The 57671-nt window shown below is 44.6% G+C and carries 51 protein-coding genes (1 of these 51 running past the window's edge); 17 read left to right on the forward strand and 34 right to left on the reverse strand.

The window, feature by feature from the left end; translation table 11 throughout:
• Positions 1-103: 103 nt before the first annotated feature.
• A complete protein-coding gene (locus tag DKT75_RS12365) occupies positions 104-415 on the reverse strand; it encodes a transposase (protein WP_109821425.1) in 312 nt (103 codons plus the stop codon).
• Positions 416-472: 57 nt separating this feature from the next.
• On the opposite strand from DKT75_RS12365, the gene DKT75_RS12370 reads away from it, so the two are divergent.
• The 3 genes from DKT75_RS12370 to DKT75_RS12380 all read left to right on the forward strand — a co-directional run bounded on the left by DKT75_RS12370 (position 473) and on the right by DKT75_RS12380 (position 2451).
• Positions 473-1063, forward strand: coding sequence for a Rossmann-fold NAD(P)-binding domain-containing protein (locus DKT75_RS12370; RefSeq protein ID WP_211665411.1), 591 nt, complete (start codon positions 473-475; stop codon positions 1061-1063).
• 187 nt (positions 1064-1250) lie between these two features.
• Positions 1251-1892, forward strand: coding sequence for a LysE family translocator (locus DKT75_RS12375; RefSeq protein ID WP_109823976.1), 642 nt, complete (start codon positions 1251-1253; stop codon positions 1890-1892).
• A 265-nt stretch (positions 1893-2157) separates the two neighbouring features.
• Positions 2158-2451 carry a putative quinol monooxygenase gene (locus DKT75_RS12380; RefSeq protein ID WP_109823753.1) on the forward strand — a complete coding sequence of 98 codons (294 nt, stop codon included), beginning with the start codon at positions 2158-2160 and terminating at the stop codon, positions 2449-2451.
• Between the two features lie 135 nt (positions 2452-2586).
• Here the strand turns inward: DKT75_RS12380 and DKT75_RS12385 are convergent, their stop codons facing one another.
• Both DKT75_RS12385 and DKT75_RS12390 read right to left on the reverse strand, forming a co-directional pair.
• Positions 2587-4353, reverse strand: coding sequence for a sodium:solute symporter family transporter (locus DKT75_RS12385; protein ID WP_109823754.1), 1767 nt, complete (start codon positions 4351-4353; stop codon positions 2587-2589).
• A gap of 38 nt (positions 4354-4391) precedes the next feature.
• On the reverse strand, positions 4392-6542 hold the full coding sequence (locus DKT75_RS12390; RefSeq protein ID WP_109823755.1) for a heparinase II/III domain-containing protein: 2151 nt from the start codon (positions 6540-6542) through the stop codon (positions 4392-4394).
• A 755-nt stretch (positions 6543-7297) separates the two neighbouring features.
• Here DKT75_RS12390 and DKT75_RS12395 point away from each other — a divergent pair.
• Positions 7298-8674, forward strand: a complete 1377-nt coding sequence (locus DKT75_RS12395; RefSeq protein WP_109823756.1) for an ATP-binding protein — start codon at positions 7298-7300, stop codon at positions 8672-8674.
• A 123-nt stretch (positions 8675-8797) separates the two neighbouring features.
• On the opposite strand, the gene DKT75_RS12400 is transcribed toward DKT75_RS12395, so the two are convergent.
• The 5 genes from DKT75_RS12400 to DKT75_RS12420 are packed head-to-tail and all read right to left on the reverse strand — an operon-like array spanning position 8798 to position 15168.
• Entirely contained in the window at positions 8798-11440 is a 2643-nt protein-coding gene (locus DKT75_RS12400) for an NACHT N-terminal Helical domain 1-containing protein (protein ID WP_109823757.1), read from the reverse strand.
• 60 nt (positions 11441-11500) lie between these two features.
• A complete protein-coding gene (locus DKT75_RS12405; protein ID WP_109823758.1) occupies positions 11501-12184 on the reverse strand; it encodes a LutC/YkgG family protein in 684 nt (227 codons plus the stop codon).
• Positions 12181-13614 carry a lactate utilization protein B gene (locus DKT75_RS12410; RefSeq protein ID WP_109823759.1) on the reverse strand — a complete coding sequence of 478 codons (1434 nt, stop codon included), beginning with the start codon at positions 13612-13614 and terminating at the stop codon, positions 12181-12183. Before DKT75_RS12410 ends, DKT75_RS12405 begins: the two co-directional genes overlap by 4 nt.
• Positions 13601-14416, reverse strand: a complete 816-nt coding sequence (locus DKT75_RS12415; protein WP_109823760.1) for a (Fe-S)-binding protein — start codon at positions 14414-14416, stop codon at positions 13601-13603. Before DKT75_RS12415 ends, DKT75_RS12410 begins: the two co-directional genes overlap by 14 nt.
• Complete coding sequence (locus DKT75_RS12420; RefSeq protein ID WP_109823761.1) at positions 14413-15168, reverse strand: FCD domain-containing protein; 756 nt, start codon at positions 15166-15168, stop codon at positions 14413-14415. The genes DKT75_RS12415 and DKT75_RS12420 overlap by 4 nt, the downstream gene beginning before the upstream one ends.
• Positions 15169-15473: 305 nt before the next feature.
• On the opposite strand from DKT75_RS12420, the gene DKT75_RS12425 reads away from it, so the two are divergent.
• Positions 15474-18350 carry an FAD-binding and (Fe-S)-binding domain-containing protein gene (locus DKT75_RS12425; protein ID WP_109823762.1) on the forward strand — a complete coding sequence of 959 codons (2877 nt, stop codon included), beginning with the start codon at positions 15474-15476 and terminating at the stop codon, positions 18348-18350.
• A gap of 48 nt (positions 18351-18398) precedes the next feature.
• Here the strand turns inward: DKT75_RS12425 and DKT75_RS12430 are convergent, their stop codons facing one another.
• From DKT75_RS12430 to DKT75_RS12455, 6 genes are all read right to left on the reverse strand, one after another.
• The gene (locus DKT75_RS12430) at positions 18399-19403 is read right to left on the reverse strand and encodes a Fe(3+) ABC transporter substrate-binding protein (RefSeq protein WP_109823763.1); all 1005 of its coding nucleotides are present in this window, start codon (positions 19401-19403) and stop codon (positions 18399-18401) included.
• A gap of 23 nt (positions 19404-19426) precedes the next feature.
• A complete protein-coding gene (locus tag DKT75_RS12435) occupies positions 19427-20110 on the reverse strand; it encodes a Fe2+-dependent dioxygenase (RefSeq protein ID WP_109823764.1) in 684 nt (227 codons plus the stop codon).
• 93 nt (positions 20111-20203) lie between these two features.
• Positions 20204-22384, reverse strand: a complete 2181-nt coding sequence (locus tag DKT75_RS12440) for a TonB-dependent receptor (RefSeq protein WP_109823765.1) — start codon at positions 22382-22384, stop codon at positions 20204-20206.
• A gap of 147 nt (positions 22385-22531) precedes the next feature.
• Positions 22532-23632 (reverse strand): glutamate-cysteine ligase family protein, encoded by a 1101-nt coding sequence (locus tag DKT75_RS12445; RefSeq protein ID WP_109823766.1) that lies wholly within the window; start codon positions 23630-23632, stop codon positions 22532-22534.
• Positions 23629-24330: a nitroreductase family protein gene (locus DKT75_RS12450; RefSeq protein WP_109823767.1), complete on the reverse strand. Its 702-nt coding sequence runs from the start codon at positions 24328-24330 to the stop codon at positions 23629-23631. The genes DKT75_RS12445 and DKT75_RS12450 overlap by 4 nt, the downstream gene beginning before the upstream one ends.
• A 165-nt stretch (positions 24331-24495) precedes the next feature.
• On the reverse strand, positions 24496-24957 hold the full coding sequence (locus tag DKT75_RS12455) for a hypothetical protein (protein ID WP_146201370.1): 462 nt from the start codon (positions 24955-24957) through the stop codon (positions 24496-24498).
• Between the two features lie 291 nt (positions 24958-25248).
• Between DKT75_RS12455 and exbB the strand changes: the two genes are divergently transcribed.
• Genes exbB through DKT75_RS12470 form a run of 3 tightly spaced genes read left to right on the forward strand, consistent with a single transcriptional unit; the run spans position 25249 to position 27510 of the window.
• A complete protein-coding gene (exbB, locus tag DKT75_RS12460; RefSeq protein ID WP_425451403.1) occupies positions 25249-25704 on the forward strand; it encodes a TonB-system energizer ExbB in 456 nt (151 codons plus the stop codon).
• On the forward strand, positions 25691-26077 hold the full coding sequence (locus DKT75_RS12465) for a biopolymer transporter ExbD (RefSeq protein WP_109823769.1): 387 nt from the start codon (positions 25691-25693) through the stop codon (positions 26075-26077). The genes exbB and DKT75_RS12465 overlap by 14 nt, the downstream gene beginning before the upstream one ends.
• Positions 26074-27510, forward strand: a complete 1437-nt coding sequence (locus tag DKT75_RS12470; protein WP_109823770.1) for an energy transducer TonB — start codon at positions 26074-26076, stop codon at positions 27508-27510. Before DKT75_RS12465 ends, DKT75_RS12470 begins: the two co-directional genes overlap by 4 nt.
• A gap of 56 nt (positions 27511-27566) precedes the next feature.
• Here DKT75_RS12470 and DKT75_RS12475 read toward each other — a convergent pair whose 3' ends face one another.
• From DKT75_RS12475 to DKT75_RS12495, 5 genes are all read right to left on the reverse strand, one after another.
• Positions 27567-28703, reverse strand: a complete 1137-nt coding sequence (locus DKT75_RS12475; protein ID WP_158278859.1) for an HmuY family protein — start codon at positions 28701-28703, stop codon at positions 27567-27569.
• A gap of 37 nt (positions 28704-28740) precedes the next feature.
• On the reverse strand, positions 28741-30735 hold the full coding sequence (locus tag DKT75_RS12480) for a TonB-dependent receptor plug domain-containing protein (RefSeq protein ID WP_109823772.1): 1995 nt from the start codon (positions 30733-30735) through the stop codon (positions 28741-28743).
• A 115-nt stretch (positions 30736-30850) separates the two neighbouring features.
• Positions 30851-31744, reverse strand: a complete 894-nt coding sequence (locus DKT75_RS12485) for an alpha/beta hydrolase (RefSeq protein ID WP_158278860.1) — start codon at positions 31742-31744, stop codon at positions 30851-30853.
• Between the two features lie 14 nt (positions 31745-31758).
• Complete coding sequence (locus tag DKT75_RS12490) at positions 31759-33045, reverse strand: NtaA/DmoA family FMN-dependent monooxygenase (RefSeq protein WP_211665413.1); 1287 nt, start codon at positions 33043-33045, stop codon at positions 31759-31761.
• 141 nt (positions 33046-33186) lie between these two features.
• Positions 33187-35265 (reverse strand): TonB-dependent receptor, encoded by a 2079-nt coding sequence (locus DKT75_RS12495; protein ID WP_109823775.1) that lies wholly within the window; start codon positions 35263-35265, stop codon positions 33187-33189.
• Between the two features lie 195 nt (positions 35266-35460).
• Here DKT75_RS12495 and DKT75_RS12500 point away from each other — a divergent pair, with 195 nt between their 5' ends.
• Positions 35461-36414: an AraC family transcriptional regulator gene (locus tag DKT75_RS12500; RefSeq protein WP_158278861.1), complete on the forward strand. Its 954-nt coding sequence runs from the start codon at positions 35461-35463 to the stop codon at positions 36412-36414.
• Between the two features lie 59 nt (positions 36415-36473).
• Here DKT75_RS12500 and DKT75_RS12505 read toward each other — a convergent pair whose 3' ends face one another.
• Positions 36474-38459, reverse strand: coding sequence for a TonB-dependent receptor domain-containing protein (locus DKT75_RS12505; RefSeq protein ID WP_109823777.1), 1986 nt, complete (start codon positions 38457-38459; stop codon positions 36474-36476).
• Between the two features lie 149 nt (positions 38460-38608).
• Here DKT75_RS12505 and DKT75_RS12510 point away from each other — a divergent pair, with 149 nt between their 5' ends.
• Complete coding sequence (locus tag DKT75_RS12510; protein ID WP_109823778.1) at positions 38609-39592, forward strand: helix-turn-helix domain-containing protein; 984 nt, start codon at positions 38609-38611, stop codon at positions 39590-39592.
• 2 nt (positions 39593-39594) lie between these two features.
• On the opposite strand, the gene DKT75_RS12515 is transcribed toward DKT75_RS12510, so the two are convergent.
• Complete coding sequence (locus tag DKT75_RS12515) at positions 39595-39885, reverse strand: DUF2218 domain-containing protein (protein ID WP_109823779.1); 291 nt, start codon at positions 39883-39885, stop codon at positions 39595-39597.
• A gap of 187 nt (positions 39886-40072) precedes the next feature.
• Here DKT75_RS12515 and DKT75_RS12520 point away from each other — a divergent pair, with 187 nt between their 5' ends.
• The 4 genes from DKT75_RS12520 to DKT75_RS12535 are packed head-to-tail and all read left to right on the forward strand — an operon-like array spanning position 40073 to position 43677.
• Entirely contained in the window at positions 40073-40984 is a 912-nt protein-coding gene (locus DKT75_RS12520; RefSeq protein ID WP_109823780.1) for a siderophore ABC transporter substrate-binding protein, read from the forward strand.
• A 38-nt stretch (positions 40985-41022) separates the two neighbouring features.
• Positions 41023-41964 (forward strand): ABC transporter permease, encoded by a 942-nt coding sequence (locus tag DKT75_RS12525; RefSeq protein ID WP_109823781.1) that lies wholly within the window; start codon positions 41023-41025, stop codon positions 41962-41964.
• Positions 41909-42928 (forward strand): iron chelate uptake ABC transporter family permease subunit, encoded by a 1020-nt coding sequence (locus DKT75_RS12530; RefSeq protein WP_158278862.1) that lies wholly within the window; start codon positions 41909-41911, stop codon positions 42926-42928. Before DKT75_RS12525 ends, DKT75_RS12530 begins: the two co-directional genes overlap by 56 nt.
• Positions 42925-43677, forward strand: coding sequence for an iron ABC transporter ATP-binding protein (locus DKT75_RS12535; RefSeq protein WP_109823783.1), 753 nt, complete (start codon positions 42925-42927; stop codon positions 43675-43677). Before DKT75_RS12530 ends, DKT75_RS12535 begins: the two co-directional genes overlap by 4 nt.
• Here DKT75_RS12535 and fecE read toward each other — a convergent pair.
• The 12 genes from fecE to DKT75_RS12595 all read right to left on the reverse strand — a co-directional run bounded on the left by fecE (position 43674) and on the right by DKT75_RS12595 (position 55639).
• A complete protein-coding gene (gene fecE / locus DKT75_RS12540; RefSeq protein WP_109823784.1) occupies positions 43674-44444 on the reverse strand; it encodes a Fe(3+) dicitrate ABC transporter ATP-binding protein FecE in 771 nt (256 codons plus the stop codon). The genes DKT75_RS12535 and fecE overlap by 4 nt on opposite strands.
• Before the next feature lie 3 nt (positions 44445-44447).
• Positions 44448-45410 (reverse strand): Fe(3+) dicitrate ABC transporter permease subunit FecD, encoded by a 963-nt coding sequence (fecD, locus tag DKT75_RS12545; RefSeq protein ID WP_109823785.1) that lies wholly within the window; start codon positions 45408-45410, stop codon positions 44448-44450.
• Positions 45407-46408 (reverse strand): iron chelate uptake ABC transporter family permease subunit, encoded by a 1002-nt coding sequence (locus DKT75_RS12550; protein ID WP_109823786.1) that lies wholly within the window; start codon positions 46406-46408, stop codon positions 45407-45409. Before DKT75_RS12550 ends, fecD begins: the two co-directional genes overlap by 4 nt.
• A 3-nt stretch (positions 46409-46411) precedes the next feature.
• Complete coding sequence (locus tag DKT75_RS12555) at positions 46412-47302, reverse strand: Fe(3+) dicitrate ABC transporter substrate-binding protein (RefSeq protein ID WP_109823787.1); 891 nt, start codon at positions 47300-47302, stop codon at positions 46412-46414.
• A 106-nt stretch (positions 47303-47408) separates the two neighbouring features.
• A complete protein-coding gene (locus DKT75_RS12560; RefSeq protein ID WP_109823788.1) occupies positions 47409-48299 on the reverse strand; it encodes a Fe(3+) dicitrate ABC transporter substrate-binding protein in 891 nt (296 codons plus the stop codon).
• A 28-nt stretch (positions 48300-48327) separates the two neighbouring features.
• A complete protein-coding gene (locus DKT75_RS12565) occupies positions 48328-50445 on the reverse strand; it encodes a TonB-dependent siderophore receptor (protein WP_109823789.1) in 2118 nt (705 codons plus the stop codon).
• Between the two features lie 276 nt (positions 50446-50721).
• Positions 50722-51783, reverse strand: coding sequence for a ChuX/HutX family heme-like substrate-binding protein (locus DKT75_RS12570; protein WP_109823790.1), 1062 nt, complete (start codon positions 51781-51783; stop codon positions 50722-50724).
• A gap of 24 nt (positions 51784-51807) precedes the next feature.
• Positions 51808-52629, reverse strand: coding sequence for a heme ABC transporter ATP-binding protein (locus DKT75_RS12575; protein ID WP_109823791.1), 822 nt, complete (start codon positions 52627-52629; stop codon positions 51808-51810).
• The gene (locus DKT75_RS12580; protein WP_109823792.1) at positions 52629-53690 is read right to left on the reverse strand and encodes a FecCD family ABC transporter permease; all 1062 of its coding nucleotides are present in this window, start codon (positions 53688-53690) and stop codon (positions 52629-52631) included. The genes DKT75_RS12575 and DKT75_RS12580 overlap by 1 nt, the downstream gene beginning before the upstream one ends.
• 5 nt (positions 53691-53695) lie before the next feature.
• Complete coding sequence (locus DKT75_RS12585; protein WP_109823793.1) at positions 53696-54586, reverse strand: heme/hemin ABC transporter substrate-binding protein; 891 nt, start codon at positions 54584-54586, stop codon at positions 53696-53698.
• A 2-nt stretch (positions 54587-54588) separates the two neighbouring features.
• Positions 54589-55119: a HugZ family pyridoxamine 5'-phosphate oxidase gene (locus DKT75_RS12590; protein WP_109823794.1), complete on the reverse strand. Its 531-nt coding sequence runs from the start codon at positions 55117-55119 to the stop codon at positions 54589-54591.
• Between the two features lie 301 nt (positions 55120-55420).
• On the reverse strand, positions 55421-55639 hold the full coding sequence (locus DKT75_RS12595) for a (2Fe-2S)-binding protein (RefSeq protein WP_109823795.1): 219 nt from the start codon (positions 55637-55639) through the stop codon (positions 55421-55423).
• A 128-nt stretch (positions 55640-55767) separates the two neighbouring features.
• Here DKT75_RS12595 and bfr (DKT75_RS12600) point away from each other — a divergent pair, with 128 nt between their 5' ends.
• Positions 55768-56241 carry a bacterioferritin gene (gene bfr / locus DKT75_RS12600; RefSeq protein ID WP_109823796.1) on the forward strand — a complete coding sequence of 158 codons (474 nt, stop codon included), beginning with the start codon at positions 55768-55770 and terminating at the stop codon, positions 56239-56241.
• 10 nt (positions 56242-56251) lie between these two features.
• Complete coding sequence (gene bfr, locus DKT75_RS12605; protein ID WP_109823797.1) at positions 56252-56719, forward strand: bacterioferritin; 468 nt, start codon at positions 56252-56254, stop codon at positions 56717-56719.
• A 208-nt stretch (positions 56720-56927) separates the two neighbouring features.
• Here the strand turns inward: bfr (DKT75_RS12605) and DKT75_RS12610 are convergent, their stop codons facing one another.
• Complete coding sequence (locus DKT75_RS12610; protein WP_146201372.1) at positions 56928-57248, reverse strand: hypothetical protein; 321 nt, start codon at positions 57246-57248, stop codon at positions 56928-56930.
• 277 nt (positions 57249-57525) lie between these two features.
• On the opposite strand from DKT75_RS12610, the gene DKT75_RS12615 reads away from it, so the two are divergent.
• Positions 57526-57671, forward strand: partial view of a hypothetical protein gene (locus DKT75_RS12615; RefSeq protein WP_109823799.1) — the 5' portion only. 124 nt of this gene lie beyond the right edge of the window; the window shows 146 of its 270 coding nt (coding positions 1-146); the start codon lies at positions 57526-57528; the stop codon falls past the right edge of the window.

The raw sequence follows: 57671 nt of genomic DNA on the forward strand, positions 1-57671 counted from the left end.
GAAACAGTTTTAGATGGTTTGCACCAGTAACGGTAAATACTTCGGTTGACCGCCAATACTCGACATAAACGGCTGACACTGTGGCTCTCTTGCTGCTGACGGATCAGCGCAAACCTTTGATTGAGTCCTGCATCAAGAGAGCTGAAGCCTTTTTTAGGATGTCGTTATCGCCTTCCAACCGTTTGATTTTACGTTCAAGCTCACGAATTTTAAGTTGATCAGAGGTCAGTGGTGCAGCGCTAGAAAGCTGACCGTTACGCGCTTGTTTAAGCTGTCTTGCCCATTTATCGACCGTCGATTTTCCTAATCCTAAACTCTCTGAGACGTCCTTAACATTGCGCCCTTTATCGACGACCTCTTGAGCAACTTCAAGGCGGAACTCGGGTGAGTAGGTTGGTCTGGTTCGTTTTGTCATATTTACACCTGCTTAGTTAAAGTGAGTTTATCACCTCTAATCAGGTGGCCAAATTTAGTGTGCCACTACACAGAGAGCGACATCGAAAAAGTCGTAGCTATTACAAGGCGTCCTGTCGAATACAAGTCTGACAAAATCGTCAATGAAGTGGTTAACTTTGATGAGCTGGAAAAGCACAGCGACATTTTTAGAGGAGACATCCTTTTTTCATGTCTTGGGACAACGGCTAAGCAAGCGGGGTCTATCGCAAATCAAAGGAAGGTCGATTTTGAATACCAGTATCAAGCAGCAAAAACCGCATCTGAAAACGGGATAGGTCATTACGTTCTGGTTTCATCTAGCGGTGCCGACGCAAGCAGTAGAAGTCCGTATTTAAAAATGAAAGGTGAGTTAGAGGATGAGGTTTCATCGTTAGCTTTCCAGCGGATAAGCATCTTACAACCTTCACTCCTTATCGGAGAGCGTGAGAGCTTTCGCTTAGGAGAAACGCTGGGGAGTTGGATATTGCCATTATTATGTAAACTGCCATTCCTTAAAAAATACCGTCCGATATCTGGCGATGAAGTTGCTAAGAAAATGGTATCGGTAAGCTCATCGGCAGGTAACTCCAATGAAACATATCGTCTCGATGAGCTTTTTCTTAGTTAGTAGAGCGAAATACGACAGGCTATCATCTGTAAAAAGAGCTTATTTGCGACGTTATAAAAACAGTTAGTTAGTACATCATGGCTGAACGATGATCTTGAATCTACCATGTTTGAGTTATGAACGGGATTTAAAACCTATAGCTAATAATTTGTATTATATTACCCCTAATCAAACAGAGAAAATCGTTATGAACATTGACCTTATCCCCTATCTGCCTGAACTAATTTCGGTCAGTATTATTGCTATTTTTATGGCCATTAGTCCGGGGGCTGATTTTGTCATGGTGACAAGAAACAGTGTTTTTTATAGTAGGAAGGCAGGTTTATATTCTGCGCTTGGAGTGAGTTTAGCCATTTGGATACATGTTGCTTATTCTATAGCGGGTTTAGCGATTATTATTTCTAACTCCATCGTTCTGTTTTCTATCATAAAATACTTAGGTGCTGCATATTTGATCTATATCGGATGGAAAACTCTTCAGTCAAAGTCTAATGTAGATATGGAGCGTCAGCTTGACAGTGAAGGGCTATCAAACGTTGCTGCATTTAAAATAGGCTTCATAACAAATGCGCTAAACCCAAAAACGACTATCTTTTTCCTTAGTATCTTTACACAGGTTGTTAACCCTCAAACTCCTGTGTGGTTACAGGTCGTCTATGGCGCCATTATTTCACTATCTCATTTACTATGGTTTTGCTCAGTCTCTATCTTTCTGAGTCAGCCAGTCTTGTTAAAAAAATTCCATACTTATCAAAATGCTATTGAAAAAGTAGTTGGAAGCCTTTTAATAGGTTTTGGGCTTAAAGTAGCTATGACTAGTAATGACTAAAAAGATGGTTAAAAGCCACAGACTAGGTAGGTTGAGCTCCGCTACCTTGGATTAGTAGATAGTTGCTTATAGGCTGAATACAACAAAGAAATAGACTCTGAGACAACTAGTAACGTGAAAAATGGACTGTGTGGGTTAGTGATGCTGCGCAAGAAACGAGATAATGCTCTACCCGCACCGTCAATGGCTCCACGTATGAATATCGAAGAGTAGTACGGGATGTGTTAGATCATTCAGCAGTAATTAACTTAAACAGGAAAATGCAATGAGCGTAAATGTAATATTAGAAGTTCAATCAAAGCCTGAAAGTATTGATGAGTTGAAATCAACCTTTGAAAAAATCCTTCCCGACACTCGTAGCTATGATGGCTGCTTAAGTGTAGAGGTTATGGTCAATCAAAATAACCCTTTAAATATCATGCTTTTTGAGGTTTGGGAATCGCGTGAAAAGCAAGAAAAGTACTTTCAATGGCGAGGTGAAACAGGTGCATTAGACGCTTTAGGTGCCATTTTATCTCAGCCAGCTAGCCTTCAATTTTATGATAATTTAAGTATCTAAAATTTATAGCCTGAGGGTTAAGCAATGCTCTAATCCTAAATCAACGAAGCGCTGTCTGTATTGACGTTGGGCATAAAAAAAGCAGCCACAAAGGCTGCTTTCTCATACCACTAAATCACTCATCAAGACGTGATCTTAAGCACTGGCAGTTTCCACTGTCTCATCAACTGCTTTCACAAGCAGCAAACCAACAGCCATTACAATACCACCACACAGTAGGAAGATCGCGCGTCCCCACAGTGGGTTAGGCAGTAAGAACATCGCCATGATCGCAACACCTGCAATAGCAATCAACGTACCCAACATCTTACGCTGCTTGTTATCAAGCTTCTGCTGCTCAGTACCTTCAGACACTAGCGGTGTCGCAAGGTTATTAAAGAACAGATCAACGTTCTTCTCACGCTCATCTGACAGCTTCTTGTAGAACAGCGTAGAAAGCATGAAGAAACCACCGGTAAACACGATGTGAGACATCAAACCAATCGCAACTTTAATATCAGACCATTCACGCTTAGTGAGCTCTTCAAGACTGAATAGGTTTGAAACCATCTCTGATGTGATTAGGAAACCTACTACATAAGAAACGATACCACCGACTAGCAGCGTACCCCAGCCAGCCCAGTCCGGCGTCTTACGAATGAAGAAGCCTAAGAATGCAGGGATAGTCATTGGGAAGCCGATGAGTGCACCGATATACATCATCGCGTCAAATAAGCTCAGACCCTTGAGAGAGTTAATGAACAGTGCGACTAAAATGATCAGAATACCGAATACAGTAGACGTAACTTTAGAGACAAATACTAGCTCATTTTCTGATGCGGCAGACTTACGAATAATCGGATCGTAGAAGTTCTTAACAAAGATACCTGAGTTACGGTTAAGACCTGAGTCCATTGATGACATCGTTGCAGCAAACATCGCCGCAATCAGTAGACCAACCATACCAAGAGGCATGTACTCTTGTACGAAGTATAGGTATGCAAAGTCAGCAGCCTTACTTCCAGCATCAGGGTATATCGTAGCAAGATCAACACCTTGACCGGCAACAAACCAGCTTGGTGTAAACCAGATCAAAGGACCCATTGTCATAAGAATACACGCAAGTAATGCGGCTTTCTTTGCGTTTTTAGAGTCTTTTGCAGCAAGATAACGATAAGAGTTCAACATGTTATTAGTGATGCTGAACTGCTTGAAGAAGATGAAAATAGCCCAAATACCAAAGATGCTGAAGTAGTTCAGGTTGTTACCTGCTAGGAAGCTACCGCCTTCATCAAGTGGGAAGTTGTTAATGATCTCAGTGATACCGCCACCTTGAACCATCGCAACCACCGCACAGGTAATTGTTACTGCCATGATGATAACCATCTGCATAAAGTCAGATGCGATAACCGCCCAAGAGCCGCCTGTCACAGACATAAGCAATACAACAAGACCCGTCACAACGATGGTCGTCATCATATCCACACCAAAGATGCTTGATGCGATGATCGCGAGCCCGTTAAGCCAAACACCCGCAGAGATCATGCTTGTAGGCATGCTCGACCACGTGAATACTTGCTCATTCGTATTACCAAAGCGCATGCGAATGGCTTCAATGATGGTAACAACACGCAGCTGACGAAACTTCGGTGCAAAGTACACGTAGTTCATCAAGTAACCAAATGCATTGGCAATGAAGATAATCGCGACAGCAAATCCATCGTTGTACGCTTTACCTGCAGCACCTGTGAACGTCCACGCACTAAACTGTGTCATGAATGCAGTTGCACCCACCATCCACCAAAGCATGTTTCCGCCACCACGGAAGTAGTCACTTGTGGTTGTGGTGAACTTTCTGAACATCCACCCGATAGCTATCAAAAATAGGAAGTACATTCCTACTATGATCGTATTTAAATCCATTATCTATTCCTTGTTAGGGTCGTAAGTTTTGGAGGGGATTAAAGCAGAGCAAATGCTCCTGACCATGTGTACGCCTTTCCACCAAACTCGACGCTGTGTGTGGCTAGCTGCGCGTCTCCTTCTTGGTTAGAAATACCGTACTCATAGGTGTTGTCTGTTGTGGTCTTTATGCTAACAACGGTGGCTATATCGTTGTCGCCCACAACCTTGACTGACTCAACTAAACCACGAGCATCAGTTGATGCTTCGAAGCTTTCGTTGCGATAGCCGTGTGTCTCAAGTACCGATGCAAAGACATGATCTTTACCTGATTGGCGTAAGATAAATGCAGGCTCAGTGCGTAGGTTGAAGTCAGGATCATTTGCGCCCAATCGTGCAAAAATCACTTCACTACCAGCGACTGCGCTGCTGATTAAAGAGTAATAGCTGTTGCCGTGTAACCAGCTCACTAGCGAGCCATTATCTGTTTTTCCAGAGCCAACATTGAACAGGTGCTGATAACCATTATCTTCACCCAGTGGCTTCCAGATAGTCTCAGCATCGTACTCAAAATCAGTACGCATGATCTGACCAGAGTGGTGTACGGGTAAGTCGTACTGGTGCTCAACGTCAGACTTAATGCGGTATATGTCGATAACTAACGGCTTCTCGAACTCTTCGATATCCGCCATGATCACGCTACGCTGCATATCAATGCCATCGTAGTAGTCTGAAATAGAGCCGCTCATGCCTTGCAGTTTTTGATCATCTGCAACGAAGAAGTGCTTCTTTCCAAACTTAGTTTCAGCAAGTGCTGTGTTGAAATGGTTCTGTGTTTTCTGGTCAACGACAACCGTATTGTGTGCAACGGTTTGCTTGCAGTAAGACTTATTTTCTGGAATGTAACGACCACCAAACTTAGGCTCAATATTTACCCAGCGACCATAACCATAGTCGTGTAGTACTTCTTGGCCACGGTTAAATACGCTCAGGTGTAGTCCGTCATAATGACCGTGGTCTAGTGCTGAGTGATACTGGTGATCACTACCGTGCTGACCAAACCAGATCAGTGCCATGGTGTCGTCATCTTTTTTGTCACGGTGACGTAGAATGCTTACGCCGCCTTTTTCACCTTTTGGCCCATCCGTTAGGAATATGCTACCCCAGTTAAACGGCTTAATGTCTGTTGCACTTTCAACTGCATCAGACAGCGTTTTTCCAGCGGCATGTACCCAGACATTTTGCTGGTGGTTTGCCATGCTAAGAAGCGTGTCGTTTTTCTCATAGCGGTGGTAGCAAACGCTAGTCGCCATAATCACGCCTTCATCATCAATACTGATCGACTTAGAAGAATCATTTAGCGCAGGTAATGTACCGTCAGGGAATGCCGTTGCGAACACTGCATAAGAAGTTGTCTTGATCACAGAGTCGTTAAACTTATAGATCTCTAACTCAGGCTGGCGACGCTCGATTGACTCTGCAAACAAGTAAATAGGTCGCAGTGAGAAACGGTGGTAGTACGGGCCTTCCATGTAATAGCCGTCTGGTGAAAATAGCTGGTCTAGTTGCGCCAAGAAGCCACCGCTGACCTTGTCTAGTTTCAAGCCGTACAGTGCTTTATCAACGGACGCTTGGTCGTTGATTGCATAGCCACAAATACCAACGGCTGCAACCGCCCAAAGACCGTGGTTATGTACGATGTCGAAGTCATGTGCATAAGTCACTACGAACATTTCGATCATGTGCTTAAACAAGTCGTCTTCAATATGACGCTTTTGTTCTTCTGATAGCGTGTGGTAAATGCAGCTGTAGGCGCATGATGAGTACAGCATCCACATGTTTTCATTCAATGTTTGGTGGAACAACTTACCCGGAGGGTTAGTGTCACGACTAACATTACTTTCAAGAGTAGGGTAGACCGTTGCATAGGCCGTTAACATATCAACGATATAATCACGGTACTTTGTCTCTTCCGTGATTAGAAATAAACGACCTGCAGTATCGATTTGCATGTAGTTTTCTTTATGACGGTTATGCTCATAACCACCACCTTCACCATGGCCAGGTACTTCGATTCCCACTTCTGCCATGTATGTGTCGACTTTCTTAATGTCACGGCTCAGTGCTTCGCCTAGTAAGCTTGTTTTGCCAAGCTCTTTGCGCAACTCAGCTGCCTCTTCAAAGTTCATTAATAGAGGTTGATAACTCATGCTAATTCTCCTATTGGGCGATGCTGAGTTGTTAAGAACAACGGCCTGCCAAGTAATGTGTGACGATTATTAAAGACAAATAGCTCAGGTAAACGATTGATTAGAAGCGCTTAAATAGCTTTTTCTGACTTTTGGGGTATGTTTATACTGCTTTTCTGTAGCGACAATGTTGTAAACATTTGTAATGTAACTTTCTACAGAGAGCATAATTCTGATGGGGATAATACTAGGAAAATCTAACCGAGCGTTAATATTTTATAAACTAATATATTAGTTTTTTAGATCCGAACTAGGCTTGGAGTGTTTCTTGGTGTTTTTGTTTTTACCGACTTATGTGTTCAATTGTTGTTATTTTTGCAGTTAGTTGGTTTTAAATGGCTATAAGTTTATTTATTTTTAGTTGGTAAGTAGTCAATTTATTTTTCGGCGGAAGGTATGGGAATGGTGTTCGATGGTTTATCTGGGAGCTAGTATCTTAGATTTATAGGGCCTGATGGCCTCTAAATGTACCTAAAATATTGTAAATAATTGTTCTTGGGCGAGCTAGAGTAAACCTATTGTGGTAATCGCAAAGTAACCAGATCAGTTCCTACGACGATGTTGCCGCTGAAACCACGTTTTCGTTTTTAGGGAATTAATACGAGTTTCTATTAAATAAGACACCCGTTAAATGATAGTCATAACACTAAAAGACACCCATAAAAAACATAATAAGTGCTATATTTACTGAGTTAGAGACTATTTAGGTTTGGTATATGTACCGTCATCAACTCCAACTTCTTGAGAACTGGTTACAGAAAAAAAACAGAAAGCCACTGATTATCAGAGGAGCGCGTCAAGTGGGTAAATCGACGCTAGTTGAGTTGTTTGCTCAGAGAAGTGAGATGGTTTTGCAGAACGTCAACTTGGAGCGTTTTCCAGAGCTAAATGACGTTTTTGCGACTAAAGACCCAGACAAAATTATGGCTCAGATTGAGTTTTTGCCGGGTATGCCAGAGACCAATGATGACCTTTTGTTATTTTTAGATGAGATTCAATCTGTACCAGAAGCAATTCCAGCTTTGCGTTATTTTTATGAAGATAAGCCCAAGCTACCCGTCGTTAGCGCAGGATCGTTGCTGGAGTTTGCTCTGAGTGAACATCAGTTTTCCATGCCTGTTGGACGTGTCCAGTACTTACATATGGGGCCAATGACGTTCAGTGAGTTTCTCTTGGCAGTTGGGGAAGACAGATTAGCCAAGTTGATTATGACTTACCAGTATGGCGATAGCATTCCTGACATTGCAAACAAGCGCCTGTTGGAATTACTTCGCAGTTACTATTTTGTGGGAGGCATGCCAGAAGCTGTTCAAGTCTTTGCTGAAACGAAAAGCTACCGTGAAGTCAGTGATGTGCATAATTCGATTATCGACACCTATCGAGATGACTTCCCCAAATATGGGGGATCTCGCAATCTTAATCGGATGCTAAATGTATTTAACTTTGCGGCCAGAAATGTGGGCGCAAAAGTAAAGTACTCCAATATTTCAGCACAGGACCAGAGCGCAACGCTAAAGAAAGACTTAGAGCTGCTAATGATGGCGAGAGTGATTAGTAAAGTGGTTCACAGTCATTGCTCTGGCTTACCATTACAAGCAGATATGGAAGAAAAGGTCTTCAAATTACTGTTTTTGGATGTTGGACTAATGAATGCCATAAGCGGCTTGAACTGGCGTGTGATTTCTCAGTTAGATGAAATGAAGCTAATCAACGAAGGTACGATGGCTGAGCAGTTTATTGGACAGCACCTGCAAGGGATTTTGTCTGATACACCGAATCGGGAGCTCACTTACTGGCTTAGAGAAGGCCGTGCGTTGAATGCCGAAGTGGATTTTGTGATTGGTTTACAAGGTCAAATTTTGCCTATTGAAGTTAAGGCAGGTGCTACTGGCAGCATGAAATCGCTGCATCAATTTATGGGTGAAAAAGGGGGCGATCTAGCGATTCGTTTTGATGCTAGTTTACCGGGGGAGTTTGAGGTGAATACGACTATTCGCAGAGGTAATGAGTCGAAGCCAGTGAAATACCGACTTTTGTCATTACCTATTTATTTGGTGGAGCGGTTGGATGAGGTTATTTCGTCTCAAGCTTGAAATTAAAACCTCACAGTTCTTTAGGGGAGTGATTTAGATGAGGTAGTTTACTATCTGGCTTATACTGGCTTAAAAGTCATCTAGAATAACCATATGTAAAAACTTCTGGCCATGAGGCACTGTCTATACAAGTATTCTCAGATTTTTTATATCTACTATGCTTCTGAAATCTGTGACTTGTGTCTCACGAAGGTCCAGTGTTGTAAGGTTGGGTAGGTTTGCAATGCTTCTGATATCAATAACTTTAGTGCCACTAAGGTTTAATGATGTCAATTTGGTTAGAGTCTCAAGGCTACTGATATTACTTACTGGGGTATTACTAAGGTTCAATGATATTAGGTTTGTTAGAGTTGAAAGTGGGGTGATATCTCTAATTTTAAAACCAGAAATATCTAATGACGTCAGTTTCGTGAGGTGACCAAACACATTCGTCATGTAGCCAGTAGGGTTTCGAGCAAACTTTATGGATTGTACAATGCTTTGTCGAACACCGTGTCTAGAGTCTACAGCATAAGCTTTTAATGTGTTATGTGCAGATTCAGAGCCGATCAGTGCAAGTGTTCTTATTGATGCAGCAGCTTCCTTCACCATCATTTTTCGATATTCTAAGTGTGGAACTACAAGATCACCAGCGATGGCTAATTGGGTAGCAGCAGCAATATTTTTTGGTGGAACAATTCTGCTTAGTCGCTCTGCTACTTTGACTTCTATTTCAGAGTTCTCTTCACCCGCGACGAGTAAGTCCAGAGCAGCAACGGAAACTAGATAAAGGGAGTGGTACTCTTCTGCGCTATCACCTCTAGCCAAAAGTTCCAAAATTAGAGCTGATGCTCGTTTCGGCGACAGGAGACCAGCTGCTAATATTACAACTTCACGCCACTGATCATTGTGGGCATTCTTCACAAGAGTTCCTAGATCATCTTCTTCTATCGCAGCTTTAGCAGCGAGATACTCCTGAAATGTTCGATGTGGGAAATCAATTTTTTGATGCGCTAATTGTCGGATGATACCAATGCGCTGCATAAAGAGTTTAGTGACCGCTTTTCCGTCGCAATCTTCCGGAGCGCGATTAAGTCGCTTTGAGTGACGTTGAAAACAATTTATTGTTTCTGTGGGTGTAGCTGTGGTTTTTTCATTACGAATCATCCACCATGCAAAATTTTGTAACAGACTTTCTTTCTGGCGTGTCCCCAATTTAACATAGTCTGTGGCATCAATACTTCGCTCTTCGTCTCTCCGCATGAACATTTCGATGCACAGATCATATAATTCAATTCTATCTGAAGGTAAGTTTTGAATTCTTTGTCGGTGTAACGCACATAACAAAGCACACAATAATGGACTTGTGGCTAGGCGACAAATTGCTGCGTTCTTGAGTAGCTTCGATTTCAGTGAGTCTGAGAGTTTTTGGAGTGCTAATTTTTCGTTGTCATTATTGGTTGTTTCTGCAACGGCAGCATGCCAGTGTTCGATGAATTCGTGAGTATCATCTAGACCCATGTCTTGCAACTCAGCATCAATAAACTTATCTGTATTTAGCCATCCTTCTTCAGCAGCATGAGGACGAGACGTAATCAGAAATCGCGACTTAGGGAATGATTCTGTCAAATCATTAAGCCATCGACGGACGTCGCCACGACGAACTTCAGCTACTTCGTCAAGACCATCTACTAAGATTAGAGCATTTCCCGACTGCAGTTTTTCATGAACCCAACGATCAGGCATGTTGCCAGCAATAGCTGTTGATGCCTCTTTTGGGAAATCTTCTGGAGCGGGTAGTTCACTATCGGAGAAGTTTCGCAATTTAATCAGAAAGGGTACGCAACCATTTAATTCAGCAAGATTTCCTTCCAATCTGCGAGCAGCTGCGAAAACGGCAAACCATTGTAATAGTGTAGTTTTACCTGACCCCGCTGGACCTCTAACAAAGAGACGCTCGAACTGAGACAAAGCCTCGTCTGCTTGCATTGAGTCACGAATGTCAACTTGGTTTTCTTCTACCTCAGAATCCACGCTGAGGCGTTCAATCATCAGCGTCACGTAGGCAACACTAAGGTTGTATCGTCTGTTGGTTTCGTTTAGATCGACACCGAATAGCTCTAAATGGTCCCATCTACGGACGCAGGCACTGCGATAATCCGCTTCGAAGGCATCGCTCTGATCATTGACTATGCGATTCATACCTTCGATGACTTGTTCGGCCATTGACTCGGTACGTTTTAATAGTTCACTGCTGACTGCAGCGTCAAATTTCGGAAACGAACTACTCATATCCACAATGAGTTGTGAGGCGTGAGAAAGTACGCGGCGATAAATTACCTGTTCTGCTTCTGGAAAGATCTTGTTATCTGTATCTTTACCCGCTAAAGCAGGGTTACCACCTTGTGCACCAGTGCGTTCTAACAAGTAATTAACTAACCGATCCTTATCGAGATTTCGACCGACCAGAAGTTCGATATCGATAGGTGTATTGCTTAGTGTTTCTGCTGCAGCATTGGAGATGATTCTGAGGCGGCTTTCATCTACACCTTCAGTCTCCTTATGCAGCATTTTTTCGATACTATCGGCAGATAAGTCACGTATTTCATCAAATGTACGTTCCGTTTTTCGTCGACTGAGAACGTCGGGGACCTTTTTACTCAACAGGTCAGCTATGGTATTGCCCGCTGCATCTACAATTGCTGAGTCGTCTTCCAGCCAAAGTTTGAGAGTCGATTTGGCTACAGTTGCGCCAATGCCTGCAATAAGTGCTTCAATAAGTATCATAGTTCAATCGTACACAGAGAGGGACAGTAGTACAACGAATAAGCATGAAACTAAAGTTGCTTATAGATCATCCACAATAACAAGATGCAAAAACTCCGGTCCATGCGCGCCTTGTACCAAAACCCCTTCAATATCCGTCGTACCACTAGCCCCAGAAATAATACAGATATTACGAGGCGTCGTACCTTGCTTAGCAATGTCATTTGCAATCAGCGCGTAGTCATCCATAAACGCCAACACCTTCGACTTAGGCGCAGCCACCACCAAATACAGCGGTAGGAAGTTTAATAAAATCGGCATGTCCTTGCTTGAGCTAACAACAAACGACCCTGTCTCAGCGATACCGTATTCCGCTAAACAAACGCCCACCGTGTCATCTTCTATAATGTCAGCATTAATCCCAATACCGTTCCAATCCAGTGACTGCAACTGCTCAGTTTCTTGCACCTTAGCTACTTTTGGCAGCTTGTGCTTTGCGAAAAACGTTTTCACAGCATTTGGCAAGTCAGCTAAGGTCGCGATTCGCTCGCAACTAGTGCCTATGACCAGACCTTTTTCTACTCGCATTTCCAGCGCAATACTCGGGTCATCATGCAGTGCGGCAGGGCGTGCGTCTTCATTCAACGATAGCAACTCAAGTGCTTCTTTTTGAATAGCATCAATATTCGCAGGTGCAGTGGGTGAAGCTTGCTTTATCGCATCAAAAATCTTCTGCCTACTGATAGCTTCTTGTTGCTTATTCATTGCTGTTTCTCCGCCGTATTGCTCGATTTTCTCTGTTTTTTATACTGCTGCATGAAGGTTTTTGACTCTGGCGCAATCAAGTCACGGTTGCTCGTCCAACCACTGGTAAATGGCATAGATTGTATCCAGCCTTTGCGACTAAACAGTTTCATCATCACAACGCCCATCGAAGACGACAGCTGGAATAACTTAGGTCGACTCGCTAGCATCGCGTAAGCAGACACCACAAAACGGTTAGTTATTGGCTCGTACTTTTTTGACCAAGACTTTGCGCGAAGTGCGCGTAGCAACTTAGGCAGTGGGATATTGACAGGGCAGACTTCTTCACAGCGTCCATTAAGCGTGCAGGCGTGTGTTTGTTTATTAGCGACCTCTAAGCCTTCGATGTGAGGCGTCAGTACTGAACCCATCGGGCCAGGATAAACTGAGCCATACGCATGACCACCGATATGTTTGTAAACCACACAATGATTCATGCAAGCACCGCAACGGATGCAGCGCAGCATTTCTTCCATACCGTCAGCCAGCATTTTTGTGCGTCCATTATCGACGAGTACGATGTGTGACACTTCTGGACCATCTGCATCGCCTTCTCGTTTAGCCCCGTTGTGAAAGGTGATGTACTGGGTGATTTCAGCACCAGTTGCCGAGCGTGTTAGCAGACGAAGTAGGGGAACAGCATGCGCCATCGATGGAACGAGCTTCTCAATCCCCGCGGTTACTATATGTACTTTAGGCGGTGTGATGGTCAGCTCAGCGTTACCTTCGTTGGTGACCGTGCAAGACGAACCACTGTCTGCGAGTAGAAAGTTAGAGCCACTGATGCCAATATCAGACGTTAAAAATTTAGTACGTAAGTCACGACGTGCACTACGAACGAGGTCGATAATTTCTTCAGATTGAGTCGGTGATTTATGGTTGCTGCGGAACAACTTCACCACGTCTTCACGACTACGGTGCATGGCTGGCCACACGATGTGTGATGGTGGGTCGCCTGCAAGCTGGATAATATGCTCAGCTAAATCAGTCTCAATTCGCTCCATATCCGAATGATCAAGCGCATGAGATAAGCCGATTTCTTCGCCTAACATCGACTTACTGCGTGTGATTTTCTTTGCTTCATGCTGCTTGCAAATATCCATCACAATTTTGGTCGCTTCCTCACCAGTACTTGCCCAGTGAACAATCGCGCCCTGTGCTTTGGCGTTTTTTTCAAACTCCGCTAGGTAATGATCCATGTGTTTAATGACATGGTCTTTTATTTTCTGACCTTGCGTACGGGCATTTTCAAAACCGGGGAAGTTACTGACCGCTTCCGCACGTTTCGCATCCGCCTTGTCTGTGGTTCTACGAATGATGGCTTTTAAGTTTGGCTGGGCCAGCGCTTCGCTCACATTTTTGTAGAAGTTCTGAGGCTTATTTGCTTGCATCATTGCCTCCTGAGTTTTCCATTGCTTTATTTTGCATGGCTTCAGGACGTTGACCAGTGAGTAATTCAGCAGTGTGCAGAGTTTTAATTTCGGTATGACCTTCGCGGTTTAACTTACCCGCCATATTCATCAGGCAACCCATGTCGCCACCGAGTAAATAGTCTGCTTTTGTCGCGACGATATTTTCAGTTTTTTCACCAACAATGGCGTTAGATATGTCGGTGTATTTCACGCAAAATGTACCACCAAAACCGCAGCACTCGGTACTGGCAGTTAGCTGTTTATGCTCCAAACCTTCGACAGAGGACAGTAACTTTCGTGGTTGCTCATAAACACCCAATGAGCGTAAACCAGAGCAACTATCGTGGTAGGTATAAGACCCGTCGAGCGACACATTTTTTGGTTCGAAATCACATATATCAACCAGAAAAGACAGCAGTTCATGAGTGATGCTGGCAAGGTGTTCCGCTCTTGTTAACCATTCTGGTTGATCTTGAAAGACTTCCACAAAGTGCTTCTTAATCATTGATGCACAAGACCCCGACGGCACAACGAGGTAGTCGAAATGCTCAAAGTGCTGAATGACTTGTTTGGCAACTTGCCGCGTGCCTTCATCGTCACCTGAGTTAAACGACGGTTGGCCACAGCATGACTGTAGCTCGGGTACTTCAACGGAGCAGCCAGCTTCTTCGAGCAGTTGCACAGAGGCAAAACCAACGGAAGGGCGCATGGTGTTCACTAGGCAGGTAACAAACAGTCCAACTTTCTTGTCAGATATTTGTGAGTCTTTCGTATTCATCATGATTGGTCTCCAAGAACTTGAGTGTATTGAAGCGAGCGTATTTTCCGCGCCTCATCAGCATCTATTTCTTTGATCTTATCTTCAACAAATGCGAGGTGATTTTGTGCAGCACAACGCGCATCTTCAGGTCGGCCTTCCACCACTGCTTCCATCAATGCTTTGTGCTGCGCGCTAAGTGGGGCAAAGGTGCGAGGTAAGGTGTAAAGCTTGTCGAGGTTATGGGAAATGCTGTTTTGCAATAGTTCAAACAAACCACGCATAACGTGCAACAACACAAGGTTATGCGACGCTTCTACGATGGATAAGTGAAAGGCCGAGTCAGCACGCGCTTCATCCATAGGATCTTCACTGCCATGAACGGCAATCATTTTGTCGTAGTTACTGCGGATTTTTTCTTTGTCTTCGTCGGTCGCTCGCAGCGCTGCATAGTAAGCCGCGTTACCTTCTAAGGCATGACGAATCTCTAGCACGTCAAACCGGTACTCTGGGTTTTCACGAAACATTGCCAGCATTGGGTCATTGAAGTTCGTCGCGATGGTAGTCTTCACAAAGGTGCCACCACCTGGGCGAGTAAACAGCAAACCCTTACTAATGAGCTTTTGTATTGCCTCACGTAACGAGGGGCGCGACACGCCAAATTCTTCAGAAAGTGCACGCTCGGCAGGCAGTCGATCACCTGGGGTTAAACTGCCATCGGCAATCATACGCTCAAGTTTTTCGGCTATTTTTTCTGAAAGGCGTTGTTTCTTCATAAATCCTCAATGTTGCTATTTGGTCTTACCAATTAGTCAAATAAGTGTAAGCATAGTCAAATGGGATTGCAAGTTAACTCGTTAGATAAGTTTCCCATTGAACCGTCTAAAAACGGTTTTTATGAGATTTTCACAAGTACTTTCAATAGGTTTGGACGGTAATTTATATTGACAAAATAGGGTGTTTCAGTCGATTATTGGAAGATAGTCTTACTTACCAATTTGGTGTATTGGTAATATTTTAAAGTTTTTTAATCAAGTTTATACGACAGTAGAGCTTGATGAAGTGATGTGGAGTGTGATCAATGACCGCTGTAAATTATGATGGCTTTTGCCAGTCTCTGACGAAGTTCGTGCCTGAAAGTCGTCAGTTTCGTGATGACCTACATCGCTTAACCTATGGTACCGACGCGAGTTTTTATCGCTTAATACCTGAAGTGGTTGTAAAGGTAATCAACGAAGCAGAAGTGATCGAGGTTTTACGCTTAGCGCATCAATTCAATATATCAGTTACCTTCCGTGCAGCTGGCACAAGTTTGTCAGGGCAAGCCGTGACAGATGCGGTGCTGGTGGTGCTTGAAGGGAATAGCTGGAGAGACTTTGAGATACTAGACGGTGGTAATCAAATTGCGCTACAGCCTGGTATTATTGGTGCACAGGTTAATAAATACCTAGCGCCACATGGTCGAAAAATAGGCCCAGACCCCGCATCGATTGGAACCGCAAAGATTGGTGGCATCGCTGCGAATAACGCTAGCGGTATGTGCTGCGGTACTGCGCAAAACAGTTATCGTACGGTAGAAGGCATGCGCATGGTCATGGCGGATGGGACGGTGCTTGATACGCGAGATGAAGCCAGTCGTGTCGCTTTTGCTAAGTCACATACTTCGTTATTGCAGGGCTTGTCTGACTTATCGCATCAAGTGAAGTCTAACCTTGTGCTATTGGAAAAAATTACCCACAAATTTCGCCTCAAAAACACCACGGGCTATAGCTTGAATGCGCTGGTTGATTTTGATGAGCCTATCGAAATACTTGAACATCTCATGATTGGTTCGGAAGGTACGCTCGGTTTCATCTCAGAAATTACTTACAACACCGTACCTGACTACGCGAACAAAGCGACTGCATTGGTATTATTTCCAGATGTAGAAGCTGCATGTAATGCCGTTATCGCGTTAAAGAAACAGCCAGTTGATGCCGTCGAATTGATGGATCGTGCGGGGTTACGCTCTGTTGAAGACAAGCCCGGCATGCCTGAACACTTAAAAACATTGGGCAATGATGTTGCAGCCTTATTGGTTGATGTACGTGGTGAAACGGCAGACTCACTGGCTGACCGAATTGCTCAAGTTCAACAATGCTTAGGTTCACAAACCTTGTTAATGCCTGCACAGTTCAGCACAGACCCTGATGAATACGCACGCTTGTGGGGTATCCGAAAAGGGCTATTTCCAGCGGTTGGTGCGGTTCGAGAAAAGGGCACGACCGTTATTATTGAAGACGTGGCATTCCCTATTGAGTCGTTGGCGAAGGGTACGCGCGAGCTACAAACATTATTTAGTAAGTATAACTATGACGAAGCGATTATCTTTGGTCATGCCTTAGAAGGTAATCTGCATTTTGTGTTTACCCAAGACTTTAGCACTCAAGCTGAAGTCGACCGTTACTCCGGTTTTATGCACGATGTGGCTGAGTTGGTCGCGGTTAAATATGGCGGCTCACTAAAAGCAGAGCATGGTACTGGCCGTAACATGGCGCCTTTTGTAGAGTTGGAATGGGGTAAAGATGCGTACCTTCTAATGTGGGCGTTGAAGAAATTATGCGACCCACACAACATACTTAACCCAGGTGTGGTGTTAAACGAAGACCCAGAAGTTCACTTGAAAAATCTCAAGCCAATGCCTGCGGCCAATGAGCTGGTTGATAGCTGTATTGAGTGTGGTTTCTGCGAGCCGATTTGTCCGTCACGACATTTAACACTGACGCCTCGCCAACGGATTGTTGCCGTGCGTGAGCAAGCACGTTTAGAAGCAGATGGTCAGGATGAGGCTGCAACTGCATGGGCTAAGTCGATTGATTATGATGCGATTGATACCTGTGCAGTGGATGGTTTATGTGCGACGCGTTGTCCTGTTGGGATAAATACAGGTGAGTTGATGCGTGAGTTACGCACTGACCGACGTGGCGATAGGTCCAAGTCAGTGGCCGCTAAAGCGCAACAACATATGGCAGGCATGACGAGTGCGACGCGTGTGGGACTAAAGTCTGCCGACCTTGCTTATAAAGTGATGGGTGAAAAAGCACTGGGCGCGGTCAGTCGCGGTATGACAAAAGTCACTGGTGGTATTGTCCCTACTTGGCATCCATATCTACCTCGTAGTGTGAAAAGTGTAGAGCCACGCATCACTGAAGACGATGCAGTGAACGGTAAGGTGGTTTATTTTCCTTCCTGTGTGACTCGCAGTATGGGGACGGCTGAAAATGATGACACAGAAACGCGTGATATAAGATCGGTGATTGATTCACTGCTGTTTAAAGCAGGTTTTGGAGCGATTACACCGCCGTCAATTGACAAGCTTTGCTGTGGTTTGCCTTTCGCAAGTATGGGCTTTCCAGATAGTGCAGGTTCTTCTATCAAACAACTTGAAGCGGTGCTTTGGGAAGCCAGTGAGCAGGGCAAATACCCTGTGCTGTGCGACACGAGTCCTTGTACTTTAAGAATGATTGAGCAGTTTGAAAAGCCGATGAAACTTGTCGAAACAGCAGGCTTTATTGAGCAATACTTACTGCCGTTTTTAGAGATTTCACCGAAGTCAGAGCCCATTGCTTTGCACATTACGTGTAGTGCTAGAAAAATGGGTCTAGATGCTACCTTACGTAAGTTAACTAACCTTTGCTCTGGTGCGGTACTTGAGCCAGAAGAAGAGGGCTGTTGTGGTTTTGGTGGGGATAAAGGCTTTACCGTGCCAGAGTTAAATGCCGCGTCATTGGCGCGTTTGAAAGAGCAGCTACCAGAAAATTGTACGCAAGGTGTGAGTAATAGCCGAACGTGTGAGATTGGTTTATCGCTACATTCTGGCAGACAGTATCGCTCAATTGCGTACTTGGTGGATGAGTGTGCGAGTAATGAATTTACGAAGACTGATGAGCAAGTTAAAGAGTTGATTGCTGAAGCTTAAGTTTATACGAGTGGGCTGGTGTTAGATCAGCCCACTTGCTTTACAGTTTTAACGCCAACCTGCCTGATCCATCACCTTAATCGCATGAGTATTAAATCGGCCTAACTCCGACAAGTTTAATGAGTCACTTTTAAACGCGCCCCAAGCCTGAATCCTTGGGTCAGCCGGTATGCTTTTTTTCACCGGATACTCGCCATTAACCGTGGCATACCAACGCTGTGCATCATCATTTAACAAGTAATTTAACAGTCGAATAGCATTCGCTTTATTCTTTGACGACGCAGTAACACCTGCACCACTGATATTAATGTGTGTGCCTCTGTCATTTTGGTTAGGCCAAAAAATCCCAACCTTACTCGCAGCCACTCGCAATGTCCGATCACCACCAAATGCCATTTGCGCATAGTAATAGCTATTAGCGATAGCCACATCACAACGCCCAGAAGCAACTGCTGTTATCTGGTCTTTATCGCCGCCCACAGGTCTTCTGGCAAAGTTACGCACTAAGCCATTTGCCCATTGCTGTGTTTTTGGTAAACCCACACTAGAGATCATAGAGGCGATAAGTGATTGGTTATAAATGCTGTTAGATGAGCGCACGCAAACACGGTTTCTCCACTGCGGATCAGTCAGTGATTCATAGGTTGATAACTGCTGAGGACTCACGCGGTTCTTAGCATAAAAGATCGCACGCGCACGATACGTCAGCCCAAACCATGTATTGCCAGGATCACGTAAGTGGGCAGGAATTACTTTAAACAAAGACGGCGAGTTAATCGCTTGTAACAAGCCCATTGTTTTAGCTTTAGACAAACGCCCAGCATCGGCTGTGAGTAGGATGTCAGCGGGACTATTTAGACCTTCGCTTTTAAGTCGTTTAATTAATTGGTCATCTGAGCCAGTAATCAAGTTGACCTGTATGCCCGTGTCAGCTTGAAATGCGTCGAGTAGTGGTTTGATCAGTTGAGACTGTCGTGCCGAGTAAACATTGACGCTGTCAGCCAGTGCAGAGCCAGTGAAGAAAAGCAGTGTTACAACGAGTAATTTATACATATTAGAAAGCCTTTTGAGTGCGACTAGGTGTCTGCCCAGCGGCGAATTAGGTTGTGGTACACGCCCGTTAAACGAATGACGTCGTCATCTTTCATGCCTTTTTCGGCAGCGATGGATTGGATGCTTTGGTCCATTTGGTACAGCAAGTCACGTTGTGCATCGTCACGTACCATGCTTTGCATCCAGAAGAATGAGCAGAGGCGTTTGCCGCGAGTGACGGGGTTAACGTGGTGGTAGCTAGTCGACGGGTAGAGCACCATGTCGCCCGCTGCGAACTTGATTGATTGCTTGCCGTAGACATCATCAATCTCTAATTCTCCGCCGTCATACTCGTCAGGCTCGCTAAAAAATAGCGTGGCAGATAGATCAGTTCTCACGCGAACAACACTGTTTGGAACAATGCGAATGGCGTTGTCGATGTGCTTGCCAAAGTGACCGCCATTTTCATAACAGTTAAACAGTGGCGGGAAGATTTTTCCAGGCAGTGCTGAAGAGATGAACGAGTTGTTATTGGCTAACGCACCTAAAATCATGTCGCCTAATTGCTGCGAAGTGACTGACGACTCGGGTAGTTGGGTGTTGTTTTTTACTGTGGCTGACTGCTCGCCAGCGGTAACTTTGCCATCGGTCCAGTCTGCGGCATCGAGTAGCTGTCGTGCGACTTGCACCTGTTCTGCGCTGAGTACTTTGGGTAAGTGAATGAGCATTGGGTTTGGCCTTATGCTTTAAGTAGAAAAGCCCTGCAATGTTGAGCGGTAAGGGAATACGGCAACAACATTACAGGGCACAAAGGAACTAACTTAGAACGAGTAGTTCATTGTTAGGCTTGCAGAGCGACCTTCTCCAACGTAAACAAACGGGCTACCACTACGATAAAGTGCATCGTAAGCTGGCTCGTCTGTTGCATTAATGACGTTCGCTTGGAAGCTAAGTGAGTTATTCACTTTTAGCTCCGCCATAAGGTCTAAACGGTTGCTTGCTTCTAGGGAGTTACCTGTCGTTGCAGCAAATGTTCCACCTAGAATTTCACCTGTGTGTGTCAGAGAGGCACCGACAGCAAAGCGTGGCGTAACATCGTATTTGGCTTGAACGAAAGCACTTTTACTTGCAACGTTAGCTAGCTTCAGGCCTACATTTTCTGCTGTAGAAGACTCCGTTACTTTTGTGTCTAAGTAGCTAGCACCGGCTGTTAAGGTCAATCTAGGTGTTGCTTTACCTGATATGCTAATTTCAGCACCTTGAACTTTAGCAGCACCCGTTTGTGATACGACAGCAGAGTCACCTCGTCCACTTGACTCTAGTTGGTTGCTTTTCTCTGTTTGGAAAATAGCAGCGACTAGAGCTAAGTTATCATTTGCAATATTCCACTTCGTACCCAGCTCAATAGTCACGTTACGCTCAGGCTTTGTGTAGTCAGCAGACAGTTCAGTTAGTCCACCATAAGCAACTGCACCCGCATCTAATAGTTCGCCAGGTACATTTGATGATGAGCTTGCTGATGCGTAAATGCTGCCATTAGGGCGTGGTTTGTAAGTGAAGCCTACGTGACCATTTAAGAAGTCAGTGTCTAGCTTTGCTACAGTTGCATCATCGTATTCGTTGATGTCGCTATCTCGTGTGATGTCATAGTAGTCATAACGCAATCCACCCGATACTTGGAACTTCTCGGTAAACTTTGCTGTATCCATGATGTAGAGAGCAAGCGTTGACACTTCTGCCAGACTACCATCACTATTTTTAACAGCGGTACCACATCCTGTTTGGAAGTTATTTGGGTTATAAACGTCCTGACCAGTACACTCGTCAGTTATGCCGACAATGTCATAACCTAGTTTTTCTACTTCTTCCTTACTTGCTTCGAAACCGACAGCAAAGGTGTGCTCTACAGTACCAATATGACGCTCATGTGTTAGTTGCGTGTTAAGACCAACAAATTTATTGGTATAAGCAGCAGTCTTTGGGTTAGTTACAGAGATAACACCATCACGTGCCTGCGGTGCAACTGCAACATAGTCGTTTGTTGTTTCACCTGTACGTACTTTAGTCGTTAGGCGAGTATTATCGGTGAAGTCAGTGCTCAAGGTCGCAGTGAAAATATCAGCGCCTGTATCCTGAAAATCACGTCCTGCAATACCGTACCAGCTAGAACCAACGTCAGCGGGAGCACCTGCCTCAGAGTCCCAAGGAATACCGTAGTCAGAAGTGCCTTCAGTTCTTAGGTGATAAAAGTCGACTAATAACTCAGTACGCTCCGTTGCTTTGTAACCGACGGCAAATGCAAAACCTTGGCGTTTGTCTTCACTTTCGTCACGGCCTGCGACCTTCGAGTCTTGAACCAATACATTTGCACGGACTGTTAGCTTGTCATTGATGACTTTATTGCCGTCAAATGTCAGACGCTTATCGTATTCACCGCCTGTTACAGACACTTTTCCGAAGTTATCTTCTTGAGGTTTTTTACTCACGCTGTTGACCGCCCCACCACTTGTACCGCGGCCTGCAAATGTCGAGCTAGCGCCTTTAGCGATCTCAACTTGCTCTGTGTTAAATACTTCACGATTACTAGAACCCGGATCACGCATGCCATCCATAAAGACATCACCACGTGCTTCAAAACCACGAATAATGAAACGGTCACCGTAAGCATTACCACCTTCACCAGTACCCAGTGTAATACCGGGTTGTGTACGCATAAGTTCCTTTAGAGCAGTGACGTTGCCGTCAGCCATTTCTTCTTTACCGATTACTTTGATCGTTTTAGACACGTCTAAAAGTGGCTGTGTAAATTTCTCATTGCCAGATTGGTCTATTTTATAAGGTGCGTCAGGGTCAGCGTTTGGGTTAACGCCAGCGACTTGCTTAGTGTCTGAAACAGTGACGGTATCTAGTGTAACGACTTCATCAGCAGCATTGGCTATTGAAGTGAATGACGCGACTGCGACGAGAGCGGCAGATGTTAGTTGTAGCGTATTGTTGCTCACAGACGTGAACTCCTTAAGTAATAAAAGAGGGACATCTGTGGCTGTGGGGAGGGGGCTATATGATGTAGGGAATAATTTCAATGAATGATAATTATTCCCATTCGCACTTGCAAGCTTTAAAGTTAATTTTTTGCAATGTACTCGATGTTAGCGCGCAGCCTGCATAATAATCTGCTCAATACTCATCTTCTGATGCTGGTAAGCGTGCTTCATGAGCGACGCTTCACTGTCGTTAGTCTCAAGCTTTTCAAGTAAGCAGTCCAAGTGATGGCGCTCGCTTTCAGGTAGCGCAAGTTGTGCCGCTTGAGTCGCAATTAACGCATGTTCTTTGATAAGTGGGTCACTAAAACCATCAATCGCAGAGCGCTTATGCATTGCTTCATCGGGCGTAGTGGTCGCACCGGTGAGTTGAGTATCTAGCACGATACCTTTTAACAGGTAGAGCAACGATTGGTACAGTGTGAATTCGCCGCAGCTATCAAACGCTTTAAACTCAATACGACCGACTTCTGCGGGTACGCGCGCAATTTGAGTGAGTGAGGGCGTTGACTCAATACTATATGTGTCGTCTTTGAGGAAGGCCATTACCGCTGGACGTGCGCCTGTACGTTGCCATGTACGAGCGGATAAACCCTGCCAAGCAGTCCCTTCATAAAACGGTGAGCTAAAACTAAATGGCACAATAAATGGGCTGTAGTACGTCAGTTTTTTCGCAGCAGTAATGATTTGAGGCTCTGATAAGTCAGCGCATGACAGGCTCAAGTCTGGGCCTTGAGTCAGCATCGGAATGTCTGCCGTGATCATTTCAGGAGAGCTTTGGCGACGCTTTTCTTCAAAGTCACTTAACGGTGGAACAGGGTCAAACTTATTCTTAAACGGGTTAAAACTCACCAGCGCAGGTTTGTAACCAACCTTATCTGCTGCTGTTTTTAGCAGCTCATAACTTTCTTCTAATTCTTGAATCGTGCTCTCCACACTTGAGTGGATGGTGGTGCGTATTTCGATGCCCTTTGGGCTACAAGCAGTGACTTCCTCTTGATCATTAAAGCGCTCATAGCCTTCGATGTACCAACGCTTTAGCTTAATACCAGAGTCGCCGATACGTAGCTGTGGGTAGTCACTTTCATAAAGCGGCAGTGTCTCGATAATGTTTTCAAAGTCTTCAAAGGGTGTGTTGCTGAAGTCAGCAAAGTCGCCATTGGGGTTAATGAAGGCAGTCTCGTGTTCAATACCAAACTGAAATTTCATGCGGTATACCTGATAGGTTTTACGGGGGAAAGTGTGCGCCAAGTGCGCCATTGATCTGGGTCACCACGTTTATCATGCAGTGAGCCGGGTTTAGCTTTTGAGCTGCGAACAGCGGCTTGTGGGAACATAAAAATAGCCCCCAATAGCTTTTCGCGAGGTGCAATGCCGCATAAGTCGTAGCAAGTTTTACCGCCCAGTGCGCCACCAGAAGACCAATAAGTTTGTACGTTGCGTGCAGTTGCCGCGAGTAATAGGTTTTGTATTGCGGCAGATGCAGCGGCAATATGTTCGGTGTTTTTATGCTCAGTGATTATTTCAGGCAGGGTGCTAGGTTCTGGCAACCATGTAGTGAGAACCAAGGTGCCTGCGGCAGACAACATGCGAATAATACCGGCTTGCTCACTGCTCACATCGCCATTTGCGATTAGGTGCTCGGCTAAATTTAAACAGTCGTTTTGTTGTAGCGCGTAAAAACGCCAAGGAACGGGGGAGTCCATCGCCGAGTTTAGGTGAATAGCGTTAGCAGGATAGTGGTAAGGGGCTTCTCCAGCGACTTTCATGGCTTGCTCAATACGTTGCGCAAACCCTTTTGGGATTGGCGTTGGCGCGTTGAAGTCACCCATGACTTTAAATGTACGACGTTTTTTTATAACGGTATCCACTGCGCTAGCTAAGGAATGGGGTTTGTGGAAATTCATGCAGGTCTCCTAGCGGTTAGATTTCTTGGTGTTTATTTATACTAATTTATAGTAAATGATAATTATTAGCATTTGAAGCTTTATCGATATTCGAACTTTTTTTGCCGTTAATTAAATAAACTAATTAGCGGGTTTTTCCTTAATATTTACCAAATTAAGGTGTTTTTAGTGAAGGTTAATACCGCTATTTCGAAGGTCAGACAGGTTGTTTATGGATGACTGAAACTGACTGCGTTTGGTATCGGATATGTCGATTCTGTGTGCGTTGATAAACTCACACCATTCTCTATAGATAAGCGATGCACCTCGAAAAATGGCTGTCTGCTGTTGTATTTTCAAATGAGGTTTTACTTTTTCGCCATGCAAAAAGTTCAGCGCGCTATTGAATAAGTTCTGCGCTTTTGGGTAGTCAGAGAGTGTTTCGCAATTATCAATGGCACTAAAGTAACTCACTAATACGGTCGCGATAGCTTGCTCAGCATTGTTTTCAAAGAGTGCAGGAAAGTTCTTTTTAGAGAGCGCCAATGCTGAGTTATTTAGCTCAAGTGAATACTCAAACTGTGCGTTTGCGTAGGCTGCATGGGCATCATCCATAAGATTTTCCCAAAGTTGTACGAGATTTTTCATAGGCCGTATTCTCAAAGTTATTGATATGACGTTAGTCGAACTGTGAGTCTGGCTATACTTAGCACTAGAGAAATGCTGTGGCTGGACTGTCTGAATAAAATCATAAAGGTTACTTGTTGATAATTCAAGTGAGAATCATTAGCATTTGAGTGTGTCATATTTTTGCAGTGTAAAGGCGCCGTTTTACATTGCAAATCTTAATGAGATTAATTATCATTTGCAAAGTATACCCCCAGCCAATTCCAGTGTGTTAGTAGCCCGGGTCTAGTTGCAAATCGACGGAAGATAAACATGGATTGGATGGTATTTTTAACCGAGCACTTGGATCACATGGTGCTGGGTGTTTTGGGCTTGATGAGTTTTTTAATGGTTGCGTTTAGTCTTGAACGTTACTTCTACTACAAGCGTGTGAAGCTGGGGCAATTTCAGCATATCGAGTTACTGCAAAGTGACTTAACTAATAATCTCACCATGATTTCAAGCATCGCCGCAAATGCCCCTTATGTTGGTTTGTTAGGCACTGTTATCGGCATACTGCTCACGTTTAACGCGATGGGCCAGGGCGATATTGATGTGAATAAAATCATGGTCGGTTTGGCTATGGCACTTAAAGCTACGGCGGCAGGCTTGTTGGTCGCTATCCCTGCGATTTTGTTTTACAACGGCCTTATGCGCCGTGTTGATGTGTTGACGGCACAGTGGAGAGCTGAGCAGAAAACATCAGGGCTGAATCATGAAGCGCTTTGATCAAATTAATATGATTCCTTTTATCGATATTATGTTGGTGTTGTTGGCTATAGTGCTGACGACGGCCAGCTTTGTATCGACTGGATTGATTGAGGTAGATCTTCCTAAGGCAGGTGAGGTGAGTGAAGCACCACGTAACGAAAAGCCTGTCGAGATTTCGATTGATGCTGAGAATCAGTTGTATTTTGCTAAAGAGAAATTACTGATTGATGAATTAGGTACTCGGTTAGACCCGTTGCCTAAAGATCAGTTTATTGTTTTGCGTGTGGATAAGGTGGCGGTTTTTGAGCACTTTATTGCATTACTGGATGAGTTGAAGTCTAGGAAGTTTACTAACCTTTCTATTCAAACAGAGCAGGGTGCAGAGAGATGAATAAGTTTCTTGGCTTTTTAGTTTCGGGCGTTCTTCATGGTTTATTAGTTTGGCTGTATTTTCCGATGTCCGCCGAGAAGGCTCCTGAGATTAAACCGCCAGAACTGATGCCTTTAGAGTTGGCGATGTTTGTTGACCAAACTGAGCCTGTAGTAGAGTCTGAGGCCGTAGTCGAGCCAGAACCTATTCCAGAGCCTGTAGTAGAGCCGGAACCTACTCCAGAGCCAGAGCCTGTAGTTGAGCCGGAACCAATTCCAGAGCCAGCGCCTGAGCCTGTAGTTGAGCCAGAACCTACTCCTGAGCCTGCGCCTGCGCCTGTAGTTGAGCCAGAACCTACTCCTGAGCCCGAGCCTGTAGTAGAACCTGAGCCGACTCCAGCACCAGAACCTCAGCCTAATGTTGCGCAACAAAGAGCTGATGCTGCGCAGCAAAAAGCGCAAGTGGCTTGGCTAAAAGCACAGGAGAGAAAGAAACTTGAAGAGCAGAAACTTATAGCAAAGCGTCGGCAAGAGTGGGAGCAGCTGCAGCGTCAGAAAAAAGAGCAGGCACTGATAGCTAAGCGCCGATTAGAGTTGCAAAAGCAGCAGTTAATCAAGCAGCAGCAAGAGAAAAAAATATCTGACCAACGTCGCAGAGAGTGGCAAGAAAAGAAACGATTTGAGACCGAGCAACTCGCCGCTAAGAAGCGTGCGGAAGTTTGGGAAAAGCAGCAACAGGTAAAGCGTGACCAACTCGCAGCCAAAAAACGAGCTGGAGAGTGGGAAGCCAAGCAACGTCAGTTAAAAGCAACAGCTTTAGCTGAGAAGCGAAAAAAAGAGTGGGATGCTAAGCAGCAACAAATTAGACAAAAGCAAATAGCGGATCAAAAGCGTAAGGAATGGAATGATAAGCAAAAGCAGATTAAACAACAGCAGCTAGCAGATCAAAAACGTAAGCAGTGGGAAAATCAGCAGCGTCAGAAGGTAGCCGCTGAGCAAAATAAGCAGCGCCAATTGGCTGCTCAAAGGCAGCGTCAAGCAGTTGCAGCGAGAGCTGAAGCGCAGGCTTCTCAAGCAGCAGCCCAAGCAAGAGCACGTGCGGCCCAAACACAGAGAGTTGTTGCTAAAGCAGCCCCTAGTAAGCCAAAAGCGGCAGCTGGGCCAGCTTCTGAGGGTGTGCCTTTGATTACAAAACCTAATTACCGTTCACGTTCTGCACTAAAGTACCCACGTATAGCACGTCGTCGAGGTATAGAAGGAACTGTAATCGTGAGGGCAAATGTGAATGCTGTCGGTGGCGTAATGCGTGTGGTTGTCTATCGCTCATCAGGTAATGAGTCGTTAGATCGTTCGGCGCTAAGCTCGGTTAAAAACTGGATATTTGTACCTGCAAAACGTAATGGAAAGAATATCCCATCCATTGTTCAATTGCCGGTGCAGTTTCGCTTGAAGTAATTAATATATCTGGCAGTCACCTTTCAGAGGTAACTGCCAGATGTTGCATAACTAAATTAGTCAGTCACAGAGTGACGTACTAACAACGTACCTGATGGCGCAGTACCATCTTCCCCGTAGTAACCAAGCAGCTGAAGTTTGAAGTGGTTTTCGCCGTCTTTCACAATATATGTTGCATAGTTTGGCCACATTTTATGACCCCCAGCAATATTGTACTCAAAGCCGCCGTAGCTACCTGGGTTATCAAACGCGCTGCTTGAACCATCTTGATACCAGTTGTAGATATCGCCACCATCAGTATAAGAGTCAAGGTTATCGACATCTGAAGCGGAGGAGTTCTCAATAGCCGCACCGCTATCATCTTGTGCATAGATATAAGCGACCGCGGCATCACCTGAGCCTGATGCGCCACCATTTACTTGAATCACAGTGTCACGACCAGAGGTTGTGGTGCTTAAATCCCAGTCATCATTTTCGGTCACGATAGTATTCGTATCGAGATCCCAATAGGTTTTACCGTCAGATGAAACACTCAGTGCAGGTGAGTCCATTACCGCATCAAAGCCTGTGCCATTCCATAGTTCTGACTGAAGTACGATGTTTAGTGTGTGGTTGGTTGAGTCATAGTTGTACTCTGAAACCTTTACACGCGCGTAGTTATCGGCTGTTGATGAGCGAATAATCCAGCCATTCGAGATCGAAGTACTAGCCGTGTAGGTTGCTGAGTCTAACCACTCATCTTCAGTGATACGTGTTTCTAATGAATCGGTTTGGTAGTCCTCTTCCACACAGTAGGTGCTGTTAACCGCATCAAAGTCAGCCAAGGTGTTTTCAGCAGAATAACTTTCAAAAACACTTTGTACAGCAGCGCCATCGACATACATGTCATCGTAAGTATGAGCTACGCAGGCAGAGACTTCACCATCACCAGAGCTACCGCCGTTGGCTTGTATAGCATATCGGCGCAATGCGACTTGCCAATTGCCATCCGTTGCGAGTTCACCTGTCGATAAATCAACGTTTACCCAATCGCTGTAGCCTGACGCATCATACGTCGTGCTGGAGGTTGTTTCACGCTCAGCCGTTTCTTCTTCCTTGTCTGAGTCAGAGCTGCCGCCACATGCTGCAAGTGTCAGTGCTAATAGGCTTACCGAGCACATATTGAGTAGATTTTTACCCTTCGATATTTTCATTTTAACTCTCTCTTTATAATATAAATTGTCGCTACTGTTAGTTTTTGAAGCGAATCCCTGTGTAAATAAAGCGGCCTTTTTCTGGTCTGAAATCAGAGCCCGCATTATTAATGTCCTTATGTTCGTTCAAGATATTGTCGATACCGACAAACCATGTTTTGCCTTTGCTAAAGTTTTTATTAAGCTTCAAATCGATACTTCCCCATGCCGGAGACTCTCTCTCATTGGCGTCATCTACGTATTCTTCTGACTGCCAGCTGGCAAATAGCGACACGTCAGTGTCGAGTCGCGGAAGGTGCCAATCGAGCTCTGCTTTAACTTCATGCTCGGGGCGTCGCGTCAGTTGTTTGTTGGTATTGGTGTTTTTCGCATCAAGGTAGTTGTAGGAGCCTTTGATCTTGAGATTGTTTGTGACAGGAACGGTTAGCGCCATCTCCACCCCTTGTAGTCGGGCTTCATCTACATTGGCATAGCGGTACATCGCGACGCCTTCTTCATAGCCAGATAGGGTAGTTGCGATTAGGTCTTCAACATTGTTGTGAAATAGGTTGATGTCATAGCCGAGGCCGTCGTTTCGATAGAAGTCGACACCTGCTTGATAGGTCAATGAGGTTTCAGGAGTGACACTAGGATCACCGAGTACCATGTAGCCCAGAGCACTGTGGTCAAATACGTAATGGCGCTCTTTTAAGTTAGGCGTTCGATAACCCGCACCGATGCCAACTCTAAACTTCATATCCCAATTGTCATTGAGCTGAGTGTCGTACATCGCATTGACCTTTGGCGCAGAGTGGAAGCCAAAGTCAGAGTCTTGTTGGAGGCGAATGCCGGGAAGGATTTCTAGATTATCGCCAATAAAGAAATCATCTTGAAGATAGAGGTCATAATTCGTTCTAGTCGTGTGTGGTACTTCAACAATGTATTCCGTTTCAGTCGCTGAGCGCTTAGTCTGATGTTGTTCTAAGCCAGCCTGATAGGCAGAGAAACCAGCGGTTAGCAGGTGGTTTTTACCAACGGGAAAGTCATACTGAAGATCTAACGTGGTGTACTCTAGTTCACCGTTGCGCTCCTGATCCACGCGGTCAGTTGAGACGGTATCTTGAGAGGTGTCATCTTTAAATATTTCATGTGCGATATGGCCCGATAGACGTCGCTTGTTAGTCATCGTTTTTTGAAAAGAAATGGTATTGTTAATGCGTGTTGCTAGCTCTGTTTTTTCGTTGAGAATATCGCCATAACCGGGTGCAAAGGTGGAGAAGTTTCTCGATAGATCTTCACGGTAAAAACTGGGCGTGTATTGGATCCAGTTATCTTTACTAAAGTCCTTGCGGAAGGTGCCATCCACATTTACTTTGTTGCCAGAGTCACCGTCAAAATCCCACTCATCAGGTTGTAGGTCGATACCTTGAGTATCTCTGATCGATGCTGAGACCTTACCGATCACCCCTCCAGCTAGCAGACCTCCTAATTCAAACGAACCATGTACGTCGTTGATTGGGCTATCACCCGCGTTAAACTCGTCATAAGTACCTGCATCTAGCGTGACTTTATACTTACGTGCTTTACCGGGTTTATTGGTAATGATGTTTACAACACCGCCCATGGCAGCGCTACTATGAAGTGCGGATACCGCGCCTTTAACGACTTCAATACGATCAATGTTTAATGTGCCTATTTGCGTCACATCTACAGTCGACCCCGTTGAGGCGGAGACGGGTCTTCCATCAATCAGGATGAGAACACGATCACCGCTCATTCCTTGAATCCAAAGCTCATAACCCGACTTACCGTGAATCTTTTTCAGCGATAAACCTGGGATGTTTTTTATCGACTCCCCAAGGTCACGGGCATGTTTCTTTTCAATGTCGGCTTGCGTTACGACCTCTGTTTTAACGGGGACGTCTTGTAACCGTTTTGGTGTTTTTGTACCTGTAATGACGATGGTGTCTAACAAAGAGACGGGTTCATTTGCATGACTAGTCAATGGCAGGGTAATGACCATGAGCGCTAACAAGTGTATTCGGGGATTCATGATGTCGCCGGAGGAGAGTATGAAAGATGGTAATGCTAATAATAATGATTCTCAAATGCAAGTGTTTTTGAGAATCATTACTATTTAGATTGTTTTACGCTGATTTATTCACCGTTTAAGGTGTGATGGTCTTCTTGGAGAAAATAAAGCGCACCGCACGACTTATTGCGGCGGGAATGACAGAGCCGTGATTTTCACCAGTAATCAACGCAAATTTGCTGTTGATGCTTGGTTGCTCATCCAGCCAATGTGCGTATTCACGTGCGTTATCAACCAACTTTGCGGCTTTTAATCGCTTTATTGAAGGATGCGGAAAGTCAGGGTCATCTTTTTGCTCATATTCCCCGACAGTAATAAGCGTTCGTGGTGTGCTTTGTAACTGTGTGCTTAATTGGCCTCGAAGACTCGGTAAGGTGAGTAACTTGTTTTCAAACCAAATGGATGGGCTAGCTGCAATATAAGTATCAAATAAGCTTGGTTTTTTGATCAATGAGTAGAGGACAAAAAGCCCACCAAAAGAGTGGCCAAAAATGCTTTCCTGCTGCTGGTTTATCTTGAAGCGCTTATTGATGTGAGGCTTTAGGTCATCTTTTATAAACCGTAAAAAATCCTCAGCACCACCCGTTCCTACCATTGCATTAGGCGTTGAGCCTAGTCGTGGCGTTAAATCCAAAGCGCGCTCTTTTTTTCTTTCTTTATTATTGTTATAGCCTATGCCAACGATGAGAGAGCCGTCTTGTTTATTGCGATTCTCCATCATGCGTGCGGCCTCAACCATTGTGGCAAACATGATGTTGGCATCAAGTATGTAGATGACGGGCCAACCTTCTTTGGGAGCAGGGTGACTTGGCCAAGCGGTAAATATTTTGTATTCACGTTCTGTGTCACTAGCGATGAGTAGTTGTGTGTCAGTATTGTTTAGCACAGCGTCCGCTTGGCAGAGTGGAGAAATGAATAAGGCAGAAAAAGTAACGATGATTAGCTTGCTGAATTTCTTTAACTTAAACATAAGAGGTTTTTCCATTAGTTCTGTGAGTTACCTTCTTGAAGGTGAGATAAGAAAGTCGCGCCGGTATATTCACGTCGAAACCAACCCTGATTGGCTAAGGCTGGCATGAGTTGTTGGCAAACTAAGTTAAAGCACTCTTCACTACCACCCGGTAGTGCGATAAAACCATCAATAGCGCCAGCTTCTGCCCACTCGATAATGCAGCGCAGCGCATCGTCTACTGTTCCCACGATTTGCCAATGCCCTGAGGCTGACACTTCGGAGCGATTGAGTAGCGCTTTTAGTGTCATGGTTTCGCGGTGTACTAAGCGACGGACTAACAGGCTGTGGCTTTTGCTGCGGACACTTCCCATCTCTCCCATCATTGACGCGGAAATGAGATCATCGTCACTGACGTTAGTAAGGTTTAGCCCTAGTGAGGTGCTAATAAAAGCGCGTTGGCGTTCGCGCATTTTGTCAGTGCGCGTGGCTTGGTAAAGTGCTTGGGCTTGTTCGTGAGTGGGCGCGAGATAAAGGTTTAGCCCAGGTAAAATGCGAATGTCATTTGGGTTTCGCCCCATCGCTGTTGCACGTTCTCTTAACTCACTGCGCAATGTTTTTGCTGAGTTTTTATCAGGTGTTGCAGCGAAGCTGCCAGCGGCGATTTTTGCTGCGAAGGCTTTACCTTTGTCTGAGGCGCCAGCTTGAAAAAAAGGAATATCGCCAGCAGGGTGACTAGGTAAGGATAAAGGGCCTTTGGTTGAAAGGTGTTTACCGTGGTAGTTAGCGGGTTGAATCAGTGACGGGTCAGCATACTGCCCTTGTTCTCGGTCTTGTTTTAGCGCTTCACTTGGGAAGCTATGCCATAGCTGTTGAACGGCTGCGGTAAACTCATCCGCTCGTGCATAACGGGTGTCGGTATCAGGCATGTTAGGCAGGCCGAAGTTTTCATGACCTTCTAAACCAGTGACCACATTCCAACCCGCGCGGCCTTTACTGATGTAGTGTAATGACTGTAATTGGCGAGCGACGATGTAAGGCTCGTAAAAGGTTGTAGAGGCAGTGGTTAACAGCCCGATTGAGTGCGTGCTATGGGCAATGGCTGTTAACAAGAGTGTGGGGTCTAACCCACTAAAACCAGCTGAGTGTGCCAGTACTGTTGGATCGAGGTACAAAGAGTCTGGGCAAAAGACAAAGTCCATTTTTGCCTGTTCTGCTTTGTTAGCTAGTTCAATGTAGTAATCGATATTGAAAATATCTTCGACGCGGCTGTCATTCCGTCGCCAAGCGTTTCCAGAAAGCCATGTAGTGGCCAGAGACATGCCTACGCATAGTTGCCTAGTTTTTGTGTTCATGATTGATTGGACTAATTGTTGGGTTTGCACGGGGAAGGTGCTATCCAAGTGACTACCGCACCTCTTGTGAGTCAATACGGTAGCCATTTGGTGTATTGCAGAGGGTTATCAGAACGAGTAAGTCACTGATAAGCCAGCACTGCGTGGAGCTAGGATATCGGAGTAACCATCAGGATAAAAAGTGCTTGATGCACCTTGGCTAACAATGCCTTGTACGTCCGTGACGTTGTTGACGAAAGCGGCTATATCGAAGTCCCGTACTTTATATTGCAGCTTTAAGTTTGTATAACCATAACCACCGGCAATAGTGTCTTCTGAGTTAGAGAGGTCACTGTAGTACTCATCAATATAGTTATAATTCAAACCAATGTTGAGCTTTTCGGTCATTGCATACTTTAGGTCGACATTGGCAGTAAATGCCGGAGCCATATTGAGCTCATTGCCATTAACATCTGCATAAGTGTCGCCAGCGTCTTTGATGTCGGTTTTGAGTAAACCAAGGCCACCATTTACGGTTAGTTTAGGTGATACTTTGGCAATGGCCTCTATCTCAGCGCCATAAGAAACGGCTTTGTCCATATTCACAATACGGCGAGAAGAGTTTACGGCTTGATAGCCATCGTAGTCGTTATAGAACAGGTTGCTATTCACTTGGTACTTGCCACCCGCGTAGTCACTACGCACACTGACTTCATACGTGTTGACTCTTTCTTCGTCGTAATAGTAGTAGTCATCACTTAAATCAAGCGCGCCACCTGCTGAGTTGTAACCTTGTCTAGCACTAAACCCAAGCGTGGTTTGATCAGAGACATAATACTGCAACGCGATTTTTGGCAGCGTGATTGTCTTGCTCTCATCAAGCGAATAGGTGACGTCACGGAAGGTGAAGTTTCGGTCTTGAGACTCACGTTCGAGACGTAAGCCAGCTGTAATAGTGAAGCGGTCGTTAAGGTCATAGTTAACCTCACCAAAAGCGGCTTTAGAGCTGCTTTCATCATCACCGTTATATATAGAGGAGCCAGCACTAACAAACTCTTGCTCACGTTTTGAGTAAGCTAAACCAACAATACCATTAAGTCGCTGACCACCTTCTCCAAAGCTGAGCTTACCCTCAAGTGTTTTGTCATTTTCATCAAAGTCTAATTGCTGTTCTGACGCTGCGGTGGCTGTGTAGCTGTCAAAACCCCACTCGTAGTCGGTGTTAGCGGCTAGTATTTCAAAAGACGTGTGGTCACTTATTTGAAAGCTGGACTTTAAAGTGGTTGTGTCTGATTTTGTTGTCATGTCGCGGAAATAAATACGATTATATGACCATGGGTCTTCACCTGAGTAGAAAATTCTTCCCGTATCACCACGCTCATCGGCGCTTGAGTGTGATAGCAATACATCGACTTTTTCGTTAGGCGTCCACAGTAACTTTCCACGAATACGTTGTGAATTCAGTTCGTTTAGATCGTAATCTGCTGCGTTATCCGCATAACCTTGTTCGCTGGTGACTGTCTGTCCGTCAGTGTTTTGCATAGAAAGGCGAAACGCTAACTTGTCTTTAATAAGTGGGCCAGACACAACCGCTGACGCATTTTTGTATTCTTCTTGATTGCGCAAGCCCAACCTGACTGCACCTTCCCAGTCAACGGTCGGGTCTTTACTTTTTAAGTTGATGGATCCACCAATGCTGCTTCGACCATTAGTAGTTGATTGAGGGCCACGAAACACTTCGATTTGTTCAAAGTCCCACAGGTCAGAGTCACCGGTCCAATCCGCAACAAATGGTTCTGCTACCCCATCAATTAATAGGGATACACGAGGCTTTGCACCTCCTGTGATTGAGTTAAATCCACCCGCTGCACCATCACCCGAAATGCCCCGTATGCTCGGCGTATTACCTGACGTTGTAACAACGTTTGGAATCGTATCAATCGCGTCGGTAATGGTTTGGTTTTCAGTGGTTGCAAGCGCATCTTCGGTAATGACCGAGACCGATGACGTTGTGTCTTTTAGAGATCGCTCAATCTTTTCGCCACTTACAATAATGCTATCGAGCACAGTGACGTTATTGGGATTGCTACCTTCTGCAAAAGCATTAGCCGATAGTAGTGAGACACCTAAGACGATATTTAATGCTAGCACTAAACGTTTAACGGGTAGGTGGTCTGCTGGATAGGGGTTTTTAGAGTGAGCAGCCATTGCATTTTCTCCATGCAGTTGGATTTTAGGTTAAATGCAAACATAAATGATAGTGATTCTCGTTTGCAGTAATTTACGTGTTGGCTGTAAGATACATCAAGCAGTTTTGTTTAGAGTTAATGAGTGGTTTGCTAAATCGTCAAATCACTATCCCGAATCGCCAAGTTTAAAAAACTACAAATGTGTGCCACGACTATGAATGCCCAAGTAATCGATATAGAAGAAGACACCGCACCTTTTTGTGCGCCCATTGGAAAGGGGCTGAGTTATAACTCTTCGGAAAAAGAGATAAAAGCGTTGCTATCGGGTCATGTTTCTTTCGATTGTATTCAGGAGGGGCTACGGGTGCACTTTGGCGAGTTTACTGAGCTAGAGGCAAGAACGATAGAAGGCAAGATGCAACCTGGGCTAAGCTTCAATTTAGTCTTTGAAGGGCAGGCCATTTTTTCACTGGCAGATAAGTACTACCAAATTGGTAGTGATAGTGCGGATGTTGAATATTCGTTGTTTGCAGTGAGCAAAGTTGAAAACTTTAAACGCTTATTACGACCGGGTATGAAGATTAAGAAACTAAATATTTTTGTTGAAAAGAAATGGTTTGAAACACGTAGCCAGACTGATAAACAGAAGCAGCAAATCGATACGCTATTTAGTCAACACGCGGTTGTGCATGCGTGTAAAGCACCAAAGCAAATGCTGGATATCGCGAGCAACTTAATGCAAGTCAGTGCCCAGTCCAGTTTAGGCGGACAAATGCTGACAGAAGCTTATGTGTTACAAATACTATCTATGTTGATAGAGCAAAACTCGCTTAAGGTGCTGTCAGATTCGTCATTGGGTCAGCAGGTGAGTCAGCTGATCTGGGAGGAAAGTAAAGGCAGTACGCTCACGTTACAAGAAATAGCTGATCATATAGGGGTGAGTATTAGCACCTTGCAACGACGTTTTAAGCAGCAGGTTGGTACAACGGTAATAGAGTTCTGTCGAAGTGAGCGCTTAGAGAAAGCGAGATATGCCTTGGTGAGTGATCATTTAACGATCGGAGAAGTGGCTTACTTGTCGGGGTATCAGCATGTTTCTAACTTTATATCCGCCTTTACCAAGCAATACGATATATCGCCAGGGCAGTATGTTAAGGAGCAAGGTTAAAATTGGCAGCCACCATTTCAAGCGTGATAACTGCCAATTTAAGTCTAAGCTAACAACGATTAGAACTTGTAGTTAACCGATAAACGAACGTCACGTCCTGCTTCGTTCGCGCCAGCGATAGACTCCCATCCAGCAATATCTCCGTAGTCACCTACGCTAGAGTGATCACGGTAGTTTTCATCAAATAGGTTTTGTACTGCGAAGTTCACTGAAAGATTCTTGTATCGGTTTGGTGTCCAACGTAGGTAAACATCATGTACGTTATAGCCTTTTTTATCGATAAACTGAGTTTCATCGATCCAGCCAGCAGCAACATCGTCATAAAGTACTTCAATATCATTTAATGACTTCACATGCGCAAAATTCCACCCCAGTTGGAACTGGCTAGAAAATTCATAAGTCGCTTTAACATTGAATGTGTCGCCACGTACATTACCGATAGCGCTATGCTCGTAGCCTTCAACCACATTGCCATTTAGGGTAGGGTCGTTGTGACTGAAGCTTGCCGCTAGTTCTAGCTTACCGAAGTCATAAGAAGCACCAAGCTCGAAACCATCGCTTTCAAGGTTTCCGATGTTTTCATAAGTGCCTCCCCAGCCATTAACCGCATGGATGACATCCTTTACTTCTGATTGATAAACAGAGGCTGTTAGGTTTAGTTTACCCGTATTGTATTCAAGGCCAATTTCGGTATTTGTTACCTTCTCTGCTCGAAGATCTTCGCCTAGCGTAAACCCGTCAACCGTAAAAGAGTCACTAATCTCTTTACCACGCATTGCTTTAGCATGACCAACTTTAACGGTTAGCTTGTCGTTGATATCGTAACTCAAACCAATATTAGGGCTGACAGCATCACTTTTAGCACTGTCATCAAGGTCTGTCTGGTCAAGCTTATAGTCATCAAAGCGTAACCCATAACTGACTAATAGTTTGTCCGATAACTGCCAGTGGTCTTGAGCATAAGCACCAAACACAGTGCCTTTTTCTTTAAATGTTTCACCGTTATCAGAAGAAGCGCCTGCTGTGACGATGTCCTTTCGGTAATCTATTCCGTAGGTAACTGTGTGGTTTCCTAGATGACTTTTATTTTTAAGGTCAAGCCCCGTTGATTGAGTGTGGCCTTCATACTCGCCGAATCTGCCATTGTTCCATAGGCTGTTGTTTGTGCGATAAACCGTTGTTTCTAAATTGAATAAGTCACTTGCCGTGTACTTGTGGTTTACTGTAAATGTGGTGCGGTCTCTCTCCATAGGATAAAGCGCGTCGCCTTCACTCACAAACCAGTTTGGTTTAGAGCTAAATTCTCCAGACTCTTCTCGCTTCTCAGCACTGATAGATAGCTCTTGCTTGTCTGAAATATCCGCATTCACTTTAACAAAGGCAAGATTTTGCTTTGAGTTTGTTGCAAGAATTTCATCACCATTACCGTCAGTCATGTTGTCACGGTTAGTTTTGCTGAATGAGCCAATCACACCGACGTTGTCATTCACTTTACCGTACAGTGACACATTGCCTTTTTCACCCTCGTTACTAAAAGCGCTGCCTTTGATTAAACCGCCAAACTTTTTACCAGTCTCTAAAAGGTCTTCCACATCTTTAGTTTCAAAACGGATAGCACCACCAATTGCACCTGCACCACTGGTTGCTTCACCAGCACCTGCTTGTACTTCCACAGACTTGAGAAGCTCAGGCTCTATTTGTATGCGCCCAATATGGTGAAACAATGTTCCTGTCTGTGGAGCGCCATCAACTGATACGTTGAGCATGGTATCTTCCATGCCGCGAACATAAACTTTTTGCGCGATACCGACAGAGCCACCGACCGACACAGAAGGGACGTGGCGGAAAATATCTTCTAAGTCATTTGCTTGATAGTTATCAAGCTCTTCAGGTGTGACTTCTGTGTTGGTGGTTTCCCCAACAACGACGATAGTGTCAAATGTAGTGACTTCTTCAGCGCTGGCATGTGTCGTCATCAGCGCTAATGAAATGCTGGCAGCCAATAGGGTTGTTTTACCTAAGGTACTTTTTTTGGTATTAACCATAATTAATTCTCTTCAAAACAGTAGTTGTTGCAAGTGATTATTATTTCGCTTTATGGTAATTTAGTCAGATAAGTAAATTCTTCAAAAAATACAGTTAAAATCGTCAAAGTGTTGTGCGTAATCGTCACGCTTTTTGGTAATAGGCAAAGATGGTTAATTTAAAAACACCCCTACAAATACTGGCCGTCGATACGTGTCAGAAACTTCAAGGCGACGCAACTTTCACCATGGATACATCCCCCACAAATGAAGGTAGTTTTACCTATCAAAGTAACTTTGATGGTTTGTCTGTGCATTACTGTGATGTGGTGGAGTCTAAGCCGCTCACGATAACCGAGCAGTTACCCGCAGGCTTAAGTATTGATCTTATACTTAACGGTGGAATATCTTTTGAGCTGGAAAATCAGCAATATACGTTGAAGAGTGACCCGTCTGACTTAGCGTGCTCTGTTTGTGTTTTTTCTCGACCATCATCGTTTAAACTTTATCTTCAGCAAGACTTGCGCATAAAAAAGGTCAATATATTTGCTGAGTTGTCATGGTTTAAAAAGCGCTTTGCTAACCAAGTGCAGCTGTCATTGTTAAACCAGTTATTTACGACACATGCTCAAGTAGGGGGCTTGGTTGTTTCTTCTGAGATGCTCTCCGTCATTTCAGCGTTAGCAGCCATTGCAGCTAAACAAGATGTTAGGCAAGACACCGTATTAAAAGAAAAAGCGATACAGTTCCTAGCGCTTTGCGTTCAACAGTTTTTGAGTACTGACTGTGGTGTATTTTCTAACAAGCCAACTCAGTCATCTTCAAGTAGCTTAAGCGAGCAGGTGAGTCAGCTGATTGCGAATGAATCAGCGGGTCAGGCGGTATCACTTCAAGATATTGCAAACCATGTAAACTTGAGTATCAGTACCTTACAGCGTCGTTTCAAGTCGGTATTTGGTATGACGGTCATCGAATATGCTCGCACAGAGCGCTTAGAGAAAGCGAAGCGAGCATTAGTTGATGAGGGCTTGAGTATCGGTGAAGCAGCTTACTTATCCGGCTACCAACACGCTTCCAGTTTTGTTTCAGCGTTTACTAAGCACTTTGATATTTCACCATCACGCTATAAAAACACGCAGAAGTTAGTGCCTTAGTATCAGGTTTGGTCTGTCCAAGTCACGGTGACTTCTTTCAGTTCTCCGTACTTGATGATGTGAGAACCAATCACATCTTTAACGATTTCTAAGTCATCGCTACTGTTTGCAGCACATACAAAGTTCATCTCCTCGCCTGCGGCTGACATGGTGCAAATGCCCATTTCAAAGCGAATAATGATTTCATTTTCTTCAAAATCGACCGGTATTTTGCGGGCGAAGTGCTTGCCTAGTGAGTTGATGTAGCGTTGTGATTTTTCTGCGGAAACTTGTGTGTTTGATAAGTATTTCATAGGTTCATTGAGTCGTTTTGTATAGTGAATAAAGGTTATAGAGCTGTTGTCGCTTTGTATATGATAATGCGAATTATTCTTGTTTTTCTTAGCATTTACATAATACACTACCCTGATATTTAGACTCAAATTTAATTTTAAACGCGAGTTTATGGCCTCTTAACTTATTAATTTATATTGAATAATTATGATTAATTATGCTCGACTAAAAGCAGCTGCTCTGTCTTTAATGATATTTTCCAGCCCGCTATTCGCAGAAGAAATAAGCGTTGAAACCGCTCGCGGAGCGGTTTCTGTTACAAAAATACCAAAGACGATTGCTGTGTTTGATATTCCCGCTGTTGATACGTTACATGCATTGGGCGTCCCTATCGCAGGTACTGTCGGCAAGATGTATGTCGACTACTTAGATGATGTGACTGACTCAGCGAAAGTGGTGGGTAGTTTGTTTGATCCAGACTTTAAAGCGCTCTCGATCATGCAGCCTGACTTAATCATTGTTGGTGGGCGCTCTTCTACATCGATAGACAAAGTTTCTAAAATAGCACCAGCCATTGATATGACAATTACGGGTGATGCGTTATTAGACCTGACTCGTCAGCGTTTAAAAACCTATGGAGAACTGTTTGATAAAGAAGAAAAGGCAAAAAGTTTGACTGCAGAGTTGGATGAGGCAATAAAAGCAGCCCAAGAGGCCGTTGCCGGCAAAGGGAATGGACTCATCATTATGACCAATGGCGCGAAGCTATCTGCATTTGGAGTGGGTTCTCGTTTTGGATGGATTTACCCTGCGCTGAACTTGCCGGCTTCAACAGATGACATCACAGTGGCGAACCATGGTGACTCCGTGTCTTTTGAGTTTATTCTTCAGCAAAACCCAGACTGGTTGTTGGTTGTGGATCGTGGTCAGGCCATTGGTCAAGAGGGTAATAGCGCCAACCAAACCTTGGATAATGAAATTATTCACAAAACAAAAGCATGGAAAAATAAGCAGATAGTTTATCTAAACAGTGCCGATATTTACATCTCAAGTGGTGGTATTCAGTCACAGCTGAGAACGCTTAAACATATTACAAAGTTGTTTAACAAAGAAAAGTGATTGCCTCATTGAATGTATTACAGCCATATAAGTGTTATATGGCTGTTTTTTTGTTGCTGTTATTTTCATTTGCGAGTTTGTTTGTTGGCGTGATTGAGCTGACGCCTGCAAGTCTATGGAGTGATCCTGAAGCCGCTTGGCTGTTAGCGGCTAGCCGTTTGCCGCGCGTGTTATCGGTATTGTTAACGGGTACTTCACTCGCGATTGCTGGATTAGTGATGCAGGTATTGGTGCAAAACAGGTTTGTTGAACCTGCGACTGCGGGCAGTGGTCAGTCAGCGGTATTGGGCATCATTCTTGTGACGTTATTTATTCCTGGCGCGTCATTGATGACAAAAATGGGCTTAGCAAGCGTCACTGCATTGCTAGGAACGGGATTATTCCTGCTAATCGTTCGACGCTTACCGGTGCAAGAGACCTACTTAGTGCCGCTAGTGGGTATTGTCTATGGCGGTGTCGTGGGTGCGGTTGCTACATGGTTGGCATGGCAAGCAGATCTAATACAGCTCATCGATATTTGGCTAACGGGTGAGTTTTCAGGAATGATCCGTGGACGCTATGACTTCCTTTGGATTGCGGGCGCATTGGCCGTCTTCTCTTACTTTTTAGCAGACCAATTCACCATTGCTAGTTTGGGTGAAGACCAAGCGCGTAACTTGGGTTTGAATTACAACGTAATGATGGCCATCGGATTGGTCTTGGTTTCTATCGTTACAGCGGTGACAGTCGTAACCGTGGGTGTTATTCCGTTTATTGGGCTTATCGTTCCGAATATTGTGAGCCGTTGGCGTGGCGATAATCTCCGTCATTCTCTGCCCTTAGTCGCTTACTCTGGCGCCATGTTGACCTTACTGTGTGATGTGGTCGGTCGTGTTGTTATTTTCCCGTACGAAGTACCCGTCGGTTCGGTGTTTGGGGTGGTTGGTGCATTTATTACACTGTGGCTGCTTTATAGCTCGCCGTCAGCTAAGCGAGCGTGATGGCGTGATTTATCTAAACTTTTTAAAACGATTTCGTGTACTGACGTTAACCGTTTTTGTGATCACTCTGTGTCTTGTCTATTTATGGCAGGGAGCAGATGGAAGCACCCAATTTATTCTGATGTTTAGACTGCCAACCCTGATCGGTTTGATTATTGCAGCCGCTGCGATTGGTGTCTCAACACTGTTATTTCAGACCTTGAGTGGTAATAGGATTTTGACACCATCGTTGATGGGGTTTGATTCTTTATATGTATTGCTCCAGACCAGTATGATTTTCTTCTTTAGCACGTTGGATTACGTCACCTTGTCGGTTCACTGGAAATTTTTTGGTGAGTTGGCGCTGATGACCGTCTTGTCAGTGTTACTTTTTAGTACTTTATTAGTGCGCTTACAGTCTGACTTTTCCCGCATGATACTGACGGGAATTATTTTTGGTGTGCTATTTCGGTCAGTGTCTGGGTTTATGACACGTGTCATGTCACCCAATGAATACGCGGTTGTACAGGCATCCAGCTATGCACGGTTTAGCAATATCAATGAAGCCTTATTAGGGTATGCCTCTGTGATTGTGATAGTTTGCCTAGTGTTGGTTTATCTCATTAGCCGTAAGTTAGATGTGATGGCGCTGGGTCGTGATATGGCCATTGGTTTGGGCGTCAATTACAACATGACCGCTTTTCAAGTGCTCACGATTATTGCTGTAATGGTCGCTACTGCAACCGCATTAGTTGGGCCGGTTGTGTTCTTAGGGTTATTGATTACAAGCTTGGTTTATCGAGTCAGTGCGACTCAACGACATGCGAGTTTATTGCCATTGAGTGTGTTGTTGGGGGTGCTAGTACTGGTCGGTGGGCAAGTCTTGTTAGAGCGTGTGTTACAGATGCAGGTGACGCTGAGTATTGTGATCGAGCTTTGCGGTGGACTAGTCTTTCTTTATCTTATTTTGAGGCAAAAACGATGATCAGGGCAGTCGATTTAACGCTCACAATCAGTGGGCATACCATCTTAAATAAAGTATCGGTTGACGTGCCTAAAAACAAAGTCACGGCATTAATTGGGCCTAACGGAGCAGGGAAGTCGACACTGTTGCACACCATTGCTCGTTTAACTAAGCAAGATAGTGGACAAGTGTTGTTAGATAACCGTTCCATTACCGACTTTGAGAATAAAGAGCTGGCGCGTCACATGTCTATTTTGCGACAGGATAGTGCTATTGGCTCTCGTTTGAAAGTTAGAGATCTCGTTAGCTTTGGTCGTTACCCTCATAACCAAGGTCGCCATAGCGCTAGTGATGATCTAGTGGTTGATAAAGTGCTTGTGGATTTTGAGCTTGATGCATTGGCTGAACGCTTTTTAGATACCCTCTCAGGTGGGCAGCGACAGCGTGCTTTATTGGCAATGAATTTTGCTCAAGATGCGGAGGCAATACTGCTAGATGAGCCACTGAATAACCTTGATTTAAGTCATGCGCGACAACTGATGCATACTGTTAAGCACTATGTGGGTAGGGGAAAGACCTTTGTGGTGGTGCTGCATGATTTGAACTACGCGGCACGCTATGCAGACCACATTATCGCGATGAAGCAGGGTGAAGTGTTTGCCGCTGGAGATACCAGCAGTATTTTTAACGAGGGTCTACTGTCCGACCTATACGAGACACCTATTGAGATCGTAAAAGTGAACGGTTTGCCAATGGCGCTGAGCTATTAATCCTCCACAATGCACATAGGCGTGCCAGACACAGGGTCTTTGTGAACCTGCGCTTTCAAATCAAATACCGCTTGTAACATCTCAGTCGTGAGTACTTCGCTCGGTGTGCCTTGGCAAATCAATACGCCCGCTTTCATCACAATCAAATGGTCACAGTATCGAGCCGCTTGATTAATATCATGCAATACTGTGACGACTGTTTTACCCTGATTATTCAGCGCTCTAAGCGTGTGCATTAGCTCAACTTGATGGTTGATGTCCATGTAAGTGGTGGGCTCATCCAGTAACAAATACGGTGTTTCTTGCGCTAAAATCATGGCTAACCAAACACGCTGGCGTTGACCGCCTGATAACTCACTGACCAACTTGTCAGCCAACTCATCCACGTTGGTTTGCACCATCATCGACTGAACAATAGCTAAGTCAGTTGTACTTAGATTTCCCCAAAAACCAGTGTGTGGGCTACGACCATACGCCACTAAGTCTTTTACTTTAATGCCTTCAGGGATTGGTTGGGTTTGAGGCAGTAATGCCAACTGCGTTGATAGGTGTTTGGCACTCAACTCTTGTAAAGGTTGGTTTTCCCAATAAACATCGCCACTCATGGGCTTTAATATATTGGCAAAGGCTTTGAGTAAGGTCGATTTACCACAGCCATTAGGGCCTAACAGGGCGGTAATTTTTCCATGAGGAACGGTTAACTTAACCGACTGAACAATCGCTGTGCCATGGTAGCCAACGGTTAACGCATCTGTAGAAATAGTCATAAGTTAACGTAGTGAAAAAAGTAGCCAGAGGAAATACGGTGCGCCAATAATCGCAGTCATTAGACCTGCGGGGAGCTCTATCGGAGGGTTGATGGTACGTGCAACCAAGTCAGCAATAACCAGCAGCAAAGCACCCACAAACAAGGTCGCTGGTAACAATACTTGATGGCGTCCGCCTATTAGTCGTCGTGTTAGGTGTGGTGCGATCAAGCCTAGAAAGCCAATCGGTCCACAAATAGCCACACATGAAGCAGTTAAGCCAACGGCTGTTGCAAGGCTAATCAAGCGGATAATATTAGGCTTAGTCCCAAGGCAGACTGCGCTATCATCGCCAAGGTCAATAAGGTTTAAATGCTTAGCTAGTCCAAGCCCTAAGGGAATAAGTAATAGCCACGGTAACAGAGAGGTTAGCTGTGGCCAGCCTCTGCCCCACAAACTACCAGTCAACCAAAGCAGGGCATTATTCACTTCCAATGGTTTAACCAGCAGCACAAAATCAATCGCGCTGCCATAAAGTGCTGCCATTGCCACACCTGTGATAGCCAGCTTGATAGCGCTACTACTTGTGCCGCACAGCAACCACAAAACTATTGCGGCGAGTAGGCCGCCCACTAAGGCAACTTCTGGTAGCCAGTTAGTTGAAGCGTCAGGTAAAAACGTCATATACAGCACTGCGGCCAAGCCAGCACCATGACTCACACCAAGCACATCAGGTGACGCCAGTGGGTTACGAATAACACCTTGTACCAGTGCGCCGGACAGCGCCATCATCGCACCAACGACAATGGCGAGTAATGTTCGCGGGAGACGATATTCATGAATAGTGAAGTAGTGTTCTGAATCTTCAAAGAAACCATTGATCACGTCTAAAAAGGATAGTGAAACAGCGCCAAAACTTAAGCTAGTGAGTGCTAAAAAAACGAGTAGCAGAGTGCTAAACAAAAAGAAGCGTGAAGGGGTAATCATAAGGTGCGCTTTCTAACGAGGTAGATAAAGAATGGTGCCCCAAACAGTGCCAATAAAGCCCCTGCAGGCGTTTCTATTGGGAAGATAATACTGCGGCTAATAATGTCCGATGCAATGATCAAACACGCGCCTAATAACATGGCAATCGGCATAAACTTACGATGGTCATATCCCGATAACATACGTGCAATGTGTGGAATCAATAGCCCTATGAAGCCCATGCTGCCAACGGCTGCTAGAGAGCCGCCGACTAACAATAACACCAACACACTACTGCCTAACTTAGTCCATAACAACGACACACCAAGGTTTTGCGCGTTGTCTTCGCCAAGTTGGAATAGGTTTAAAATAGGTGAGATTAAAACAGCAAAAAATAGGCTGATAATTGTGACGGGGAGTAAGGTGTAAAAGACATCCCAGCTAGCACCTGCAAGGCTACCTGCAAGCCACGCCATTACCGCAGAGGCTTGATCTTCTGCAAGAATGACCATTGCTTTGGTCAGTGCAGCACATAGGGCTGAAATTGCAACACCCGCCAGCACTAAGCGACCATGCTCGCCACCACCTTTCCATGCACTGCCTAACAACATCACTAACAGCCAAGCGACACCGCCACCAACCATTGCGGCCGCGGAGGTGCTAAATAGCCCTAACCAAGGCGTGATAGTGGAGACTGTTGCCATACCCAAAGCCGCACCCGCCTTCACCCCCAATACAGAGGGTGACGCCAGTGGGTTTTGTGTTAGTGCTTGCATAATAGCACCTGCGGTCGCAAGACTAGCCCCCACTAAAATCCCTGTGAGAAGCCGTGGAACACGAATATCCCAAACAATATGATGCGAAATTTTGTCATCATCCATATTGATTAATGCCATCAACGCATCCGTCGGTGTCACTGGCACGGCAGACCATGCAAAGAGACTGACCCACGCTAGGACCAGCAGCAATGAACATAATAACGTGCACTGTGCGGTGTAAGACTGTTTGAGATATTGCATGTATTAAGGCGTGAGTATTTTCACTAGGTCTTTAGCCATTTGCTCTGCGGCCATGATGCCTCTACAGCGCGACCAAGTATTTGGGTCAACGTTGAAGATACGGTTGTTTTTGACAGCCTTGAGCACATTCCAGAGTGGCTCTTTTTCCCAGTCGTTAAGCACATTTGGTTTTGAGTATTCACCAATAATAAGGTAGTCAGGGTTTACCGCTAGTAGCTGCTCAAGACTGACGCGACGAGATGCGCCATCTTTTGCACCTGTTTTTGCATTTTCTAAACCAAGTGCTTTGATAACGCCGCCAGCATAAGCCGCTTCTGGGTGTAATGACAGTAGGTCATGGCGCGCTACACCAAACTGAAATGATCCACCTTTAGGCAGTTTTTCTTTGTAGCTTTGCATAAACTCACGATGCTGAGTGAGTCGTGCCTGCATAGCTTCATGTTTACCGACCACTTTGCCGATGATCGCTGACGCTTTAAGGTTGTCCTCGTAAGTCTCGCGGCGTGAACGAAGAATCAATGTCGGCGCAATCTTTTTCAAGTCTTCGTAGACTGCTTCGTGACGACCAATATCTGCGATAATGAGGTCTGGTTTTAATGACGCGATGACTTCTAGGCTGGGTTGTGAACGCATACCCACAGACTCCCAGTCACCAATGACCTCACGTACCGCAGGGAGTACCCGTGCTTTTTCTTTATCATCCGCAATACCAACAGGGCTAATGCCTACCGCTGCCAATGCATCTGCAAAAGAAAACTCTAAAACGACAATGCGCTTCGGTGTGTATTCTATTGAAAAGGTACCTTTTTCATCCTCTACATCGACAGCAGAAGCGAGTGCGGGAAGTGCGACAATAAGCAAACTTAACCCTAATAGTTTTAATGAACGTAACATAAGAAATCCTGAGGGAAGGGATTGTTAGAAAGTTAGGCTAACCCTAGCTAAACCGCAGCACGCATAAATACGCACTGTGGTAAGGCTGTGTTAGATATTATTTACTTTAGATGGTCAGTATTTTCACTAGATCTTGAGCCATTTGCTCAGCCGCCATGATGCCTCTACAGCGTGACCAAGTATTTGGGTTAACGTATGAAATATGGTCATTTTTGACTGACTTTAAGATCTTCCAAAGAGGCTCTTTTTTCCAATTACTTAACGCATTGGGCTGTGTATATTCACCGACAATAAGGTAGTCAGGGTTTACGCCAAGTAACTGCTCAAGGCTAACAGGTAGGTATGCTTTATCTTTTGCCCCCGTTTTGGCATTCTCTAGTCCCATTGCTTTTATGACGCCAGCGGCATAAGAGTCTTCTGTGTGTAAGTAAAGTAGATCGCTATTTACAACACCAAACTGGAATGACGCAGAGACAGTTAACGTTTGTTTATAGCTTTGCATCAACTCATGGTGTTTAGCTAACCTTGCTTGCATCGCTTCATTTTTATTAACGACTTTGCCAATAATAGCTGCGGCCGCAAGATTGTCCTCGTAAGTTTCCGTACGTGAGCGGAGCATCAATGTCGGCGCAATCTTTTTCAAGTCTTCGTAGACCGCTTCGTGACGACCAATATCCGCAATAATGAGGTCTGGTTTTAATGACGCGATGACTTCTAGGCTTGGTTGTGAGCGCATACCAACCGACGTCCAGTCACCAATGGCTTCACGCACAGCAGGTAACACGCGCGATTTTTCTTTATCATCAGCAATACCAATAGGGCCAAGACCAACCGCTGCTAATGCGTCTGCAAAAGATAACTCTAAAACGACAATGCGCTTGGGTGTGTATTCTATTGAAAAGGTACCTTTTTCATCCTCCACATCGACAGCAGAAGCTAACGATGGGAGGGCGAAAATAAGCACACTTAAACATAAAAGTTTAAATGAACGTAACATAATAAATCCTGAAATGAGTGAGTGCTATTTAGAAATCAATACTTGCAGTGAGTGACAGTTGGAGAGGGTCACCTGCATAAATACGCGAATCATTGGTGCCACCGATATAGTAAGTTTCGTCAGTGATATTGCCAATATTCAACGCGTACTTGGCATTTTTACGCTCATAGTGCAGACCAACGTCGATGACTGTGTAGTCAGGTAGTAACACGCGCTTGCTAGTTTCCTCGTCGGTATAACGCTCACCTTTATAAGTAACACCAGCGCTCGCACCGACGTTTCCGCCAAGGACTGATTTAGGGTAGTTATAACGTCCCCAAGCAAATGCGGCATGTTTGGCTACTGCGCCCGGTACATTGCCTAATGCATCGTCATTGAAGGTATCTGTGACTTCAGCATCGGTGTAGGTGTAGCCTGTTTGTAGCTGCAAATTATCGGTAATTTGGTATTGGAGGTTAGCTTCTAATCCACGACTCTCTATGGTGCCGATCAACTCATCAAAGCCCGTAACATCACTTTCCTCAGCGACATTCGCCTTAGTAATATCAAACAAAGCAAGGTTAAGGTTTAAGCGTTCATTGGCAGAGCTAAACTTAACACCCACTTCAAACTGCTCGCCTTCTTCAGGGGCTAACTGATCACCACTTGCATCAAAGGTAGGAATACTTTGAGGGTTAAACGACTCAGCATAGCTGCCGTATACCGATAGTGAGTCATTCACGCGATATACTGCACCCGCATTAAAACTAGTGTTAGACGAGTCAGCTTCTTCATCTTGAACCGTGTCACTATCTAAGAAAGAAAGGTGGTAATCTCCCTTTTGTATGTCATGGCGAATACCTGCTGTGAGGCTAAGTGCTTCATTAACATAAATCTGATCACTTAAATAAAGCGCCTTACTGTACAGGTTCCAATGACGGAAACTACCAGGGTCATCAGCGAGTATATCCCCCGTGTAAACAGGGTTGTTAATATTGATAAACGCGCCTCTTTCATCAAAAGCTAGGCGGTCAAACTGTCGGTACTCTTTACCTACGGTTAAACCCACAAGAATATTCTGCTCGACAGCGCCATCGATTTTGTAATTTAAGTTGGCATCTAAGGTATGTGCATCACGTTCGTTGTATTGGTGCCTATTGCGACGTCGTAGCGTGCCATCATCGTCACTAACAGCATTGCTTTCGTACAGATCTCTTTCATCAGTATGCTTGACGCTGCGTAGTTTTACATTGGCTGTTAGCTGGTCGTTAAATTTGTGCTTGAGTGATGCTGAGATAGCAGTCCCTTCATCCTTATCAGAGTCACCGGGTTCTTGGTAATAGGTCTCGATAGGTGCGATGGTGTTGATATCATTATTCAGTACAAATAGGCCATTATCCGCTTTTCGGTCTTCCTTTAGGTATTCAGCCTGTACGTCTAGCTGAGTGTTATCGTTTGGCTTGTAGGTCAAGCTAGGGTAAAGGTAGATATTGTCGCTATCGACATGGTTACGAAAACTGTCTTTACTTTCGCCACCTGCAATAAATCGGTATAAGACGGTACCTGAGTTATTAAGCGGGCCTGTTAGATCCAAAGAGGCTTCATAGCCACCTTTTGATTGCTCTGTAAAATACTGGTAGCCAACATCAATGGTACGTTTTGCCTCAGCTTCTGGCTTTTTAGTGACGATATTGACGAGACCACCGGGATCCATTGCACCATAAAGTACTGACGATGGCCCTTTAAGGACTTCAACCCGTTCAATATTGGCAGTAACAGGTGATCCGAATCGAGAGGTGAGGCCGGGTAGACCATCGGTTTGGATATTAGTTAAGTCAGCCGACATACCGCGAATGGTGAACGCATTGGCATTTGTACCTGAGCGGTTGAAGCCTGTGATGTAGTCGTATGAATCTTCTAGCGTGTTAGCTTTCAGGTCTTTTAATAGGGTGTCATTGATGACACTGGTACTGAAAGGCGTATCTAAGTCGCTTGTCTCAGTTTTTAGTGCGGTTTCACGAGACTTCTCGAAGTAAGAGTCTTGTTTGCCGTTGACGAAAACGGTGTCTAATTCAACGACAGCATTCGTTTCAGCAGCGACTATTGTGTGTGATACAACACAGCAGGAGACAATACCTAACAGCGTTAGGTTTGTTTTAATTTTCATGAGGTTAACTTCCAGTAATTAGCCAATACCACAATTCAAAACACAGTGACGCCTAGGTCACTAACCGTTAAGAAAGTGATGATTTCGGAATAAGGTACTTGAGAGTGGCTTCATGCATAGGGTATGCATGTGGCTATTAAATGAAAGTGAATCTCATTTACAATAAGGGTTTTCGGATACTAGCATACGAAAAGTTAATAAATCAATAAGGCTGATTATCAACTATTTAATATTTTGCCCAGTACGCCAAAGTACGCGGGTATAAATGCTTTTATTTCAGTGGCTTTTAAGTTGCTCATTGATGTCTTCTTTTGAGGTTTGTTCATATTGTAAAATGTCGGTTAGCTCTACCCATAGCAATGACTCTTGTTCACCTTTAGCGCGGTTGTCGGTCATGGTCAGCACTTCGTTATTGCTTTTATCAAAGGCATTCAGAGAATGAACAAAGCCATTATCTGAAGGCTTTTTGATTAGCCATACTTGGCTGAGTTGTTCTGTGTTTAGGTGTAGGTTAAAACGATCATTTAGCACGTTAAACCAAGGGCCAGTGCGCAGCAGACGGTTTACGGGGCCAGCGAAAGACTGCACGCAACTATTGTTTGAAACAAACACCATGGTTTCTGCTTTTTTCTCTAACAAGCTACACAGAGCGGACTCAATAACGCTGCTGGGAAGTTTGATTGCGTATTCATTGCCAAGTGCTTCGTAGACGTTCAAGCGGTGGCTGTTGTGGGCGTTAATGATTTGCTGCCCTTCATGCACATTTTTTATTTGTGACCAACGCTCACGTAATACTTGGACATCGATACCAGTATTTGCTTTAGGCTCAGCCAGCGTTGCTTTCATTGGTTGCACGTGAGATTGAATAGTGTTTTTAAACTCGGTAACAAGGTGCAGGTAGTTGTCGAGATGACTGTCATTGACCAAATACACTTTATGTACAGCCACACCATAATGGTCAAAGAACTGTAAGCTTCTACGCTCATCTTCGTTCACCGCAAAGGCATAAGCCCATTGGTTCGTGAAGAAGCGAGTGTCTTGGCCCGGTCGAAGGTAGAGCGCTGTTTGTTTCCTCATTTTCATAGAGGAGAACGTTGCGGTAACTTCGTGAACGACGGCTTCATTTCGAGTCAGTGCCATTACATTACCGAGTGAAGGTAGTGCTTCTAATATGGCAAGTATGTCGGACTTTAGGCGGATACAGTTTTCACTTAAATCGCTGTTTAATAGCTCCATTTCACTGACGCCAAGCTCGGCGGCCGCATTACGAATACGTACTTTTGGGTTGTCGGCTTTATAAGCAGCCCATGAAAGAGCAGTGTGTGTTTGTGGCTTCATATTAAAAATCTCGGTTGCAAAGGGTTAGTAGCTTTGCTGTATATGCTTGGAGGTGGTGGCAGTGTTTCGGTTGGAGATAATCAGTTGGCAGTCGTGACTGGGGTGCGGTGCGACATCAACTGAAATATCAAACACATCACGGATATTGGTTGCTTGCAGAATTTCATCGGGGGCACCGTAATGACTGATACCGCCGTCTTTCAAAACGGCAATGTGATCAGCGTAGAGCGCTGCAAGGTTAAGATCATGAAGAATAATCATTACCCCGACATTGTATTTTTCTGCTAATAATCGAACGATTTGCAGCACTTGATGTTGATGCGAAAGGTCGAGTGCTGAGGTTGGCTCGTCTAGTAACAGGTAGCGTTTTTCATTGGATGAGTTAAGCACTTGGCAAAGCACTCTTGCGAGTTGAACGCGTTGTCGTTCGCCACCCGAAAGGTAAGTGATAGAGCGGTGCTTGAGGTGTTCTATTTGAACAATCGCCATCGCTTCTGCAACGATGCGTTTGTCTTCTGCATTTAGTGAGCGGCCTGAGTGGGGCACTCGACCCATTTCAACGATTTCACGTACAGAAAAGGGAAAGTGCAAACTGGCACTTTGTGGTAACACGGCGCGCACTTGAGCCAGTTGCTTTTTGCTGTATTGATGCAAAGGTTTGCCATCTAGCTGGATGAGGCCAGAAGTAGGGTGCAGGTCAGCACTGAGCGTTTTCAGTAGGGTGCTTTTACCTGAGCCATTGGGGCCAATAACGGCTAATACATTACCCGCAGTCACTTCTAAGGAGATGTCGTTTAGCAGCTTTTTACCAAGGTGCTGCACACAAATATTTTGTAGTTTAAACATTAGATAATACTTCCTTGCCGCTTAAAGCGAAGCAGTAACCAAAGGAAGAAAGGACCACCAATAATTGTAGTGATAATTCCGATGGGGAGTTCAGCAGGCGCAACTAATGTGCGTGCGATGAGGTCGGACAGGAGTAATAGTGATGCACCGAGTATGGCTGACAATGGCAGTAGCTTACTGTGGTTGGGGCCAATAAATAATCGCAATAAATGTGGGATCACTAGGCCAATAAAGCCAATCGTGCCAGACAGTGCCACCGACGTTCCTACGGCTAGCGCCACTAATACAATTAAGCGTCGTTTGATGCTTTCAAGGTTGTAACCAAGGTGACCAGCTTCCGCTTCACCTAAGGCAATGGCGTTGAGCGCTTTGGCGTAAAAGTAGATACCAATGAGCGCTGTGATAATGATTGGCGCAGCAAAGAACAGTTGGGCCCAGTTGGCGCTGCCTAAACTCCCCATTGACCAAAACGTCAGTATGCGAAGCTGCGTGTCATCGGCCATATACGTTAGTAAGCCAGTTCCCGCACCAGCAATGGCATTAATCGCGATACCAGCCAGTAATAAGGTCGACACCTCCGTTTTACCATGCACTTGAGAGAGTTGGTGAACCAAGAGTGTCACTAATAAACTGCCGATAAATGCTGCAAGAGGAATCAGGTAAATATTGAGCGACTTAGGAATGGTTGCAATGCTCGGGACTAACACAATCACAATAACTGCTGCTAGAGCCGCACCACTGGAGATGCCCACTAAGCCTGGGTCGGCCAGTGGGTTTCTAAATAATCCTTGCATGGCGGCACCCGATACCGCCAATGCCGCCAATGCCGCGCCTACAATAATCGCTAAGATCACTCGCGGTAGGCGAATATCTAACAAAATACTCTGGTAGCGCCCCGGTTCATGGTCGGTGATGTGTAGGTAGTTTGTTAACGCACTGAGTACATCCTGTGGTGCGATTTTTACTGCACCGATATATAAGGATAAGGCACTCACAACGACTAGTAATAAGGTACACACTATTAGGTAGAAGCGGAACGTTAAGCGTGACTCAGCTTGCATCGTTATTACTCAGCTGCCTGGGCGGCGGTTGGGTAAATAGACTGGTAGATAGTATTGGCTGCTTCCGCTAGCCGTGGTGTAAAGCCTAGCGTTGACATATCTTCAAGCACTGCAACTTGCTTGTTTTTGGCGGCATCGGTCATCGTAAGACCAGGGATTTTCATAATCTCATCCATGCCGCCTAGGCCTTCCATTGTGCGCTTGGTGACAATGATTACCTCAGGGTTAATATTAACTAATGACTCTATATTAATCGGCTTATAGCCTTGGTAGCTGGTCATTGGGTTGATGCCGCCCGAAATATTAATCATTGCATTAGCAGCCGTATGTAAACCTGCAACCATGGGAGAACCACCACCCATACTCATAATGAAGATTGTGCGTTTAGGCTCTGAAACGTTCGCTTTTATCTTTGTATCAAGTGCAGCCATTTTTGCTTCTAGCTTTGCAATTAATGTTTGCCCGGCACTTTCTTTACCAACGGCTTTGGACACGGCGCGTATTTTCTTAGCAACCCCTTCTGTGGTGTACTCTATAGGAATAATCATGATAGGCAGCTTTGTTGATTGAAGTTGATCGATAACGGCGGGAGGGCCGGCTTCTTCGGTGGCTAGTAAGATACTGGGACTGAGCGATAAAATACCTTCTGCTGATAAGGCGCGTTGATAACCTACCTGAGGTAACTCAGTCGCGGCTTTTGGAAAGATACTCGTGGTATCCACGCCAACCAGTTTATCTTCAGCCCCTAGCTCATAAATTATTTCTGTTAGCGCACCAGCAGCGGATACGATACGCATTGCTTCGTCAGTGTCTTTTGCATGCACGGAGGATGACAGCAATAAAACACCACTTAAAAGAATACGGGTAAAGGACCGCTTATTTAATGTAATCAACATGGTTAAGCAGTCTCTTTAGTCGGGGACTTACGGTGCCCACCTTCATTTTGATGCTTTACCGTTTTTAAATCGCCACCTGTCAACGTAAATGCTTTCGCAAATCCTGATATGTAACGTCCTGCGACGGGGTGTAATCGAAACAAATGGAAATCGGTCATGTCTCTAAGGTTATTCATTACAAAGCCAAAGCGCTCTGTTAGCTTATCAAGCGTTTGATTAAATACGTGAGATGATCGACTTACTTCAGTCACTTCGCAGGTGTAAGTCAGTCGCTTACGCGCAAGTAGATGGCTTGCAGAGTGTTCATTTTCAATAAATAAAATACTGCAGTTGGGGTTGTCTATAAGGTTACCCGTGTGTTTCGCAAGTTCACTGGTATAGATGTAGTAATCACCTTCATCCTCTATATAACCCGCGTAGCTTGCTTCAGGTATGCCCGCGCCATTGGAAGTAGACATCAGTAGTGTTTCAAAGCTTTCTCTGAATAGCAAAATCTCGTTATATGTCTGAATACGTTCATCTTGTTGAGTCATGTCGATAGTTCCTTTGTACGCTTTAGAGGGTATTAAAAGTGGCTAATTACGACGACATTAAGATGAGCAGGTGCTGTGCGCTTTAAGGGTGTTAAAAGCGGCAAGTATTGGAGTGCGTAAATGTTGCTTAGCCATGTCTATGTATCAAAATTAGCTTGTGCAGTAGTGCACAAAAATATTAAGCGATGGTGGCTAGTAGAGATTTGGCTTCTTCGCGTTGGAAATGGTTGTTATTCAGCAATGGAATGATTCTTATTAAGCCTATCTTGTTAATAAATAGGGCTATTTTATGGAAAAAACCCTAGTTAGTTAGAGCATAAGCTTGTGGCATTTGGTAGAGTACGTGGGTGTTTTTTTCGTTAAGCGCTTCACTGACAACCTCACGAGCATGATCTTTACAGCGACCGCAGCAAGTGGCGACATTTAGCTTTTTGCAAACTTTGTCGAAGTTATGACAGCCATTATTGACCGCTTTTTTGATGGCTTTATCAGTTACCGCATTACAAATACAAACATACATAAATACACCTAGTTAGGAATGATTCCCATCAACTTAAGAGAATAATAACCATTCCTATTTATATTGGCAAGTGTTTCTCGCACATTTATACCTACTGGTAGCGAGCACCTGCTGTAAGGAGCTTAAACATGCAAACAAGTGTAACAATCAAGCAGGCGCTAAATGCGTCGTTGAAAAACCAATTAACGGTGATTAATCAATACTTTCTACATGCAAGAATGTGTGGAAGCTGGGGCCTAGAAGGTCTAAATAGTCAAGAATTTAAGCGTTCAATTAAGGCAATGAAGCAGGCAGATGAGATCATCGAGCGTATTTTATTCCTTGAAGGTTTGCCTAACTTACAAGACTTAGGAAAGCTATACATCGGTGAAGATGTTCCTGAGATTCTTGAAAATGATACACGTGCAAGTAATGAAGTGATCGCGCAATTGCGTGAGGCTATTACTGTGTGTGAGTCAGAGCAGGACTACGTAAGTCGTGACATGTTGACTGAGATCTTGGAAGAAGAAGAAGAGCAGTTGGATTGGTTGGAAGCGCAGCAGTGGGCGATTGAAAATACTAATTTGCCAAACTACATTCAGACAATGATGGAAAAAGGTTAAGGAGCGTCTCATGAAAGGTTCTACAAAAGTTATTGACCACTTAAAGTCTTTGTTAGCGTGCGAGTTGGCGGCAAGAGACCAGTACTTCATTCACTCTAGAATGTATGAAGATTGGGGCTTAACGAAGTTATTTGAGCGTATTAGCCACGAGGCTGAAGAAGAGACGGAGCATGCTGACTTACTTATCAAGCGTATTTTGTTCCTTGAAGAAACGCCTGATGTAAACATGCAGGATAAAGTGAACGTTGGTTCAGATGTGCCAAGTATGCTTAAGAGCGACTTGCAAATTGAATATGACGTAGGTGCAGCATTGAAAGAAGCGATGAAAGTGTGCGAAGAAGAGAAGGACTTCGTGACACGTGAGATTCTTTATAAGCTGCTAGATGATACTGAAATGGATCACACGTGGTGGCTAGAAAAGCAGTTACGTTTGATTGATATGATTGGGTTACCAAACTACTTGCAGACTCAAATGTAAGTAGTTAGTGGTCGTTACTGATACCGTGCTCGCTTTATAAGCAGTGGTAGCTAAAAGTGAGTACAGTATCAGCAACTACTTCGCGACATAAGTTCAAAACAGATCTGGAGAAAGGCTTGAATATCTCTGTATCGGCAAAGCTGGGAATAATTTAATGCAAATGATTCTTGTTTGCAAGTGTTTTAAATAAAAAGTCTACTCTTTTTATTTAGTGAAGGGCTCCGCTTTGCTTGGCTTCTCTCATCAGCGTTTGATTTGCTGGATGTTCAGACTCCGCATGGCTCGCCAAAAGCTCCCAATTCATCTGTAGTTGCATATAGGTGTCTCTTAAGGTGCTAGATGAGCTTACTTTTGGATGAGCTAATATTAGGTTCAAATGTTCCACAATAGTCACTGCGAAACACGCTGCGCAGTCAGGCAGCTTAAAAGTGATAATAGAGCTATAACGTGTCATCAAGTATGTTAGAGTCGTTTGAAGTTGTTCGACAGGGGTATCATTTGGGTTAGCCAGCATGGTTAAGGTACTCATTTTAGTCAGTTAATAAAGTTGGCTATTCCGATATTTCAGGCTTTGGCTTTTAATTTAAATAATAACCATTTGCATTTAGATTATCAAGCGTTATACTGGTCCCACATTTCAGTGGTTAGTGACTCACACTGCTCCCGTGGGACACTAAGCCTCAGCGAATGAAAAAAATAAACTCTTAGAGTTTCTGAAATGTATTACCAAGCCCGCATCGTTTTTTCACTCATATCTTTCGATGTCAGCCAGGTTATTTTTTCTCTTTTCTATACAGGAGTTAGATATGACCTTTTATATTGATGCATGGCTAGACTGCCCACAGCCTTATGTGCAAGTTAAAAATAAACTCAACAGCAAAGTAGTTGCCGACTTTTCATCTGACGAATTAACACGCGCCATTGAACAGGGTGATATCTGCTTGTGCGACTT

The organism is Leucothrix arctica, assembly GCF_003172895.1.
In the GTDB taxonomy this organism is placed as follows: domain Bacteria; phylum Pseudomonadota; class Gammaproteobacteria; order Thiotrichales; family Thiotrichaceae; genus Leucothrix; species Leucothrix arctica.

What these genes read in the sequence shown, in the direction of transcription:
- DKT75_RS12365 (WP_109821425.1), bottom strand. Translation starts at nt 415, where the DNA reads ATGACAAAACGAACCAGACCAACCTACTCACCCGAGTTCCGCCTTGAA.
- DKT75_RS12375 (WP_109823976.1), top strand. Translation starts at nt 1,251, where the DNA reads ATGAACATTGACCTTATCCCCTATCTGCCTGAACTAATTTCGGTCAGT.
- DKT75_RS12380 (WP_109823753.1), top strand. Translation starts at nt 2,158, where the DNA reads ATGAGCGTAAATGTAATATTAGAAGTTCAATCAAAGCCTGAAAGTATT.
- DKT75_RS12385 (WP_109823754.1), bottom strand. Translation starts at nt 4,353, where the DNA reads ATGGATTTAAATACGATCATAGTAGGAATGTACTTCCTATTTTTGATA.
- DKT75_RS12390 (WP_109823755.1), bottom strand. Translation starts at nt 6,542, where the DNA reads ATGAGTTATCAACCTCTATTAATGAACTTTGAAGAGGCAGCTGAGTTG.
- DKT75_RS12395 (WP_109823756.1), top strand. Translation starts at nt 7,298, where the DNA reads ATGTACCGTCATCAACTCCAACTTCTTGAGAACTGGTTACAGAAAAAA.
- DKT75_RS12400 (WP_109823757.1), bottom strand. Translation starts at nt 11,440, where the DNA reads ATGATACTTATTGAAGCACTTATTGCAGGCATTGGCGCAACTGTAGCC.
- DKT75_RS12405 (WP_109823758.1), bottom strand. Translation starts at nt 12,184, where the DNA reads ATGAATAAGCAACAAGAAGCTATCAGTAGGCAGAAGATTTTTGATGCG.
- DKT75_RS12410 (WP_109823759.1), bottom strand. Translation starts at nt 13,614, where the DNA reads ATGCAAGCAAATAAGCCTCAGAACTTCTACAAAAATGTGAGCGAAGCG.
- DKT75_RS12415 (WP_109823760.1), bottom strand. Translation starts at nt 14,416, where the DNA reads ATGATGAATACGAAAGACTCACAAATATCTGACAAGAAAGTTGGACTG.
- DKT75_RS12420 (WP_109823761.1), bottom strand. Translation starts at nt 15,168, where the DNA reads ATGAAGAAACAACGCCTTTCAGAAAAAATAGCCGAAAAACTTGAGCGT.
- DKT75_RS12425 (WP_109823762.1), top strand. Translation starts at nt 15,474, where the DNA reads ATGACCGCTGTAAATTATGATGGCTTTTGCCAGTCTCTGACGAAGTTC.
- DKT75_RS12430 (WP_109823763.1), bottom strand. Translation starts at nt 19,403, where the DNA reads ATGTATAAATTACTCGTTGTAACACTGCTTTTCTTCACTGGCTCTGCA.
- DKT75_RS12435 (WP_109823764.1), bottom strand. Translation starts at nt 20,110, where the DNA reads ATGCTCATTCACTTACCCAAAGTACTCAGCGCAGAACAGGTGCAAGTC.
- DKT75_RS12445 (WP_109823766.1), bottom strand. Translation starts at nt 23,632, where the DNA reads ATGAAATTTCAGTTTGGTATTGAACACGAGACTGCCTTCATTAACCCC.
- DKT75_RS12450 (WP_109823767.1), bottom strand. Translation starts at nt 24,330, where the DNA reads ATGAATTTCCACAAACCCCATTCCTTAGCTAGCGCAGTGGATACCGTT.
- DKT75_RS12455 (WP_146201370.1), bottom strand. Translation starts at nt 24,957, where the DNA reads ATGAAAAATCTCGTACAACTTTGGGAAAATCTTATGGATGATGCCCAT.
- exbB (WP_425451403.1), top strand. Translation starts at nt 25,249, where the DNA reads ATGGATTGGATGGTATTTTTAACCGAGCACTTGGATCACATGGTGCTG.
- DKT75_RS12465 (WP_109823769.1), top strand. Translation starts at nt 25,691, where the DNA reads ATGAAGCGCTTTGATCAAATTAATATGATTCCTTTTATCGATATTATG.
- DKT75_RS12470 (WP_109823770.1), top strand. Translation starts at nt 26,074, where the DNA reads ATGAATAAGTTTCTTGGCTTTTTAGTTTCGGGCGTTCTTCATGGTTTA.
- DKT75_RS12475 (WP_158278859.1), bottom strand. Translation starts at nt 28,703, where the DNA reads ATGAAAATATCGAAGGGTAAAAATCTACTCAATATGTGCTCGGTAAGC.
- DKT75_RS12480 (WP_109823772.1), bottom strand. Translation starts at nt 30,735, where the DNA reads ATGAATCCCCGAATACACTTGTTAGCGCTCATGGTCATTACCCTGCCA.
- DKT75_RS12485 (WP_158278860.1), bottom strand. Translation starts at nt 31,744, where the DNA reads ATGTTTAAGTTAAAGAAATTCAGCAAGCTAATCATCGTTACTTTTTCT.
- DKT75_RS12490 (WP_211665413.1), bottom strand. Translation starts at nt 33,045, where the DNA reads ATGTCTCTGGCCACTACATGGCTTTCTGGAAACGCTTGGCGACGGAAT.
- DKT75_RS12495 (WP_109823775.1), bottom strand. Translation starts at nt 35,265, where the DNA reads ATGGCTGCTCACTCTAAAAACCCCTATCCAGCAGACCACCTACCCGTT.
- DKT75_RS12500 (WP_158278861.1), top strand. Translation starts at nt 35,461, where the DNA reads ATGAATGCCCAAGTAATCGATATAGAAGAAGACACCGCACCTTTTTGT.
- DKT75_RS12505 (WP_109823777.1), bottom strand. Translation starts at nt 38,459, where the DNA reads ATGGTTAATACCAAAAAAAGTACCTTAGGTAAAACAACCCTATTGGCT.
- DKT75_RS12510 (WP_109823778.1), top strand. Translation starts at nt 38,609, where the DNA reads ATGGTTAATTTAAAAACACCCCTACAAATACTGGCCGTCGATACGTGT.
- DKT75_RS12515 (WP_109823779.1), bottom strand. Translation starts at nt 39,885, where the DNA reads ATGAAATACTTATCAAACACACAAGTTTCCGCAGAAAAATCACAACGC.
- DKT75_RS12520 (WP_109823780.1), top strand. Translation starts at nt 40,073, where the DNA reads ATGATTAATTATGCTCGACTAAAAGCAGCTGCTCTGTCTTTAATGATA.
- DKT75_RS12525 (WP_109823781.1), top strand. Translation starts at nt 41,023, where the DNA reads ATGGCTGTTTTTTTGTTGCTGTTATTTTCATTTGCGAGTTTGTTTGTT.
- DKT75_RS12535 (WP_109823783.1), top strand. Translation starts at nt 42,925, where the DNA reads ATGATCAGGGCAGTCGATTTAACGCTCACAATCAGTGGGCATACCATC.
- fecE (WP_109823784.1), bottom strand. Translation starts at nt 44,444, where the DNA reads ATGACTATTTCTACAGATGCGTTAACCGTTGGCTACCATGGCACAGCG.
- fecD (WP_109823785.1), bottom strand. Translation starts at nt 45,410, where the DNA reads ATGATTACCCCTTCACGCTTCTTTTTGTTTAGCACTCTGCTACTCGTT.
- DKT75_RS12550 (WP_109823786.1), bottom strand. Translation starts at nt 46,408, where the DNA reads ATGCAATATCTCAAACAGTCTTACACCGCACAGTGCACGTTATTATGT.
- DKT75_RS12555 (WP_109823787.1), bottom strand. Translation starts at nt 47,302, where the DNA reads ATGTTACGTTCATTAAAACTATTAGGGTTAAGTTTGCTTATTGTCGCA.
- DKT75_RS12560 (WP_109823788.1), bottom strand. Translation starts at nt 48,299, where the DNA reads ATGTTACGTTCATTTAAACTTTTATGTTTAAGTGTGCTTATTTTCGCC.
- DKT75_RS12565 (WP_109823789.1), bottom strand. Translation starts at nt 50,445, where the DNA reads ATGAAAATTAAAACAAACCTAACGCTGTTAGGTATTGTCTCCTGCTGT.
- DKT75_RS12570 (WP_109823790.1), bottom strand. Translation starts at nt 51,783, where the DNA reads ATGAAGCCACAAACACACACTGCTCTTTCATGGGCTGCTTATAAAGCC.
- DKT75_RS12575 (WP_109823791.1), bottom strand. Translation starts at nt 52,629, where the DNA reads ATGTTTAAACTACAAAATATTTGTGTGCAGCACCTTGGTAAAAAGCTG.
- DKT75_RS12580 (WP_109823792.1), bottom strand. Translation starts at nt 53,690, where the DNA reads ATGCAAGCTGAGTCACGCTTAACGTTCCGCTTCTACCTAATAGTGTGT.
- DKT75_RS12585 (WP_109823793.1), bottom strand. Translation starts at nt 54,586, where the DNA reads ATGTTGATTACATTAAATAAGCGGTCCTTTACCCGTATTCTTTTAAGT.
- DKT75_RS12590 (WP_109823794.1), bottom strand. Translation starts at nt 55,119, where the DNA reads ATGACTCAACAAGATGAACGTATTCAGACATATAACGAGATTTTGCTA.
- DKT75_RS12595 (WP_109823795.1), bottom strand. Translation starts at nt 55,639, where the DNA reads ATGTATGTTTGTATTTGTAATGCGGTAACTGATAAAGCCATCAAAAAA.
- bfr (WP_109823796.1), top strand. Translation starts at nt 55,768, where the DNA reads ATGCAAACAAGTGTAACAATCAAGCAGGCGCTAAATGCGTCGTTGAAA.
- bfr (WP_109823797.1), top strand. Translation starts at nt 56,252, where the DNA reads ATGAAAGGTTCTACAAAAGTTATTGACCACTTAAAGTCTTTGTTAGCG.
- DKT75_RS12610 (WP_146201372.1), bottom strand. Translation starts at nt 57,248, where the DNA reads ATGAGTACCTTAACCATGCTGGCTAACCCAAATGATACCCCTGTCGAA.